This is a genomic window from Sphingomonas anseongensis, assembly GCF_023516495.1.
GTDB classification, from domain to species: domain Bacteria; phylum Pseudomonadota; class Alphaproteobacteria; order Sphingomonadales; family Sphingomonadaceae; genus Sphingomicrobium; species Sphingomicrobium anseongensis.
In genome coordinates this window covers 1512501-1568663 of the sequence record NZ_JAMGBC010000001.1, presented here as the reverse complement: position 1 = coordinate 1568663, position 56163 = coordinate 1512501, and the positions used below count along the sequence as shown (strand labels likewise).

General features: G+C 64.9%; 54 protein-coding genes (1 of these 54 cut by a window edge). 34 read left to right on the top strand and 20 right to left on the bottom strand.

Annotation, left to right across the window (positions count from 1 at the left end; genetic code table 11):
* Positions 1-104 precede the first annotated feature (104 nt).
* The 4 genes from LZ519_RS08065 (at position 105) to LZ519_RS08050 (ending at position 4537) form a co-directional block, all read left to right on the top strand.
* Positions 105-566, top strand: coding sequence for a peptidylprolyl isomerase (locus LZ519_RS08065; RefSeq protein WP_249868169.1), 462 nt, complete (start codon positions 105-107; stop codon positions 564-566).
* The gene (locus LZ519_RS08060; RefSeq protein ID WP_249868168.1) at positions 567-1331 is read left to right on the top strand and encodes an SDR family NAD(P)-dependent oxidoreductase; all 765 of its coding nucleotides are present in this window, start codon (positions 567-569) and stop codon (positions 1329-1331) included. It begins immediately after the preceding gene.
* A gap of 98 nt (positions 1332-1429) precedes the next feature.
* Positions 1430-3787, top strand: coding sequence for a CDC48 family AAA ATPase (locus tag LZ519_RS08055; RefSeq protein WP_249868167.1), 2358 nt, complete (start codon positions 1430-1432; stop codon positions 3785-3787).
* Positions 3788-3889: 102 nt separating this feature from the next.
* A complete protein-coding gene (locus LZ519_RS08050; RefSeq protein ID WP_431358095.1) occupies positions 3890-4537 on the top strand; it encodes a class I SAM-dependent methyltransferase in 648 nt (215 codons plus the stop codon).
* 4 nt (positions 4538-4541) lie between these two features.
* Here LZ519_RS08050 and LZ519_RS08045 read toward each other — a convergent pair whose 3' ends face one another.
* Positions 4542-5702: a phospholipase D-like domain-containing protein gene (locus LZ519_RS08045; RefSeq protein ID WP_249868166.1), complete on the bottom strand. Its 1161-nt coding sequence runs from the start codon at positions 5700-5702 to the stop codon at positions 4542-4544.
* A gap of 123 nt (positions 5703-5825) precedes the next feature.
* Between LZ519_RS08045 and rpoZ the strand changes: the two genes are divergently transcribed.
* On the top strand, positions 5826-6167 hold the full coding sequence (gene rpoZ, locus LZ519_RS08040) for a DNA-directed RNA polymerase subunit omega (protein WP_249868165.1): 342 nt from the start codon (positions 5826-5828) through the stop codon (positions 6165-6167).
* Positions 6168-6226: 59 nt separating this feature from the next.
* Here rpoZ and LZ519_RS08035 read toward each other — a convergent pair whose 3' ends face one another.
* Positions 6227-6727: a winged helix-turn-helix transcriptional regulator gene (locus tag LZ519_RS08035; protein WP_348539387.1), complete on the bottom strand. Its 501-nt coding sequence runs from the start codon at positions 6725-6727 to the stop codon at positions 6227-6229.
* A gap of 118 nt (positions 6728-6845) precedes the next feature.
* Here LZ519_RS08035 and LZ519_RS08030 point away from each other — a divergent pair, with 118 nt between their 5' ends.
* Complete coding sequence (locus LZ519_RS08030) at positions 6846-7166, top strand: CC_3452 family protein (RefSeq protein ID WP_249868164.1); 321 nt, start codon at positions 6846-6848, stop codon at positions 7164-7166.
* Positions 7167-7250: 84 nt separating this feature from the next.
* The gene (locus tag LZ519_RS08025; protein ID WP_249868163.1) at positions 7251-9338 is read left to right on the top strand and encodes a RelA/SpoT family protein; all 2088 of its coding nucleotides are present in this window, start codon (positions 7251-7253) and stop codon (positions 9336-9338) included.
* Here LZ519_RS08025 and LZ519_RS08020 read toward each other — a convergent pair.
* Entirely contained in the window at positions 9316-11619 is a 2304-nt protein-coding gene (locus tag LZ519_RS08020) for an NADP-dependent malic enzyme (protein ID WP_249868162.1), read from the bottom strand. The two genes, LZ519_RS08025 and LZ519_RS08020, sit on opposite strands and share 23 nt — an antisense overlap.
* A gap of 76 nt (positions 11620-11695) precedes the next feature.
* Here LZ519_RS08020 and mutS point away from each other — a divergent pair, with 76 nt between their 5' ends.
* Together mutS and LZ519_RS08010 are read left to right on the top strand one after the other, a co-directional pair.
* Positions 11696-14299 carry a DNA mismatch repair protein MutS gene (gene mutS / locus LZ519_RS08015; protein WP_249868161.1) on the top strand — a complete coding sequence of 868 codons (2604 nt, stop codon included), beginning with the start codon at positions 11696-11698 and terminating at the stop codon, positions 14297-14299.
* Positions 14296-16992, top strand: coding sequence for a [protein-PII] uridylyltransferase (locus tag LZ519_RS08010; RefSeq protein ID WP_249868160.1), 2697 nt, complete (start codon positions 14296-14298; stop codon positions 16990-16992). Before mutS ends, LZ519_RS08010 begins: the two co-directional genes overlap by 4 nt.
* On the opposite strand, the gene LZ519_RS08005 is transcribed toward LZ519_RS08010, so the two are convergent.
* Both LZ519_RS08005 and LZ519_RS08000 read right to left on the bottom strand, forming a co-directional pair.
* Positions 16989-18566 carry an amino acid permease gene (locus LZ519_RS08005; protein ID WP_249868893.1) on the bottom strand — a complete coding sequence of 526 codons (1578 nt, stop codon included), beginning with the start codon at positions 18564-18566 and terminating at the stop codon, positions 16989-16991. The two genes, LZ519_RS08010 and LZ519_RS08005, sit on opposite strands and share 4 nt — an antisense overlap.
* Before the next feature lie 97 nt (positions 18567-18663).
* Entirely contained in the window at positions 18664-19041 is a 378-nt protein-coding gene (locus tag LZ519_RS08000) for a histidine triad nucleotide-binding protein (protein WP_249868159.1), read from the bottom strand.
* Between the two features lie 57 nt (positions 19042-19098).
* Between LZ519_RS08000 and LZ519_RS07995 the strand changes: the two genes are divergently transcribed.
* Together LZ519_RS07995 and fumC are read left to right on the top strand one after the other, a co-directional pair.
* Positions 19099-19578, top strand: coding sequence for an SspB family protein (locus LZ519_RS07995; protein WP_249868158.1), 480 nt, complete (start codon positions 19099-19101; stop codon positions 19576-19578).
* Positions 19579-19683: 105 nt separating this feature from the next.
* On the top strand, positions 19684-21075 hold the full coding sequence (gene fumC / locus LZ519_RS07990; protein WP_249868157.1) for a class II fumarate hydratase: 1392 nt from the start codon (positions 19684-19686) through the stop codon (positions 21073-21075).
* Between the two features lie 10 nt (positions 21076-21085).
* On the opposite strand, the gene LZ519_RS07985 is transcribed toward fumC, so the two are convergent.
* Together LZ519_RS07985 and LZ519_RS07980 are read right to left on the bottom strand one after the other, a co-directional pair.
* Positions 21086-21619: an acyloxyacyl hydrolase gene (locus LZ519_RS07985; RefSeq protein WP_249868156.1), complete on the bottom strand. Its 534-nt coding sequence runs from the start codon at positions 21617-21619 to the stop codon at positions 21086-21088.
* A gap of 59 nt (positions 21620-21678) precedes the next feature.
* A complete protein-coding gene (locus LZ519_RS07980) occupies positions 21679-22647 on the bottom strand; it encodes an aspartyl/asparaginyl beta-hydroxylase domain-containing protein (RefSeq protein ID WP_249868155.1) in 969 nt (322 codons plus the stop codon).
* Between the two features lie 111 nt (positions 22648-22758).
* On the opposite strand from LZ519_RS07980, the gene LZ519_RS07975 reads away from it, so the two are divergent.
* Positions 22759-22998 (top strand): DUF6582 domain-containing protein, encoded by a 240-nt coding sequence (locus LZ519_RS07975; protein WP_249868154.1) that lies wholly within the window; start codon positions 22759-22761, stop codon positions 22996-22998.
* On the opposite strand, the gene LZ519_RS07970 is transcribed toward LZ519_RS07975, so the two are convergent.
* Genes LZ519_RS07970 through LZ519_RS07960 form a run of 3 tightly spaced genes read right to left on the bottom strand, consistent with a single transcriptional unit; the run spans position 22995 to position 26568 of the window.
* Positions 22995-24287 carry a dihydrolipoamide acetyltransferase family protein gene (locus LZ519_RS07970; RefSeq protein ID WP_249868153.1) on the bottom strand — a complete coding sequence of 431 codons (1293 nt, stop codon included), beginning with the start codon at positions 24285-24287 and terminating at the stop codon, positions 22995-22997. The two genes, LZ519_RS07975 and LZ519_RS07970, sit on opposite strands and share 4 nt — an antisense overlap.
* Complete coding sequence (locus LZ519_RS07965) at positions 24287-25291, bottom strand: alpha-ketoacid dehydrogenase subunit beta (RefSeq protein WP_283937464.1); 1005 nt, start codon at positions 25289-25291, stop codon at positions 24287-24289. The genes LZ519_RS07970 and LZ519_RS07965 overlap by 1 nt, the downstream gene beginning before the upstream one ends.
* Positions 25292-25299: 8 nt before the next feature.
* Positions 25300-26568, bottom strand: a complete 1269-nt coding sequence (locus tag LZ519_RS07960) for a 3-methyl-2-oxobutanoate dehydrogenase (2-methylpropanoyl-transferring) subunit alpha (RefSeq protein WP_249868151.1) — start codon at positions 26566-26568, stop codon at positions 25300-25302.
* Positions 26569-26727: 159 nt separating this feature from the next.
* On the opposite strand from LZ519_RS07960, the gene LZ519_RS07955 reads away from it, so the two are divergent.
* The 6 genes from LZ519_RS07955 to LZ519_RS07930 all read left to right on the top strand — a co-directional run bounded on the left by LZ519_RS07955 (position 26728) and on the right by LZ519_RS07930 (position 29444).
* Entirely contained in the window at positions 26728-27159 is a 432-nt protein-coding gene (locus LZ519_RS07955; RefSeq protein ID WP_249868150.1) for a SixA phosphatase family protein, read from the top strand.
* A 32-nt stretch (positions 27160-27191) separates the two neighbouring features.
* Positions 27192-27473 carry a DUF3297 family protein gene (locus LZ519_RS07950; protein WP_249868149.1) on the top strand — a complete coding sequence of 94 codons (282 nt, stop codon included), beginning with the start codon at positions 27192-27194 and terminating at the stop codon, positions 27471-27473.
* Positions 27474-27892: 419 nt separating this feature from the next.
* The gene (locus tag LZ519_RS07945; protein ID WP_249868148.1) at positions 27893-28030 is read left to right on the top strand and encodes a hypothetical protein; all 138 of its coding nucleotides are present in this window, start codon (positions 27893-27895) and stop codon (positions 28028-28030) included.
* Positions 28031-28106: 76 nt separating this feature from the next.
* A complete protein-coding gene (gene pspA / locus LZ519_RS07940; protein ID WP_249868892.1) occupies positions 28107-28802 on the top strand; it encodes a phage shock protein PspA in 696 nt (231 codons plus the stop codon).
* Positions 28803-28818: 16 nt separating this feature from the next.
* The gene (locus tag LZ519_RS07935; RefSeq protein ID WP_249868147.1) at positions 28819-29214 is read left to right on the top strand and encodes a PspC domain-containing protein; all 396 of its coding nucleotides are present in this window, start codon (positions 28819-28821) and stop codon (positions 29212-29214) included.
* Positions 29211-29444, top strand: coding sequence for a hypothetical protein (locus tag LZ519_RS07930; RefSeq protein WP_431358094.1), 234 nt, complete (start codon positions 29211-29213; stop codon positions 29442-29444). Before LZ519_RS07935 ends, LZ519_RS07930 begins: the two co-directional genes overlap by 4 nt.
* A gap of 100 nt (positions 29445-29544) precedes the next feature.
* On the opposite strand, the gene LZ519_RS07925 is transcribed toward LZ519_RS07930, so the two are convergent.
* Together LZ519_RS07925 and LZ519_RS11590 are read right to left on the bottom strand one after the other, a co-directional pair.
* The gene (locus LZ519_RS07925) at positions 29545-30471 is read right to left on the bottom strand and encodes a cation diffusion facilitator family transporter (protein ID WP_249868145.1); all 927 of its coding nucleotides are present in this window, start codon (positions 30469-30471) and stop codon (positions 29545-29547) included.
* A gap of 91 nt (positions 30472-30562) precedes the next feature.
* Positions 30563-32749, bottom strand: a complete 2187-nt coding sequence (locus LZ519_RS11590; protein ID WP_283937306.1) for a TonB-dependent receptor — start codon at positions 32747-32749, stop codon at positions 30563-30565.
* 160 nt (positions 32750-32909) lie between these two features.
* Between LZ519_RS11590 and pdxH the strand changes: the two genes are divergently transcribed.
* The 4 genes from pdxH to LZ519_RS07890 are packed head-to-tail and all read left to right on the top strand — an operon-like array spanning position 32910 to position 35693.
* Positions 32910-33494 (top strand): pyridoxamine 5'-phosphate oxidase, encoded by a 585-nt coding sequence (gene pdxH, locus LZ519_RS07905; RefSeq protein ID WP_249868144.1) that lies wholly within the window; start codon positions 32910-32912, stop codon positions 33492-33494.
* The gene (locus LZ519_RS07900; protein WP_431358093.1) at positions 33491-34450 is read left to right on the top strand and encodes a cation diffusion facilitator family transporter; all 960 of its coding nucleotides are present in this window, start codon (positions 33491-33493) and stop codon (positions 34448-34450) included. Before pdxH ends, LZ519_RS07900 begins: the two co-directional genes overlap by 4 nt.
* Positions 34447-35226 (top strand): PhzF family phenazine biosynthesis protein, encoded by a 780-nt coding sequence (locus tag LZ519_RS07895; RefSeq protein WP_249868143.1) that lies wholly within the window; start codon positions 34447-34449, stop codon positions 35224-35226. Before LZ519_RS07900 ends, LZ519_RS07895 begins: the two co-directional genes overlap by 4 nt.
* Entirely contained in the window at positions 35223-35693 is a 471-nt protein-coding gene (locus LZ519_RS07890; protein ID WP_249868142.1) for a YybH family protein, read from the top strand. Before LZ519_RS07895 ends, LZ519_RS07890 begins: the two co-directional genes overlap by 4 nt.
* On the opposite strand, the gene LZ519_RS07885 is transcribed toward LZ519_RS07890, so the two are convergent.
* Genes LZ519_RS07885 through mnmA form a run of 3 tightly spaced genes read right to left on the bottom strand, consistent with a single transcriptional unit; the run spans position 35665 to position 38324 of the window.
* The gene (locus tag LZ519_RS07885) at positions 35665-36753 is read right to left on the bottom strand and encodes an alpha/beta fold hydrolase (protein ID WP_431358110.1); all 1089 of its coding nucleotides are present in this window, start codon (positions 36751-36753) and stop codon (positions 35665-35667) included. The two genes, LZ519_RS07890 and LZ519_RS07885, sit on opposite strands and share 29 nt — an antisense overlap.
* 4 nt (positions 36754-36757) lie before the next feature.
* On the bottom strand, positions 36758-37225 hold the full coding sequence (locus tag LZ519_RS07880) for an NUDIX hydrolase (protein WP_249868140.1): 468 nt from the start codon (positions 37223-37225) through the stop codon (positions 36758-36760).
* Positions 37209-38324 carry a tRNA 2-thiouridine(34) synthase MnmA gene (gene mnmA / locus LZ519_RS07875; RefSeq protein ID WP_249868139.1) on the bottom strand — a complete coding sequence of 372 codons (1116 nt, stop codon included), beginning with the start codon at positions 38322-38324 and terminating at the stop codon, positions 37209-37211. Before mnmA ends, LZ519_RS07880 begins: the two co-directional genes overlap by 17 nt.
* A gap of 80 nt (positions 38325-38404) precedes the next feature.
* On the opposite strand from mnmA, the gene LZ519_RS07870 reads away from it, so the two are divergent.
* From LZ519_RS07870 to LZ519_RS07860, 3 genes are all read left to right on the top strand, one after another.
* Entirely contained in the window at positions 38405-38629 is a 225-nt protein-coding gene (locus LZ519_RS07870) for a hypothetical protein (protein WP_249868138.1), read from the top strand.
* Between the two features lie 90 nt (positions 38630-38719).
* Complete coding sequence (gene sciP / locus LZ519_RS07865) at positions 38720-39019, top strand: CtrA inhibitor SciP (RefSeq protein ID WP_249868137.1); 300 nt, start codon at positions 38720-38722, stop codon at positions 39017-39019.
* Between the two features lie 176 nt (positions 39020-39195).
* A complete protein-coding gene (locus LZ519_RS07860) occupies positions 39196-39450 on the top strand; it encodes a GlsB/YeaQ/YmgE family stress response membrane protein (RefSeq protein WP_249868136.1) in 255 nt (84 codons plus the stop codon).
* A gap of 57 nt (positions 39451-39507) precedes the next feature.
* Here the strand turns inward: LZ519_RS07860 and LZ519_RS07855 are convergent, their stop codons facing one another.
* Positions 39508-40230 (bottom strand): SIMPL domain-containing protein, encoded by a 723-nt coding sequence (locus tag LZ519_RS07855; RefSeq protein WP_249868135.1) that lies wholly within the window; start codon positions 40228-40230, stop codon positions 39508-39510.
* 87 nt (positions 40231-40317) lie between these two features.
* Entirely contained in the window at positions 40318-40581 is a 264-nt protein-coding gene (locus LZ519_RS07850; RefSeq protein WP_249868134.1) for a GlsB/YeaQ/YmgE family stress response membrane protein, read from the bottom strand.
* Between the two features lie 200 nt (positions 40582-40781).
* Between LZ519_RS07850 and LZ519_RS07845 the strand changes: the two genes are divergently transcribed.
* From LZ519_RS07845 to LZ519_RS07830, 4 genes are all read left to right on the top strand, one after another.
* Entirely contained in the window at positions 40782-41978 is a 1197-nt protein-coding gene (locus LZ519_RS07845; RefSeq protein ID WP_348539386.1) for an efflux RND transporter periplasmic adaptor subunit, read from the top strand.
* Between the two features lie 11 nt (positions 41979-41989).
* The gene (locus LZ519_RS07840; protein ID WP_249868133.1) at positions 41990-45391 is read left to right on the top strand and encodes an efflux RND transporter permease subunit; all 3402 of its coding nucleotides are present in this window, start codon (positions 41990-41992) and stop codon (positions 45389-45391) included.
* A 42-nt stretch (positions 45392-45433) separates the two neighbouring features.
* Positions 45434-46693, top strand: coding sequence for a DUF445 domain-containing protein (locus tag LZ519_RS07835; RefSeq protein WP_249868132.1), 1260 nt, complete (start codon positions 45434-45436; stop codon positions 46691-46693).
* Positions 46694-46780: 87 nt separating this feature from the next.
* A complete protein-coding gene (locus tag LZ519_RS07830) occupies positions 46781-49297 on the top strand; it encodes a TonB-dependent receptor plug domain-containing protein (RefSeq protein WP_249868131.1) in 2517 nt (838 codons plus the stop codon).
* A 1-nt stretch (position 49298) separates the two neighbouring features.
* On the opposite strand, the gene LZ519_RS07825 is transcribed toward LZ519_RS07830, so the two are convergent.
* The gene (locus tag LZ519_RS07825) at positions 49299-51227 is read right to left on the bottom strand and encodes a M61 family metallopeptidase (protein ID WP_249868130.1); all 1929 of its coding nucleotides are present in this window, start codon (positions 51225-51227) and stop codon (positions 49299-49301) included.
* Between the two features lie 120 nt (positions 51228-51347).
* Between LZ519_RS07825 and hisS the strand changes: the two genes are divergently transcribed.
* The 4 genes from hisS to LZ519_RS07805 all read left to right on the top strand — a co-directional run bounded on the left by hisS (position 51348) and on the right by LZ519_RS07805 (position 55340).
* Positions 51348-52583 carry a histidine--tRNA ligase gene (gene hisS, locus LZ519_RS07820; protein ID WP_249868129.1) on the top strand — a complete coding sequence of 412 codons (1236 nt, stop codon included), beginning with the start codon at positions 51348-51350 and terminating at the stop codon, positions 52581-52583.
* Positions 52580-53665 (top strand): peptide chain release factor 1, encoded by a 1086-nt coding sequence (prfA, locus tag LZ519_RS07815; protein WP_249868128.1) that lies wholly within the window; start codon positions 52580-52582, stop codon positions 53663-53665. The genes hisS and prfA overlap by 4 nt, the downstream gene beginning before the upstream one ends.
* Positions 53662-54489: a peptide chain release factor N(5)-glutamine methyltransferase gene (gene prmC / locus LZ519_RS07810; RefSeq protein WP_249868127.1), complete on the top strand. Its 828-nt coding sequence runs from the start codon at positions 53662-53664 to the stop codon at positions 54487-54489. Before prfA ends, prmC begins: the two co-directional genes overlap by 4 nt.
* A gap of 221 nt (positions 54490-54710) precedes the next feature.
* Positions 54711-55340 (top strand): DUF4167 domain-containing protein, encoded by a 630-nt coding sequence (locus LZ519_RS07805; protein WP_249868126.1) that lies wholly within the window; start codon positions 54711-54713, stop codon positions 55338-55340.
* Between the two features lie 69 nt (positions 55341-55409).
* Here LZ519_RS07805 and LZ519_RS07800 read toward each other — a convergent pair whose 3' ends face one another.
* Together LZ519_RS07800 and LZ519_RS07795 are read right to left on the bottom strand one after the other, a co-directional pair.
* Positions 55410-55790 (bottom strand): acyl-CoA thioesterase, encoded by a 381-nt coding sequence (locus LZ519_RS07800; protein ID WP_249868125.1) that lies wholly within the window; start codon positions 55788-55790, stop codon positions 55410-55412.
* Positions 55787-56065: a hypothetical protein gene (locus LZ519_RS07795; RefSeq protein ID WP_249868124.1), complete on the bottom strand. Its 279-nt coding sequence runs from the start codon at positions 56063-56065 to the stop codon at positions 55787-55789. The genes LZ519_RS07800 and LZ519_RS07795 overlap by 4 nt, the downstream gene beginning before the upstream one ends.
* A gap of 66 nt (positions 56066-56131) precedes the next feature.
* Between LZ519_RS07795 and LZ519_RS07790 the strand changes: the two genes are divergently transcribed.
* Positions 56132-56163, top strand: partial view of a CBS domain-containing protein gene (locus tag LZ519_RS07790; protein WP_249868123.1) — the start only. Its footprint extends 397 nt past the window's final position; 32 of the gene's 429 nt are visible here — the first part of the coding sequence; the start codon lies at positions 56132-56134; the stop codon falls past the right edge of the window.

The window sequence follows — 56163 nt, the reverse complement described above, 5'->3', positions numbered from 1 at the left end:
CCCCTTCCCGACGCTCGACGCCCTCCTATTGTCCGACGGACTCTGGTGCAAGCACCGTGGCGCGCCTAAAGCCGCCCGAATTCCAGAGTAACAGGAGCATAAAGATGGCGGACGACCGGCTGACCCTTTCCCTTTCCACCGGCGGAGACGTCGTCATCCGGCTCCGCCCGGACCTGGCGCCGGACCATGTCGAGCGCATAACGACGCTCGCGAACCAGGGCTTTTACGATGGCGTTCTCTTCCACCGCGTGATCCCGGGATTCATGGCGCAGGGCGGCGATCCGACGGGGACCGGAATGGGCTCTTCGGAGCTTCCCAATCTCAAGGCGGAATTCTCCCGCGAGCCGCACGTCCGCGGCACCTGCTCGATGGCCCGGGCGCAGAACCCCGACAGCGCCAACAGCCAGTTCTTCATCTGCTTCGACGACGCGCACTTCCTCGACGGCCAATATACGGTCTGGGGCGAGGTCGAGAGCGGGATGGAATATGTCGATGCGCTGCCCAAGGGCGAGCCGCCCGCAAACCCGGGCAAGATCGAGAAGGCAACGGTCACGACGAGCAATTAGGTGAAAGCGCCGGCCGCCGTCGCGGTCATTACCGGCGCATCGGCCGGTATAGGCGCCCAATTCGCCCGACAGCTGTCGATGCGTGGCCACCGCCTGGTTCTCGTCGCCCGCCGCAAGGACCGTCTCGACTCGCTGGCGGCGGAACTGGGCAATGCGCGCGCCGTCGAGATCGATCTTGGCAAGGCAGGGGCGGCGGCAAAGCTGATGCGCGACATCGAGCAGGCGGGCGAGACCGTGGATCTGCTCGTCAACAACGCCGGCTTCGGCCTCCACGGCCGCTTCGCGAAGGCCGACGCCAAGCGGCTTCGGCAGATGGTTGATCTCAATTGCGGAACGCTGACCGATCTTTGCCGGGCCGTCCTTCCGGCGATGGTCGAGCGCCGATCCGGTGCGATTCTGAATGTTGCGTCGACGGCGGCCTTCCAGCCAGGCCCTGGCATGGCCGTCTATTTCGCGACCAAGGCTTATGTGCTGTCGCTTTCGGAAGCGCTCCACGAAGAGGTGCGGCGCGCGGGTGTGAAAGTCGTCGCCTTGTGTCCCGGCCCGACGAAGACGGAGTTCGGCGAAGTGGCCGGCTTCAAGGGCAATGGCGCGTTCGATCGGTGGGCGATGGACGCGCCAAGCGTCGTCCGGGCGGCGCTCCACGCCCTCGACCGGAACAAGGCGGTGGTCGTGCCCGGAGCGCTCAACAAGGTCGGCGCTTTCTCGACGCGGCTCGCTCCGCGGGCGTTGCTTCGGAAGATCACCGCGGCGATCAAGTTTTGACTCGGGGCTTTTAACCGGAGACGACGGTACCAAATTGAACTCGACAGGACGCCCGCCGTTTCGTTGCACAGGGGCCGAGCGGGCCAAGAGGAGAGCCAATGGCGGACACTGAAGTGGCGGAACGGCCGAAGGTCAGGCGCGTCCAGGTAGCCAGTCTGCCGCCGGGCGACAGCGGCCGCGGAATCGCGCGGCTCCCCGCAAAGCTCATGGAAGACCTCGGCCTCAACGAGGGGGATACCATCGAAATTACCGGCAAGCGGGCGACCGCCGCCCGTGCGATCCGCCCGTTCGGCGAGGACGAAGGGCTGGAGATCGTTCGCCTCGACGGCCTGTCGCGCGCCAATGCAGGTGTAGGGTCCGGTGATTTCGTGGAAATCCGCAAGGCCAAATCCAAGCCAGCAACCAAGGTCGTCTTCGCTCCGGCGCAGGACAATGTCCGGCTGCAGGGATCGGCGGGAGCGTTGAAGCGCACTTTCGCCGGGCGGCCGCTTTGCGAAGGCGATACGGTGGCGACGGCGGGCCACCAGCGGGTCAATGCCGACATTCCCGATGCGGTCCGGCAGATGCTCAACGCACCGGCATTCGCTCTACAGGAAGTACGGCTCGTCGTCGTCTCAGCCACGCCTAAAGGCATCGTCCATATCGACGCCAAGACCGACGTCGAGCTGCTCCCCGAATTCCTCGGCGGCGAGGCCGGCGACCGCCGCGCGGACGTCACCTATGACGACCTAGGCGGAATGCACGGGACCATCGATGCTCTCCGCGAGATGGTTGAGCTTCCACTCCGCCACCCGGAGCTGTTCCAGAGGCTCGGTGTCGATCCTCCAAAGGGCGTTCTCCTCCATGGCCCGCCCGGCACCGGCAAGACCCGCCTCGCGCGGGCAGTCGCCAATGAAAGCAGCGCGCAATTCTTCAGCATCGCCGGCCCCGAGATCATGGGGTCCGCCTATGGCGAGAGCGAGCGCAAGCTTCGCGAACTGTTCGAGCAGGCCGCGGCCTCGGCGCCCTCGATCATCTTCATCGACGAGATCGATTCGATCGCGCCGAAGCGCGGTCAGGTGACCGGTGAAGCCGAAAAGCGGCTGGTCGCGCAGCTTCTCAGCCTGATGGACGGCATCGAGCCGCGGCAGAACCTGGTCGTGATCGCCGCGACAAACAGGCCGGAGGCGCTCGACGAAGCGCTTCGCCGGCCGGGCCGTTTCGACCGCGAGATCGTCGTCGGGGTTCCCGACGAGCAGGGCCGCTGCGAGGTCCTCGAGATCCACACCCGCGGAATGCCGCTCGCGCCCGACGTCGACATCAAGGATCTCGCGCGCCGGACCTACGGTTTCGTCGGCGCCGACCTTGCGGCGCTAACTCGCGAGGCGGCGATGGAGGCTGTCCGCCGGATCATGCCGCGGATCAATCCGGACGAAGACACCATCCCGCCGGAAGTGCTCGACGCTTTGTCGGTCCAGCGCGCCGACTTCGAAAATGCGCTCAAGCGGGTGCAGCCCTCCGCGATGCGCGAGGTCATGGTCGAAGCGCCGCAGATCCGCTGGTCGGACATCGGCGGGCTGGACGCTGCGATGGAGAAGCTTCGCGAGGGGATCGAACTTCCGCTGAAGCATCCCGAGGCCTTCCGCCGAATCGGAATCCGCCCGGCGCGGGGCTTCCTGCTCTACGGAGCGCCCGGAACGGGCAAGACCTTGCTCGCAAAGGCTGCGGCTCGCGAAAGCCATGCCAACTTCATCGCCACCAAATCGTCCGACCTTTTGAGCAAGTGGTACGGTGAGAGCGAGCAGCAGATCGCCCGCCTGTTCGCCCGGGCCCGCCAGGTCGCGCCGACGATCATCTTCATCGACGAGATCGACAGCCTGGTCCCGGCGCGGGGAGCCGGGCTTGGCGAGCCGCAGGTCACGGAACGGGTGGTCAACACCATCCTCGCGGAAATGGACGGGCTGGAAGAGCTCAATAACGTCGTCGTCATGGGCGCGACCAACCGACCGAGCCTGATCGACCCGGCGCTGTTGCGTCCGGGCCGGTTCGACGAGCTGATATACGTGGCTCCGCCCGACACCGCCGGACGGCGCAGGATCCTGGCGATCCACACGGCCGACATGCCGCTAGCCGACGATGTCGACCTGGAATCGCTGGCGCAGCGAAGCGAGCGCTTCACCGGCGCCGATCTCGAGGACCTGGTTCGAAGGGCGGGGCTGATGGCGCTCCGCCGCGGCCTCGATTCCGGCAAGGTGACCATGGCCGACTTCGAAGGCGCGCTTGAGGAAACCAGGGCTTCCGTCACACCGGAGATGCTCGAGGAATATGACCGTATCCAGGACACGCTGAAAAGCGATGCCGTTCGTCCGACCGGCATCGGCTTCGTGCTTCCCGGAATGCTCCGGCCGCGCGCCGGCAAGGAGTCCCCGCCCGCGCCCGCAGCGTCTGAAATCCAACCCCGCCCGCGGAACGAGTAACTGAACTCGGCCTGGCTTGCGCGACGCTCGAACGGGCACGCGCGCCGGCCGGAGGAACCTTGCCAACGACCGTAGCATTTGCCAACGCAGCGAGCCCATCGAATGGAGAAACACTTGCACACCTCGACCGCCAGAACATTGAAGGGCCCGCGGCGCATGGCGCGGCGGGCGGTGCGGCGGTCGACCAGCCCGCACTGGCAATTCTTTCGCGGCTTCCTGAAGCATCCGGTGATGGTCGGTTCGATCATCCCGTCGAGCAAGATCCTGATCGAGCGGATGCTGAAGCCGGTGGATTGGGAAAGCACGAAGCTGTTCGTCGAATATGGCCCGGGTGTCGGGACGTTCACCCGGTCGATCCTGGAGAAGATGGGCGAGGATTCGACTCTGATCGCGATCGACACCAACCCGGATTTCGTCAAATTCCTTCGCAATTCCATCGACGACCCGCGGTTCGTCGCGGTCACCGGCTCCGCGGCCGACGTCGAGAGCATCGTCAAGGAGCACGGCTTCGAGGCCGCCGATTACGTGCTGTCGGGGCTGCCCTTCTCGACTCTTCCCCCCGGTGTGGGAGACGCGATCGCCAAGGCGACGTCGCGGGTGATTCGCGCCGGCGGCGCCTTCCTGGTCTACCAGTTCAGCCCGAAGGTGCTCGACTTCATCAAGCCGCACTTCGACCACATCGATCGCGGATTCGAATGGATCAACGTGCCGCCCGCGACCCTCTTCTGGGCCTATACGAAAGAGGGCTGAGCACTCAGGCGCGCAGGTTGAGTCGCCTCGTCACGCTGTAATCGACGATGTTCACCATGAAGTGCGACAGCGCCCATTTGACCCGGCGCCAGATCGTCGCTCGTCGCCTGTAGAGCCGTGGCGTGATGTCCCTGCAATTTATCAGCTCGCGCTCGAAATATCCGCGCATGGCGTCGGCGAAGCCGGCATCCTTGATCCGCAACATGACCTCCATGTTGAGGTAGAAGCTGCGGTAATCGAAGTTGGAAGAGCCGATGTAGACGATGTCGTCGGCCACGACGAGCTTCGTATGCAGCTTCGCCGGGCGGTATTCGAAGATCTTCACCTTCTTGCGGAGCAGGCGGCCATAGGTGTGCCTAGCCGCTGCGATGGTCGTGTTGTTGTCGGACTTAGCGGCCATGATCAGCCGGGCCTCCCCTGTCCGTCCGACATGGCCGATACGCCGAAGCATCGCGCCTGGTGGAGCAAAATAGGCGAAGATCATGTCGAGCCGCCTGGCTCGCTTCATGTCGCGGCCGATCGCCCGCCACCAGCTGTTGCGAAGGCTCAAAGGGCCGCTGAACTTCCACTGCAGCAAGCCCCGCCACTCGCTATATTCGCCGATCAGGCGCCTTAGCGAACGAAGCGTGGAATGCTTGCGCTTGGCCCAGCGGAACAGGCCGTCGCAATAGCGGCTCGCGACTGCGGCCTCGGACCCTTCGATCCGAAGCCAGATGTCCCGCCAATGCTCAGGTCCAGTGTCGCTGAGGTAGGTCTCGTCGATATTGGCGCCGCCGATGATGGCGATTTGCTCGTCGGCGACGATGATCTTCTGGTGGTTGCGGACCAGGTAGCGCCGGCCGTAGGTCGGGTTGAATACGCAATAATCGCCTCCGCTCCTTTTCAGGACGTCGAGGAACGGGTGCGGCGCGGCGGACCCAAACGCATCGATGAGCAGCTTGACGTCGACACCCCGGCGGGCGGCGGCATCGAGCGCGCTGCGGACCGCGTCGCCCGCCTCGTCGGCGTTGAACATGTACATCAGCACGTGGAGACTGGTCTTCGCGCCCGCGATCAGGTCGAGCACCGCCTTCAAACGGCCGTGACCGCTTTCAATCACTTCCAGCCGGTTGCCGGCGACTTCGGCGCGGATCGGTGAGCGGGTGCGGTTGGGCTGGTCGGCCATTCAATGCGGGTGTGCCTGTCGCGGCGCTCGCGGGCAAGAAGCGGAATGATTGCGTTTTTCCTCGTCGCCAGCTATTGGCGCGGCCTTCCCGAAATCCCATATAGCTCTGCGGAGAAGCGATAGATGGCGCGCGTTACAGTCGAAGATTGCGTAGACAAGATCCCGAACAGGTTCGACCTCGTCCTGCTCGCGGCTCAGCGCGCGCGCCAGATTTCCGGCGGTGCCGACCTCACCATCGACCGCGACCGCGACAAAAATCCGGTCGTTGCCCTTCGCGAGATCGCCGAAGAGACCTTGAAGCCCAAGGATCTCCAGGAGGCGATCGTCACCAACCTGCAGAAGGTTCGGATCGACGAAGAAGACGAGACCGAGGAGCTGGCGTCGCTGAGCGAGGCCGCCGAGGCCCTTCGCCTCACCGCCGCGGCTCCGCCGCGCCCGACCCCGAGCGGCGGCGATTACGAATGACCACGCAGGCCATACCGGGGGCATGGCCGAGTAGTCGTTCAAGCTAAATCAACGAGAGTTCAGGCCGCCTTGTCGGCCTTGTCGTGGAGCTCGTCGCGGCTGATCCAAGTCATGTCGCCCAGCGCAAGCTCGCGGCCGTCTTCGGCAAGCACGCGGATTCGGCGAACCGGCCGCCTCGCTTTCGAGTCGGCGAGCACGATTTCCATCTCGCCATAGCCCCAGTCCTCGCCCCACTGGCGGATCGAGAGAACGACCGGAAGCAAAGCTTCGCCCTTCGTCGTAAGCGAGTAGATCACCTTCCGCCGGTCGGACGGATCGGGCGAGCGCTCGAGGATTCCGCCCGCGACCAGCTTCGCGAGCCGGTCGGACAGGATGTTGCGGGCGATTCCCAGGCCCGCCTGGAATTCCTCGAAATGCTGGAGGCCGTTGAACGCGCCGCGAAGGATGAGGAATGCCCATTTCTCGCCGATCAGCTCGACTGCGGCGGGTATGGGGCAGCGAAGCGCGGCTTCCCGGAAGGCATCGATATCCGGGCCGGACTTTGAGTCGATCACGCTCACGCTCACACACTCCCTTCCCGACTCGTCAAAAGCACGAATGGCCGCAAAATAATAGTTGCGAAATGCAACGTACATAGGATATACGTTTCGACTCGCAACCAATAAACAGGAGGACGCGATGATCCGTCCGTTGATTGCACTTGCAGCTTCCGCGTTGATCGCCGCCCCAGCCGCTGCCGCCACCTATACCGCGAAGACTTCCACACAGGCGCCGGCGAAGATCCCCGCCCGCGACATCCTGTGGACCTGCGGTTCAGGCGCCTGCACCGGATCGACCCAGAACAGCCGTCCCGCGGTCCTCTGCCAGGGCCTCGCCAAGCAGGCGGGCCGCATCGAATCCTTCGTCGTCGACGGCCGCGAGATGGCTGCCGCGGACCTCGAGCGCTGCAACGCCTCCGCTCGTGGCGACAAGAGCCAGGCACTGGCCAACGCACGCTAACCTTCGCCCAGGGCCGCGCCCCTCCTCCCCGGGCGCGGCCTTTCTTTCTTGCACAAGTACGGCCCGTCCCCCCATCTAGGGCGAGTGCTTCGACAATATGAACTCGTTGAGAGGGTTCGGGCCTATGATCCCGATGCCGACGAAGGCCTGATCAACCGCGCCTACGTCTTCTCGATGAAGGCACATGGGTCCCAGAAGCGCGCTTCAGGCGATCCCTATTTCAGCCACCCAATCGAGGTCGCGGGAATTCTCACCGATCTCAAGCTCGACGACCAGACGATCGCAACCGCTATCCTGCACGACACGATCGAGGACACGCTGGCGACTCCTCAGGAGATCGAGAAGCTGTTCGGGAAGAACGTCGCCCGTCTCGTCGACGGCGTGACCAAGCTCAGCAAGATCGAGGCGCAGTCGGAGAACGAGCGGGCCGCCGAGAATCTGCGCAAGTTCCTTCTGGCGCTGTCCGACGACATCCGCGTGTTGCTCGTGAAACTCGCCGACCGGCTCCACAACATGCGCACGCTCCACCACGTGCCGGCGGAGGAGAAACGGCGGCGGATCGCCCGCGAGACGATGGATATCTACGCTCCGCTCGCCGAGCGGATCGGAATGTACGAAATGATGACCGAGATGCAGACGCTCGCGTTCCGCCAGCTGGAGCCGGACGCTTACGCCTCGATCACCAAGCGGCTGAAGCAGCTTCACGAGCAGGGCGGTGACCTCGTCAGCCGAATCGGGCTCGGCCTGCAGCTCCATCTCGCCGACAATGGCCTCGAGGCCGAAGTCACCGGCCGGGAAAAGCATCCCTATTCCATCTGGCGCAAGATGGCCGAGCGCCACATCAGCTTCGAGCAATTGTCCGACGTGATGGCGTTCCGCGTGATCGTCGACGAGGTCGAGGATTGTTACCGGGCGCTAGGCCTCATCCACCAGCGCTGGCCGATGGTTCCGGGCCGCTACAAGGATTACATCTCGACCCCCAAGCGCAACGGCTACCGCTCGCTACACACGTCGGTGATCCACGATTCGCAGATGCGGATCGAAATCCAGATCCGAACCAAGGCGATGCACGAACAGGCCGAGCGCGGCCTTGCCGCCCACTGGGCGTACAAGGAAGGCAAGCCCAAGGCGGATTTGAAGATCCCGTGGGTGGACGAGCTGGTCGAGATACTGGAGCATGCCGCGAGCCCCGAGGAGCTTCTCGAGCACACCCGGATGGCGATGTACCAGGACCGGATCTTCGCCTTCACTCCCAAGGGCGAGCTGATCCAGCTGCCCAAGGGCGCGACCCCGGTCGACTTCGCCTATGCGGTCCATACCGACCTTGGCGACCGAACCGTCGGAGCGAAGGTCAACGGCCGCGTGGTCCCGCTGCGGACGATGCTGGAGAATGGCGACCAGGTCGAAATCCTGGCGTCGGAGGCGCAGCACCCGCAGCCTTCCTGGCTCCGCTTCGTCGCAACCGGCAAGGCTCGCGCCGGAGTCCGCCGGTTCGTCCGCCACAAGGAGCGCGACGAGACGATCGAGCTCGGCCGCAAGATCTACGAGGACATCGTCGAACGCCTTCCCGCCGAGCTGGCGGAGGACGCCTTACGCCGCGCGCTCAAGAAGCTGTCGATGGAAGACGAGGACGCGCTGATGATCGCGATCGCGAGGAAGCGTGTTTCCGACGAGGAAGTGATGGAATCGCTGATGCCCGGCTCGGCCGGCGGCGACGTCGCCCCCCGCCCGCCCGCACAGCGCACCGCGATCTCGATCAAGGGCCTCACCCCGGGGGTGGCCTATCATCTGGCGACCTGCTGCCACCCCATTCCGGGCGATCGAATTGTCGGCCTTCGCCGCGAGGATGAGGAGATCGAGGTTCACGTGATCGGCTGCGATACGCTTGCGAGCGGAGTCGATGCCGACTGGCTGGACCTGGCCTGGGGCGAAGGTTCGGGCGGCTCCGCGAGGCTTTCGATCATCCTCCACGACGTGCCCGGCGCGCTGGGGACGATGGCGGGCATCCTCGGCGCGAAGCACGCCAATATCGTCAACCTTCACCTAGTCCACCGCGACGGCAGCTTTCAGACCTTCCACCTCGACATCGAGGTTCACGACCTCGCGCATTTGCACGCGATCATTGCCGCGTTGAGGGATGCCGACCCGGTCAGTTCGGTGGAGCGGATCTAGCCCGTTTCTTCGCCGGCATCCGCTCACGCACGCTTCCGGCGGCCAGAACCGCCAAAGTCACGAGGTCCGACGCGGTCGCGGTCATCGGGGCGATTTGCACCGGAAGCTCGAGGCCGACGATGAACGGCCCAAGCACGCTCTCGCCGCCAAGGTTCTTCAGGAGCTTCGACGACAGGTTGGCCGACTGAAGTCCCGGCATCACGAGGATGTTGGCGGGGCCGCTCAGCCGGGTGAACGGGTAGAAGCGCTTCTGCATCTCGTAGTTGAGCGCCACGTCGGGCGCCATTTCGCCTTCATATTCGAAGTCGGTGTTGATCCCGTCGAGCAGGCTGACCGCGCCGCGAAGGTCCTCGATGTGGGTGCCCGGCGGGTTGCCGAAGGTCGTGTAGCTGATGAAGGCGATTCGCGGCTCCAGCCCCATCCGGCGAGCGAAGCCGGCCGCGCGCATGCCGATGGCGGCGAGCTGGTGAGCGTCGGGGCGCTCGGTCACCGCTGTATCGGCGATCAGGACCGTGCGATTGCGGGAGACGACCAGGTTGATCCCGAACGGAGTCGCGTCCTTCTCGTCGTCGATCACCTGGCGGACCTGTCGGAGCGACTGGCTGAACGGGCGGGTCGTACCGGTGATCATCGCGTCCGCTTCGCCGAGCGCGAGCATCGCCGCGGCGAAATAGTTGCGGTCCTGGTTGATCATGCGCTCGACCTCGCGGCGCAGCAGGCCGTGGCGCCGGTGCTTCTCATAGATGTGATCGACGGCTCGCCCGACCAGAGGCGAATTGCGGCTGTTGAGCACCTCGTAGCTTTCGGGATCGTCCACTCCGAGTTCGCGGAGGAGGCCGTAGACGTCCTCGCGGCCGACCAGCACCGGAGTTCCGTAGCCCGCTTCGCGGAAGGCGATGGCCGCGCGAAGAACGTTGGGCTCCTCGCCCTCGGCGAACAGGACGCGCTTCGGATTGGACTTCGCGGCTTCGTAAGCGAGGCTGAGCACCGACACGGTAGGGTTGAGCCGCGCCCGCAGTTCGTGGCGGTAGGCGTCGAAGTCCTCGATCGTCGTTTGTGCGACTCCGCTCTTCATCGCCGCTTCGGCGACGGCGGAGGCGACGACCTCCATCAGCCGCGGGTCGAACGGCGCCGGGATGATGTAGTCGCGGCCGAAGCTCTGCGAGCGACCGCCATAGGCAGCCGCAACTTCCTCCGGGACCGGCTCGCGCGCGAGCTCGGCGAGGGCCTCGGCGGCGGCGATCTTCATCTCGTCGTTGATCGCGGTGGCGCGCACATCGAGTGCTCCGCGGAAGATGAAGGGGAAGCCCAGCACATTGTTGACCTGGTTGGGGAAGTCCGAGCGGCCGGTGGCGATGATCGCGTCGGGGCGGGCTTCCATCGCGTCGGGCGGCCATATCTCCGGGTCGGGGTTCGCCATGGCGAAGATGATCGGCTGATCCGCCATTTGCTTCAGCATGTCCTGAGTGAGGACGTTGGCAGCCGAGAGGCCGAGGAAGACGTCGGCGCCCTTCAGGGCATCCGCAAGCGTCCGCGCGTCGGTTTCCACGGCATGGGCCGACTTCCACTGGTCGAGGTCTGTCCGGCCTTTGTGGATCACGCCCTTGCGGTCGCACATGATGACGTTGCCGCCCTTGACGCCCATCGCCTTGACCAGCTCGGTGCAGGCGATCGCCGCCGCTCCCGCGCCGTTCACGACCACCTTGATGTCGCCCAGCTTCCGGTTGGTGAGGTGGCAGGCGTTGATCAGGCCGGCGGCGGTGATGATTGCGGTGCCGTGCTGGTCGTCATGGAAGACCGGGATGTTCATCCGCTCGCGAAGCGTCTGCTCGATGACGAAGCAGTCCGGAGCGGCGATATCCTCCAGGTTGATCCCGCCGAAGCTTGGCTCGAGGAGGGCGACGGCGTCGATGAAGCGGTCGCAATCCTCGGTCGCGAGCTCGAGGTCGATGGCGTCCACGTCGGCGAAGCGCTTGAACAGCACCGCCTTGCCTTCCATCACCGGCTTGGCGGCCAGCGCTCCGAGATTGCCGAGGCCGAGGATTGCGGTCCCGTTGGAGATGACGGCGACGAGGTTGCCCTTGGCGGTATAATCATAGGCGAGGGTCGGGTTCGCGGCGATCGCCCGGACGGGCACGGCGACCCCCGGCGAATAAGCCAGGCTCAAGTCGCGCTGCGTCGCCATCGGCTTGGTCGCGACGATCTCGATCTTCCCCGGCCGACCCTGCGAGTGGAAGTCGAGCGCTTCCTTTTCAGAGAATTTGATATTGCTGTCGCTCATTCGCGCCGCTCCCTTGAGCGGGGGCTTTAGCCAAAGGGTGTGGGAAGAGTCACGCCGAGCGGCTACGGTTGACCGCATGGCCAGAGCCGACGCCCCAACCCCGATGATGGCGCAGTACCGGCGCCTCAAGGAGGAGGCGGGGGACGCGCTGCTCTTCTATCGCATGGGCGACTTCTTCGAGCTGTTCTTCGACGACGCGCGGATCGCCGCCGCCTGCCTCGACATCGCGCTTACGAAGCGCGGCGAAGATGCCGGAGAGCCGATTCCGATGTGCGGGGTGCCGGTCCATTCCGCCGAATCCTACCTCGCCCGGCTGATCAAGGGCGGGCACCGGGTCGCAATCGCCGAACAGATCGAGAGCCCGGCGGAGGCGCGAAAGGCGCGCGGCTCGAAGACACTCGTGGAGCGGGCGATCGTTCGGCTGGTCACGCCCGGGACCCTCACCGAAGAGACGTTGCTCGAATCGAGCTCGGCCAACTGGCTGGCGGCGATCGGGCGTGCCGGAGACGATTGGGCGATTGCTGCTGCGGACATTTCGACGGGCAGGTTCGAGCTGGTCGCCTGCGGTCCGGGCGAACTCGCGTCGGAGCTTGCCAGGCTGTCGCCGGCCGAGACGGTCGCCGATGGGTCCGTGCCGGGAGTGCGGACGCGCGCCGGGCAAGGCGGGTTCGACAGCATCTCCGGAGAGCGGTCGCTCAAGGCACGGTTCGGGCTGTCGACGCTTGACGGAATGGGGGCACCGGGACGCGCGGAGCTTGCGGCTGCGGGAGGGCTTCTCGCTTATCTCGACGCGACCCAGAAAGGCGCCCGGGTTCTGCTCGATGCGCCTGTTCGAATCGCCCGGTCAGCGCACATGCAGATCGATTCGGCGACCCGGGAGAGCCTCGAGCTGACTCGGTCGGCGCAGGGCGGAGTCGCCGGAAGCCTGCTTGGCGAGATCGATCGCTGCGTCACTGCCTGCGGACGACGGCTTCTGGCGGAGGATGTGTCGGCGCCGCTGATGGACAAGGCTGGGATCGAGCGGCGGCTCGCTCTCGTCGGCTGGTTCCACGAGGACCAGCTTCGCCGCGACCGCACACGCTCGGCGCTGAAAGCGCTACCCGATCTCGCGCGGGCGCTTGGACGGCTGAGCGCCGGGCGTGGCGGTCCGCGCGACCTCGCGCAGCTTCGCGACGGGCTATCCGGAGCGCAGGAGCTTCGGCGGGAGCTGGAGTCGGAAAGCGAGCGTCCGGCGATGCTCGATCAGATGCTTCCGCTCCTCGGCGGTCACGCAGCGCTGGTCGACCGGCTCGCTGCCGCGATCGTCGAATCGCCGCCGCTCGACGCATCCAAGGGCGGATATATTGCCGAAGGGTTCGACGAGGCGCTGGACTCGCTTCGGGCCGCATCGAGCGACGGCCGCCGGGCCATAGCGGCGCTCGAAGCGCGGTATCGCGACTCGATCGGAATCGCTTCGCTGAAGATCCGGCACAACGCGGTGCTCGGCTATCATATCGAGGTCGCGGCGAGGCATGCGGACAAGCTGATGGCGCCGGACAGCGGCTTCACGCACCGGCAGACTCTCGCCGGCGTTGTCCGATTCAATTCGCCCGAGCTTCACGAAGAAGCCGCGCGAGTGGTCGAGGCCGGAGGCCATGCGCTGGCGCTCGAAGCAAAGCACCTGGAAGAGCTGACCAGGCTGGCGGTCGCCGACAGCTCGAGGATTCTGTCCACCGCTGACGCCTTGGCGCGCATCGACGTCGCCGCCGGCAATGCGCAGCGTGCCGCCGAGAGCGGATGGGTTAGCCCGCAGCTTACCGAAGAGGCCTGCCTCGAGGTCGAGGGCGGCCGCCATCCCGTGGTCGAAAGCGCGCTTTCGGCAAGCGGCGAGCGCTTCGTCGCGAACGATCTCAGCTTGGGCCGCGACGACCGGCTGTGGCTGATCACGGGCCCCAACATGGGCGGCAAGTCGACCTTCCTCAGGCAGGCGGCGCTCATCGCGGTTCTCGCCCAGACGGGGTGCTTCGTTCCGGCGGCGCGTGCCAGGGTCGGATTGGTCGACCGCCTGTTCAGCCGAGTCGGAGCATCGGACAACCTCGCCCGCGGCCGCTCCACCTTCATGGTCGAGATGGTCGAGACTGCGGCGATCCTTGCCCAGGCGACTCCGCAGAGCCTGGTGATCCTCGACGAGATCGGCCGCGGCACGTCGACATACGACGGGCTCGCGATCGCCTGGGCGGTGGTCGAGGCGATGCACGACAAGCTCACATGCAGGACCCTGTTCGCAACTCATTATCACGAGCTGACCCGCCTTGCCGGAAGGCTCGACGCGCTGTCGCTCCACCATGTGCGCGCGCGTGAGTGGAAGGGCGATCTTGTCCTCCTCCACGAGGTCGCCGACGGCGCCGCGGACCGCAGCTACGGGATCGCCGTCGCGAAGCTCGCAGGGCTTCCGCCCGCAGTGGTCGCCCGGGCGAAGGCGGTGCTCGCCAAGCTGGAAGCGGGGCGCGACGCGACCGGTGGCATCGCAGCGGGCCTCGACGACCTGCCCCTGTTCGCTTCATCGGCCGAGCCAGAGCGGGCAGCGGACCCGCTTGCTGACGCGCTTGGCACTATCGACCCCGACGCGCTGACTCCGCGCGAGGCGCTCGAAACATTGTACCGCCTCAAGAGATTGTGGGCGGAACGGGGCGGCGAGTGAACGCGCCCTTCGAGCCGGTCGACGATCGGCGGGCGATCATCGACCCGCGCAAGCTCGGCGACCAGATCCGCAGCGCTAGCTCCGCGAAGGCGGCCAAGGTTCTCTTAAGCGGCCTGGAGCGCGGCCGTACCGAGATCGAGAAGCGTCTCCGCGCCCACCCCGGCCGTGGGCGAGCCGCCGCCCGGTCGACGGCTTACCTGCACGCACAGATTGTTCGCCTCGCGTTCGAATTTGTGACGGGCGACGCTCCGCCGGAGGTCGCGATCGTCGGCCTTGGCGGGACCGGGCGCGGCGAGATGGCGCCGTACAGCGACCTCGACCTCATGTTCCTTACCAGCGGCAAGCCGTCCGCGGAGATCGACAAGACGGTCCAGTCGGTCCTCTACCTGCTGTGGGACCTGCAGCTGAAGGTCGGCCACTCCCTTCGCTCGATCGACGAGCTAATCACGCTGACCCGAACCGACATGACGGTTCGCACCGCCTTCCTCGAGGCGCGGCTGCTGTGGGGAACGGAAGAGATTTTCGAGGCGGCTTGGAAGCGCTTCCGGTCCAAGATCGTGACGGGATCGGGCGACGAGTTCGTCGCCGCAAAGCTTGCCGAGCGCGACGAGCGGCACGTGAAGATGGGCGACAGCCGCTACGTGGTCGAGCCCAACGTCAAGGACGGGAAGGGCGGGCTTCGCGACCTTCAGACGCTCTACTGGATCGGCAAGTATATCTATGACGTCCGCGAGCCGGCCGACCTGGTGTCGGTCGGGCTTCTGACGGCAGAGGAATTCGCGCATTTCGAGCGGGCCGAACGCTTCTTCTGGGCAGTCCGTTGCCACCTCCACGTCGAGGCGGGCCGTGCGGAGGAGCGGCTGGGCTTCCAGTACCAGAAGGCGATCGCAAAGCGCATGCGCTACGCCGACCGCCCGGGGAAGTCGGCAGTCGAGCGCTTCATGCACTTCTACTTCCTCAACGCGAAGGATGTCGGCGACCTGACCGGGGTGTTCCTCGCCCAGCTCGACGAGAAGATGGCAAAGAAGGGATTCCGTTTCGCCCTTCCCGCCATTCGCCGCAGGCCGAAGGCGCTCAACGGCTTCGTCCTCGACCGCGGCAGGCTGTCGATCCCCGGTGAGAGCTTCTTCGAGGAAGACCCGGTGCGGCTGGTGGAGCTGTTCGCTCTCGCCGCCCGCGAGCAGTTGGAGATCCATCCGGCGGCAATGCGCGCCGCCACTCAATGCTCGAAGCTGATCAAGTCGAGGGTTCGGAAGGACCCGCGCGCCAATGCTCTTTTCATGGAAGTTCTGACGAGCGTTCACTCGCCGGATGTTGTCCTTCGCTGGATGAACGAATCGGGCGTGTTCGGCCGGTTCATTCCCGACTTCGGCCGCGTCGTCGCCCAGATGCAGTTCGACATGTACCACCATTATACGGTCGACGAGCACGCGATCCGGGCGATCGGGCTTCTGGCGGCGATCGAGCGGGGCGAGCTTGTTGAAGACCACCCGCTGTCGACCGCCTTGTTCGACCAGATCGCCTCGCGTCGGGTGCTTTATGTGGCCGTGCTCCTCCACGACATCGCCAAGGGACGCGGCGGCGATCACAGCGTGCTCGGCGCCGAAGTCGCGATGGATATCTGCCCGCGCCTCGGCCTCGACGAGGGCGAGACGGAAACCGTCGCCTGGCTGGTTCGCCACCATCTCTTGCTCTCCTCGACCGCGTTCAAGCGCGACCTCGCCGATCCCAAGACCATCGAGGATTTCGTCCGGCAGGTGCAGAGTCCGGAGCGGCTTCGGCTGCTTCTGATCCTGACGGTGGTCGACATCCGTGCCGTTGGCCCAGGGGTGTGGAACGACTGGAAGCGCATCCTGCTGAGGTCGCTGTTCGATGCCGCGGAGGAAAAGCTGCGGCTTGGCCACAAGCAGCGCGGGCGGAGTGAAATCGTCGAGCAGCGGCAGTCGGAACTGCTCCACACGCTCCAATGGAAGCCCAAGATCGCCCGAGCCTACGCCCGGCGCCTGCCGGACAGCTACTGGCTTGCCGAGCCCCAGGACGTCCAGCGGTCGAACGCACTCCAGGTTGCGGCCGCGGAAGCGCGCATCGGCGAAGCAGAACCGACCATCGTCGCCGAAGATGAGCCCGCGCGGGGCGCCACCCGAATCAGCGTTTTCACGCCCGACCGGGAGGGGCTGTTCTTCCGGATCTGCGCGGGCCTTGCGAGCGCGGGCGCGAGCATCATCGACGCCAGGATCCACACTACTCGGGACGGAATGGCGCTCGACAACCTGCTCGTTCAGGATTCGCAGGGCCAGCCCTATCGCGACAAGAGGCTTCGGAACCGGCTGGTGAGGTCGGTCGAATCAGCGATTACCAGCGAGGAGGTGCCGAGCCTCGGCCCGCCGCTTCGAAGCGGGGACAAGGCGGCCGCATTCAACGTCGCGCCGTCGGTTGCCATAGCCGAGCGAGCGTCGAGCCGGACCACGGTGGTGGAGGTAAATGCGCTGGACAGGCCGCGCCTTCTGGCCCGGCTTGCCCGCGCGATCCACGAATGCGGGCACCGGCTCCACTCGGCGCACATCGCGACCTACGGAGAGCGCGCGGTGGACGTTTTCTACTTGAGCAATGAGCGCAGGCAGAAGCTCAGCCAGAAGCAGATCGAAGATTTGCGGGCGGCGCTTTTGGCCGCCGCCCGCGAAGACGAAGCTTAGTCGCGTTCGGCGTCGCTTCCCGGTGCCGGTGCGCCCGGCATCGGCGGAACGCCGACCGATTTGGGAGCGTCCGCTGCAAGCTCCGGAACCTCGATGATCCCGCGGCCGACATGGCTGCGGCTGCGCGAATATCCGAAGTAGATCAGCAGGCCGACCGCACCCCAGATGATCAGCACCAGCTTCGCCAGAGTCGGCAGGAACAGGTAGAGCCCGATACAGCCGATGATCGCCATTGGAGCGATGATCGCCACCGCAGGAGTGCGGAACGGACGCTTGCGGCTCGGATCCTTCCGGCGAAGGATGAGCACAGCCAAGGCGACCATCGCGAAGGCGAACAGCGTCCCCGAATTCGAATAATCGGCAAGCTTGCCGACCGGCAGGAAGGCCGCCGCAAGCGTCACAACGATGCCAGTGAAGGCGGTGACGATGTGCGGAGTGCGGAACTTCGGATGAACGTCCGAGAGGCGCTCCGGAAGCAGGCCGTCACGAGCCATGACGAAGAAGATTCGGGTCTGGCCGAACATCATCATCAGCACCACTGACGGAAGAGCGATGAAGGCTGCGACGCCCATGAGGTCGCCTATCCGCTCATAGCCGATCGTGCGGAGCACGTGCGCAAGCGCCTCCTTCGAGCAGGTGAGCGGCTCGGTCATTCCGCCGGCAACGACGGCCTTGCACTGCGCGGCAAGCTCGGCCGATCCCGGCGCGAGAACGTGTCCGGCCGCGTCGCGAACTGGGTCGGCGCCCATCGCGCCGATCGCTCCGGCGGCTACCAGCAGGTAGAAGACGGTGCAGAAGAGGAGCGAGCCAATGAGGCCGATCGGCACGTTGCGTTGCGGATTGATCGTCTCCTCCGCCGCGGTCGAGACCGCGTCGAAGCCGACGTAAGCGAAGAAGATCGATGCGGCCGCGCCGACCACTCCATAGGTGCCCCAGCCATTGGGGATGAACGGCTCGAAGTGAGCGCCGTTGAGCACCGGGAAGGTCAGGATAACGAAGATGGACAGCGCCACGACCTTCACCAGCACGAGGGCCGAGGTGAAGCGCGCGCTCTCCTTGGTACCGATGATCAGAAGGCCGGTAACGAGGAGCGCGATTCCGACGGCCGGAAGGTTGAGGATTCCGCCCTGGCTAGGACCCACGGCAAGAGCCGTCGGGAAGTTTATCCCCCAGCTCTTGAGCAAGCCGACGAAATATCCAGACCAGCCGACCGCGACTGCTGATGCGCCGACGGCATATTCGAGGATCAACGCCCAACCGACCATCCAGGCGAGAAGCTCGCCCATCACGGCGTAGGTGTAGGTGTAGGCGGAGCCCGAAACTGGGACCATCGCCGCAAGCTCCGAATAGCAGAGCGCAGCGACCGCGCAGACGAAGCCGGCGATCACGAAGCTGATCATCATTGCCGGGCCGGCCTTCTGGGCAGCCTCGGCGGTCAGCACGAAAATTCCGGTGCCGATGACTGCGCCGATACCGAGCAGGGTCAGCTGGAACGCGCCAAGCGAGCGGTGCAGGCTCTTTTTCTCGGCAGTCGCCAGGATCGCGTCGAGTGGTTTGACGCGGCCGAGAAACAGGTTCTCCCGCGGTGCTGCTGTGGCCATTAGACTCCCCTCAATGACGTTTCGGCGCGGAGCCTAGCGGCTGCTGCCGCTCGCGCAACGGCGAATTCGACTAACGCGCCAACATGGGGCCGAGCGGCTGGCCGCCGAAAATGTGCACGTGCAGGTGAGGTACCTCCTGTCCTGCGCGCTTGCCGGTGTTGGCGAGCAGCCGATAGCCGCCGACGACGAGCTGCTGGTCCCGGGCGACCTTGCCGACCGCCCGGACGAATCCGGCCATCTCGGCGTCCGACGCCCTGTCGGAAAAATCGTCCCACGAGACATACGGTCCCTTCGGGATCACGAGGATGTGGACCGGCGCCAGCGGGTTTATGTCGTGAAAGGCGAGCGCCCATTCGTCTTCGTACACCTTCTTGGACGGAAGCTCGCCGCGGAGGATTTTCGCGAAGATGTTGCTTTCATCATAAGGCTTTGTCGGATCGATCGGCACGATTCACTCCGTTGAGTCCGCTTGACCGGGAACGCCGCCTCGTTACCACCGGAACCGATGACCGACGAGACTCCGGAAAGCCTGATCCCTTACGACGAGATCGTGCAGGAGGCACTGCGCGACGTTGTCGGCCGAGTCCTCGGCGAAGTCGAGCGCTCCGGCGGTCTCCCCGGCGCCCATCATTTCTACATCAGCTTCCGCACGCGGATGCCCGGGGTCGAAATTCCAAAGCACCTGCTGGAGCGCTTTCCCGAGGAGATGACGATCGTCATCCAGCACCGATTCTGGGACCTCAAGGTCGGGCAGGATGCCTTTTCGGTTGGCCTCTCCTTCGGCGGAGTCCCGGCAAGCCTTCGAGTCCCGTTCGCCGCGGTGACCGATTTCGTCGATCCCGCGGTCGACTTCAGCCTCAAGTTCCAGGCCAATGCCGCCGATCCGGTCCACGAGACCCACGACCAGGCGGAGAACGATGCGCCCACGGCCGCCGATGACGACGGCTCCAACGTGGTAAGCGTGGACTTTACGCGCAAAAAATGAAGCGCGCAGTCGTGCCGGGGGCATGACGAGCACTTCATTCAGCGCTACGCGCAGCCCTGCAATGCATGCTGAAGCGAGTTCAGCATGACGAATTTAGGGGCGAAGATGACACCGACCCGCACCGAAAGTGATAGCTTCGGCGATATCGAGGTTCCAGGCGACTCCTACTGGGGGGCGCAGACGGAGCGCTCGATCGGCAACTTCCCGTTCGGGCCTCGCGAGCAGCTGCCGATCGAGATCATCCACGCGTTCGGGTTCATCAAGCAGGCGGCCGCGCGGGTTAATGCGCGTCACCGCCTGCTGGACGCCGAGGTGGCCGAAGCAATCCAGCAGGCGGCGGCGGAGGTCGCGCGGGGCGACCTGGACCGGGAATTCCCGCTGGTCATCTGGCAGACCGGATCGGGTACCCAGTCCAACATGAACGCCAATGAAGTGATCGCCGGCCGGGCCAACGAGCAGCTCACCGGCAAGCGCGGCGGCAAGAGCCCCGTCCATCCCAACGACCATGTGAACAAGAGCCAGTCGTCGAACGACAGCTTTCCGACGGCCATGCATATCGCCGCTGCCCGCGCTGTGATGTCGAAGCTGCTCCCGGCGGCCAAAGCGATGCAGGAAATGCTGGCCGGGCAGGCGGCCAAGTGGGACTCGATCGTCAAGATCGGCCGGACCCATCTGCAGGACGCGACCCCGCTAACGCTCGGCCAGGAGTTCTCCGGCTACGCGGCGCAGATGCAGGCGAACGTCGACCGGATCGAGCAGGCGATGCCGAGGCTCTACATGCTCGCCCAGGGCGGGACGGCGGTGGGTACCGGCCTCAATACTCCAAAAGGCTTCGCAGAAGCCTTCGCCAAGGAGGTCGCGAACCTCACTCGGCTGCCCTTCACCTCAGCGCCGAACAAGTTCGCCGAGATGGCGGCCCACGACACATTGGTCGAGCTGTCGGGGATATTGAACACCCTCGCGGTGTCGCTGACGAAGATCGCGAACGACATAAGGCTGATGGGATCGGGTCCGCGCTGCGGAATCGGCGAGCTGAAGCTGCCGGAGAACGAGCCCGGGAGCTCGATCATGCCGGGCAAGGTGAACCCGACGCAGTGCGAAATGCTGACGATGGTTGCGGCGCAGGTGATGGGCAATCATTTCGCCGTCACCGTCGGCGGGATGCAGGGGCACCTCGAGCTCAATGTGTTCAAGCCGCTGATCGGCGCCAACGTCATCCGTTCGATCAATCTCCTGTCTACTGGGATGCAGAGTTTCACGGAGCGTTGTCTCGATGGCCTCGAGCCCGACGAGCAGCGGATTGCCGACCTCATGAACCGGTCGCTGATGCTGGTGACGGCTCTCGCTCCGGAGATCGGCTACGACAAGGCGTCTGAGATCGCCAAGCACGCCCACAAGACCGGCAAGACCCTGAAAGAAGCGGGGCTCGAGCTCGGCTATGTCGACGAGGAGACTTTCGCGCGGGTGGTGAAGCCGGAGACGATGGTCGGCCGCTGAAGCGGCCGGACTAGAACGCGACGTTCACGCGGACGCCGACATTGTCGATCCCCGGGTTCTGCTTTCCGAACAATTGCGCGTGGCTGAGGTGCACCCAGCTGGCCTCGGCGCTGACTCGCGGTGCGACCTGAACTCCGATCGCCAGCTCCGGCTCGAACAGCACGCGCGAGCCGAACTCGATCTTGTCGTTGAACGGATTGTCGAACTCGGCATCCGATCCTGTGTGGACAGCAATCCCGAGACCGGGGCGCACGTAGACCGTGCTACCGAACTTCGCGGATAGGCCGACAGCGGCATAGCTGGTGTGGCCGGCGCTGTTCAGAGCGCCGAACACGTAGGGCTGAAGCCGGCCGCCGAAGACCCTGGCGATATCACCCCCGCGCCATCCGAGCTGCAGGTCCACTCCATCCTCGACGTGGCCGCCGAGCGTCAGCGGAGTATCGACGCCATGGGCATAGAGACCGCCGAACAGCTCGCCGGCAAAAGCGGGGCCCGGAAACAGGGCCGCAGCGGCGCCCAACATTGCGATCGCGAGTCTCTTCACTTCGATCTCCCGAAAAGTTCGCGGCTTCAATGATCGGGAGCGGCATTGGTGCCGTTGGCTCAGGCGTCCGGCAGCCCCCGGAACTTGTCGATCTCGTCGAAGATCGCGGAGATGGCCGCTCGCTCCTCCTCGCCCACCTCGGGGCGCCAGATGTCGAACAGGAGGATGATCCGCAACTGGCCCGTCGGGTTTATGGCTTCATGCTCGATGCTGTCGTCGAAGATCAGGAGCTTGCCTTCCTCCCACTCGCGTTTCTCGTTGCCGACCCGAAGCCAGCAACCGGCCGGAACGATCAGAGGAAGGTGACAGATCAGGCGGCAGTTCAGCATCCCGCTGTGCGGCGGAATGTGCGCCCCGGGCTCCAGGCGCGAAAAGAGCACGGCCGGTGTGCGGGAGCCGATCCGGCTTAACGGCACCTTCTTGAGAGCAGCCATCGTCTGTGGGCAGCGGCGCGCATTCTCCTCGACCACCTCGCCGTCTTTCCAAAGGTAGAGCGCGGTCCAGCTGGGGTCCTCGTTGAGCCCGCCGAAATCCCGGTGGGGACGGTCGGGATCGTTCTGCACATAGGGCCGAAAATCCGCAGCTTCGTCGACCAACGCCTTAAGCTCCTCGCGGATCAGGTGCGTCGCCGCTTCCAGCTCCGTGACCCAGCCGAACTCCTCGCGCTCGAAATACTGACGCTGGGCGAGGTAGGGATAATAGAGCACCGCCGGCTGCTGCGGATACACCTCGCGGCGGCCCTTGAGCATGTCGAGCGCGTGGCGGACCCGGAGCTGTCCGTTGGCGTCCGAGGGCAAATTGTCCTCCACCGCGCTGTCCAGCGCGGCCGCAAAAGTGGCGGCCGCGTGCTGCACGAAGTCTCGACCCCGCTGGAGCCGGGGCACGAGTTGCGGTTCAACGCGTGGCCTCGTTTGCGCCTGCTTGAGCGCGGCCTGGTAAAAGCTCATCGCCGCGCGCGCGTCGCCGCGAGCCGCATATTCGTCGCCCCGGTCGAGGAGAGTCCCGAGGTCCGCCGCGTTCGTGCTCACTGGAATAGGGCCCTGCTTCGCATGTCCGCTTGTCGCGCGGGCTGCACGGAACGGCAAGCGGCGAGGACCGGCCGGGCCGCCGGATCGTTACCTTCGCAGGAGGATGATCACATGTCCGAGCTCAACGAAAAGCAGCGCGACCGTCTCGACGACGATCAATATGCCTTTCCGAAGGAGCGCAAGGAGCCCCTCAACGATGCCGACCACGTCCGCAATGCGGTCGCCCGGTTCAACCAGGTCGAAGGCGTCAGCGATTCAGAGCGCGACGAAGCGTGGAAGCGGATCAAGAAGGCCGCGAAGAAGCATGACGTGGAGCTGAGCGAGAAAAGTTGGCGAGAGCTGAAGGACTAGCTCAGAAGCCTCAGCGGATTCTCGATCAGCGGCTTCATGTCCGCAAGGAAATTGGCGGCGTCCCAGCCGTCCACCACGCGGTGGTCACAGGACAGCGACAGGTTCATCCGCTTGCGGATCTCGATTTCGCCGTCGATTGGGACCAGCTTCTCCTCGATCTTGTTGACCGCGATGATCGCCACCTGAGGCGGGTTAATGACGGGGGTCGATGTGATCCCGCCCATCGGCCCAAGGCTGGAGATTGTGATCGAGGGGCCGGTCAGTTCCTCGCGGCTCGCCTTGTTGTTGCGGGCGGCGTCGGAGAGGCGGCCGATCTCGGAGGCCAGCTGCCAGACGGTCAGGCCCTGCGCGCCCCGGATGACCGGAACCATCAGGCCGTTCTGAGTCTGCGTGGCGATTCCCATGTCGACCGAGCCGTGACGGGTGACGGTCATCGCCTCGTCGTCGAAGCTCGCGTTGAGCATCGGATAATCGGCCAGCGCCCGGCACATTGCGGTGACCAGGAACGGGAGCAGCGTCAGCTTTGGATTGTCGCCGCGGTCGCGGTTCATCATCGCGCGAGTCTCTTCGAGCGCGGTGACGTCGAACTCCTCGACCAGGGTGAAGTGCGGGATCCGCCGGTTCGCCTCGGCCATGTTTTCGGCAATCTTGCGGCGAAGGCCAACGACCTTGATCGTCTCGTCCGGCCGCGATGAGCCCGCGCCTCGGGCAGACACGCTCCCGCCCTGGTGGAGGATGTAGGAATCGAGGTCCGAGTGGCGGATCCGCGAGTCCCTCGCCTTGACCTGGCCAAGGTCGATTCCGAGGTCGCGGGCGCGGGCCCGAACTGCGGGCGAGGCGAGCACGTGGGCGGCGCCGGCCGCAACTTCCGGTTCGGGGCGTGGCTGGGGAGCCGGAGCGGGTGCGGGTTTCGCCGGCGCAGGCTCGACCGCCGTGACCGGCATTTCCTCTTCCTGCGCCTTTGTCGGCTGCACCGCGCCGTCGCCCAGCGGGCGCTCGGACTTGCTCTCGGCGGCAGTTTCGGTGGAGCGGTCCTCGGCAACCGCTGCCGAAGTTTCGATCACCGCTAGGACGGAGCCGATCGGCACCATATCGCCGACCTCGCCGGCAAGCTGGACGACCTTGCCTGCTACCGGGGATTCCATCTCGACGGTCGCCTTGTCGGTCATCATGTCGGCGAGCTGCTGGTCCTCGGCGACCTCGTCGCCGACCTTCACGTGCCAGGCGACGATCTCGGCTTCGGCAATGCCTTCGCCGATGTCCGGCAGCTTGAATTCGAATTTCGCCATCAGTCGGCCATCACTTTCTCGAGGGCTTTCTTCAATCGCTTGGGACCGGGGAAATAGGCCCATTCGTAGGCATGTGGGTAAGGCGTATCCCATCCGGTCACGCGCTCGACGGGAGCCTCCAGGTGATAGAAGCAGCGCTCCTGGACCAGCGCAGTCAGCTCGGCTCCGAAGCCGGTGTTGCGCGGCGCTTCGTGGACAACGACGCAGCGGCCCGTCTTCTTCACCGATTCCTCGATCGTCTCGATGTCGAGCGGGACCAGGCTTCGAAGATCGATGACCTCGGCGTCGATGCCGTTTTCCTCGACCGCTGCGAGCGCGACGTGGACCATCGTGCCGTAGGCGAGAACGGTCAGGTCCGCGCCTTCGCGAACGACCGCGGCCTTGCCCAGCGGGATGGTGTAATGACCCTCGGGCACCTCGCTCGCGGGGTGCTTGGCCCACGGCTTCACCGGCTTGTCGTGATGGCCGTCGAAGGGACCGTTGTAGATCCGCTTGGGCTCGAAGAAGATCACCGGGTCCGGGTCCTCGATCGCCGCGATGAGAAGGCCCTTGGCGTCGTAAGGCGTCGACGGGATGACTGTCTTGAGGCCCGCGATATGGGTGAACAGGCTCTCCGGGCTCTGGCTGTGCGTCTGCCCGCCGAAGATACCGCCGCCGTAGGGCGAGCGGATCACCATCGGCATCGCCCATTCGCCGGCGGTGCGATAGCGGATCTTGGCGACTTCGCTGACGATCTGGTCGTAGCCCGGGTAGATATAGTCGGCGAACTGGATCTCGATCACCGGCTTCAAGCCGTAAGCCGCCATTCCGACGGCCGTGGCGACGATTCCGGCTTCGTTGATCGGCGCGTCGAACACCCGGGTCTTGCCGAACTGCTTTTGCAGGCCCTCGGTCACCCGGAACACGCCGCCGAAATAGCCGGCATCTTCGCCATAGACGACGATGTCCCCGTCGCGCTCCATGGCGACCTTGTGCGCATTGTTGAGCGCCTGGATCATGTTCATCGCGGGCATCAGTCGCGGCCCTCCGACACAGCCTGGTCGCGCTGCTCGACGAGGTTCCACGGTACGTCGGCATAGACGTCGTCGAACATGCTCTCGATATTGTCGCGGCCCTGCTCGGGCAGGACGCCCATCTTTTCAGCTTCCTTCTGGGCCGCCCTGACCTCGGCGTCGCACTCCGCACGCATCGCTTCGTGTCGCTCCTCGTCCCATTCGCCGAGCGCGAGGAGGTGCGCCTTCAGCCGCTCGATGGGATCGCCGAGCGGCCAGGCCTTGGCCTCGCCGGCGGGACGATAGCCGGTCGGGTCGTCCGAAGTGGAATGGCCCTCCGCGCGATAGGTGAAAAACTCGATCAGGGTCGCCCCCAGGTTGGAGCGCGCACGGTCGGCAGCCCAGCGAACCGCGGAATAAACGGCCAGGACGTCATTGCCGTCCACTCGAAGAGAGGGAAGGCCGTAGCCGACTCCGCGCTGGGCGAATGTCGCTTTCTCCGCCCCGGCGATTCCCGAGAAGCTGGAGATCGCCCACTGGTTGTTGACGACGCACAAGATCGCTGGAGCGTTGTAGACCGCGGCGAACGTCATCCCTGCGTGGAAGTCGCCTTCCGCCGTCGCTCCGTCGCCGATCCAGCCGACTGCGATCCGGCTGTCGCCCTTGATCGCGCTAGCCATCGCCCAGCCGACCGCCTGCGGGAATTGGGTCCCGAGATTGCCGGAGATGGTGAAGAAGCCGTGCTCCTTGGACGAATACATGATCGGCAGCTGGCGCCCGCGGAGCTTGTCGCCTTTGTTGGAATAGATCTGGCACATCATCTCGACGAGCGGATAGCCCCGCGAGACAAGTAGCCCCTGCTGGCGATAGGTCGGGAAGTTGATGTCCTCGCGGTCGAGCGCTGCTGCAGTGGCGGTTGCAATCGCCTCCTCGCCCGTCGCCTTCATGTAGAAGCTGGTCTTCCCCTGGCGCTGGGCGCGGTACATGCGGTCGTCGAAGATCCGCACCGTGACCATGTCGCGCAGGATCTTGCGAAGGGTGTCCGCGTCGAGCTTGGGGTCCCACGGTCCGACGGCCGCGCCATCGTCGTCGAGGACCCGGACCAGGCCTTTCGCCAGCGGCTCGATCTCGGCGGCGGCGACGGCAATGTCCGGCCGCGGGGTCGAACCGGCAGCTGGGACCTTGAGCGACGAGAAGTCCGGCGTGTCGCCGGGGCGGAACGGCGGCTCAGGCACGTGAAGCCTGAGCTCGGGCCGGTTCGCCTTCTTTGGGTTGTCCTTGTCTCGCATTTGGTTGAGGCGCTTAATCGCGAGTCGGCCAAGCGGCAACAGGGGAAGACAAGTATGCTTTACATCGCCCGTGATATGCGAAGTATTGGGCGGATGCTGGCGGTTGCAGTTATGCTTGCCGTGGCCGGAATTGCGCTCGGAGGCTGTGCGAGTCAGCCAATGCAGACCGCACCCGTTCCCGCGGCGAAATCGGTCTTCGTCGTCCGGCATTTCCAAAAAAGCGAGGGCACGGATCCGTCGCTGACCGCCGAGGGCGCAGCGAACGCTCGGCGCCTCGCGGCAATGCTCAAGGACAAGGGAGTTACGGCCATATTCGCGACTCCGACCAAACGCGCGATAGAAACTGCGGCGCCGCTTGCCGCCCAGCTCGGCCTGGCGGTCACGCCCTACAACCCCAGCGATCCGCCGGCGCTTCTCGCCGCCGTGCGGAGCACCTCCGGATCGGCGCTCGTCGTCGGGCACAGCAACACCGTGCCCGATCTCGTCGAGATGTTCGGAGGAGCAAAGCCCGCGCCGCTGTCCGACAGCGACTTTGGAACCGTCTATGAAGTCGAGGCCGACGGGAAGGTCGTCGCCATCCCCGTGCGTTGACGATGGCGGAGCGGCGGCGCTAGGCGCTGGCAATGGCTGAAGACAAGAACCCGCTGCCCGACCGGCTTTCGCTCGACCCACGAAGCCCGTATTTCGACGGCGAGATCCTGAAGAACCCCGTGGGCATCAAGTTCAACGGGCAGGAAAAAACGAACGTCCAGGAATATTGCGTATCGGAAGGCTGGATAAAGATCCCGGCCGGCCGGAGCCGCGACCGCTACGGCAACCCGATGACGATCACGCTCAAGGGGCAGGTCGAGCCCTACGTCGAGGCTCAGCCCGAAGGCGGCGACGGCGACGCGTCGGAGGGATAAGCCGGCTCATGCTGGCGTCGCTCACGGACCTTTTTGAAAGCCCAGCCGGCTAAAGCGACTGCGGCGAGCGCCGGAACGCTCCGGCGGGCGAGAGCCGCGGCTCCGTATCCGAGGATCGCGCCCTTCGCGCCCGACTGGCGGCCGGCAATGCGCTTGCCGAGTAGCGCTCCTGCAATTTTACCCAACATAACCGTGCCTTTCTGAATTGGCCTGTGGCTCCAAGCGCCGGCGGTTGGGCACGGTTCCATCGCAGTTGGGAAATTGCGCCAAGGCGGCGTGGCGCATCATCCCACTTCTCCCCTCGCCAATCGATCGGCCAAACAATTTTTGGCGGTTTTGCTGGTTTGGCACGGCCCTTGAATAGCAATGTTCATCGGCCCGCAAGCAAACCAGCAGGCCCGAAAAAAGGGAGATTAGAAATGTCCGGTCAGACGACCATCACTCGGACCCTCATCGCCGCCCTCGGCGCGCTTTTGATGAGCTCGGTCGCGGTTGGTTCGGCGATCGCTCCGGCGCATGTCGCCGTTGCCCAGACGCAGTCCTCGATCAATGCCTGAGCTCGAAATCCTCGAAGCGAAGGTTCCGGTCCGCACTCCGGTGCTGGTGACTGAGCCCGAAACCGCAACAACGCGGATGGCTCCGGTTGCTAGCTGGCTCAGCGGCCCAGTGTTCAGCCGCGCTCGCGACATCTTCGCGGCGAACATGACCGAGCTTCTCGACCGGGCGGAAGACCCGGCCCGGATGATCCGAATGATCATCATGGAGATGGAAGAGACTCTGGTCGAGGTTCGGGCGACAGCGGCCCGGTCGATCGCCGACATGAAGGAAATGCGGCGGTCGCAGCAGAAGCTTTTCGAAATCCAGGCGAACTGGACCGAGAAGGCGGAGCTGGCGCTCAGCAAGGGCCGCGAGGACCTGGCCAAGGCCGCCCTCACCGAGCGGCAGAATGCCGCCGACATGGCCGAGGGCCTGGCCGAGGAGATCGCCGAGATCGAACAGGTGCTCCGCAGCTATGAGGCGGACATCGCCCGGCTCCAGGCGAAGCTTCGCGAAGCCCGCTCGAGGCAGAATTCGATCCAGCACCGGCTGGAAAGCGCAGTGACCCGGGCAAAGGCCCGCGAGCTTCTGCACGGAAGCCGGACGGAGGATGCGTTCAGCAAGTTCGAGATCCTCGAGCGCCGCGCAGACTTCGCCGAAGGACGCGCCGAGGCGCTTGGCCTCACCGGCCCGAAGAGCCTCGAGGAAGAGATCGCCGAGCTCAGGTCGGCCGAGAAGGTCGATGCCGAGCTCGAAGAGATGAAGGCCGCGCTCGCGGCCAGGAAGAACTGAGGAAGGGGGACTGAAGATGGCTCGCAAGACATATCGTTACTCGCTCAACCGCCGGGACTCGAAGCTCGTCGGTGTCTGCTCAAAGCTTGGCGAGCAGTTCGGGGTCGACCCCACCTTCCTTCGGGTCGCATTCGTCGCCGCGGCGCTGATCATCAGCTTCAAGCTGACCCTCGCGCTCTACGCCGGCCTCGGAATCTGGTTCGCGGTGCAGAAGCGCCGGCTGATGAACGAAGGCCCGCGCGTCAGCGACTACGACAAGATGGATTTCGCAACGAAGGTGCGCCCGTCGGTGCACGCGATGCGGACCGAGCTGGACCCCATCGACCGCCGCCTGATGGCGATCGAGGACCATATTTCCAAACCCAACAATGATCTTGCGCGCGAGATCGAAGCGCTGCGGGAGGACAAGTGATGGACCCTCTTTCGATTGGACTGGTTGCCGGAACCGTTCTTGCAGCCCTGGGTACGGCCGCACTGGCAGGCCTCAAGGGATGGAATGCCTGGCTGGAGCTCAAGCGGCTCGAACTGACTCACTCGTTCGCGGACGGACATCTTCCCCCCGCGGGCAACCGGATCGAGCTGGCGGACCTCAGGGAGCGGGTCCGCAAGCTGGAAGCCATCGCAGCCGGAATAGACCTCTAGGAAAACACGCTCCCCAGCCCGCGTTATTCCTCCCCAAGAGACGCGGCGCGCGAGGCGGCTCGGGCTCAGCCCCCGGGCCGCCTCTTTTATGTCCGGCTAACTAGCAACAATCCCGGCCCGCGTGATCGGCCTCGTCCCGATGCTCGACCTGGATTGTCGAGTGGCTGATTCCGAACAGCTCGTGCACGTAGGCATTCGCCTGTCGCAGGATCCTGTCCCGATCCACTTCGTCAGCGACAACGAGGTGCACTGTCAGCGCGGTCTCGGTGGTGCTGAGCGGCCAGATATGGAGATGGTGGGTCCCCTCGACTCCGGGAAGCTCGGCAAGGGCTTTCGAAACATGCTCGGGGTTTATCCCTTTGGGCACTCCGGCCAGGGTCATGAACAGCGATTCGGTGAGAAGGCTCCATGTGCCCCACAGGATGACGGCGGCAACGGCAAGGCTGACGACCGGGTCGATCCACCTTTCGCCGGTGAGGTAGATCAGCAGTCCGGCGAGAACGACCGCGGCCGACACGGCCGCGTCGGCCATCATGTGCAAATAGGCGCCGCGTATGTTGATGTCCTTTTCCCGGCCCCTGGCGAACAGCCAGGCGGTCACGCCGTTGACTGCGACGCCGACTACCGCGACCTGCATGACCACAAACCCGTCGGCAGTTTCGGGAATCCGCAGTCGGCGGATGGCCTCGGCGGCAATCGCACCGACCGCAACGAGAAGGACCAGGGCATTGATCAGGGCGGCGAGGATGGACGTCTTCTTCAGCCCATAAGAGAAGCGCGAACTCGGTCGCCGCCGGACCATCACGGCGCCGCCCCACGCAATCAGCAGCCCCAGGACATCCGACAGATTGTGGCCTGCATCGGCCAGCAGGGCCGTCGAATTCGCGATAAAGCCGAAGACGGTTTCGACGACCACGAAAGTGAGGTTGAGAGTCGTGCCGATCAGGAACGCCCGCCCGAAATCGTTCGGCGCGTGCGAATGGCCATGGCCGTGTTCGTGAGGCGTTGATTGACTGTGGGATGCCATGGACTTTACTCGGCCGTAACGAGGCCTTGGTTGCTAAGTCAATGACTTTACTAGAAATATTATATCATCGCGGGATAACGCGCCGGTCTAGCTAGAATTTCATTCGCGCGGTCAGGCGGATGTCGCGGCCCGCGAGCGGGGCGAAATCCTTGAGCACGCTTGTCGAGCGCCGCGCATCGACGTCGAACAGGTTGTTGGCCTGGAGCGATAGCGACAGCTCCGGGTTGGCCGCGAACGGGTGCCAATCGACCGACGCGTTGACCAAGGTGAACCCGGGGGTCGGCGTTTCGTTGGGCGCGGTACGGTGCTGACCGAAAGCATGCTCCACCTCCAGCCGGCCGTCGATCTGGCCTCGTGAGCCGGTCAGCGCGCCGAGAACTCGGAAGGGCGGGATCAGCGGGGCATCGCCAAAGCCCCTGATCTTCGCCCGAACGGCGTCCGTCACCAGCTCGCCGCCCCAGTCGACTCCGAAGGCGTTGCCGAACTTTGCGTCACTCTCCAGCTCGAAGCCGTAATAGTCGGCCTTGCCCTGGCGATATTCGTAGACGGGCAGCCGGTCCTCCATCTCGTCGGTCGGAGCCTGATAGATGAAGCTTCCGAAGCGGCTATAGTAGACGCTGCCCTGGACATGCAGTGGCCCGTTTGTGCGGTGCACGCTCAGCTCGATCGAGTTGCTCCGCTCCTTGCTCAGGTCGGGGTTGCCGATCAGGAACTGCTGGCTTCCGCCGTGCGGCCCGAGCGAGAACATCTCATCGATCGATGGTGCCCGCTCGCTGTGCGCGAGCGAGAGGCCGGCGCGCCAGCCCGGCGCGATCTCGTAATTGGCGCCGGCGGAGAGCGACACGGCGGTGAAGGAGCGCGAGATAGGCTCTTCGCCGATCTCCGGAACATCCTCCATCTCGCCTTCGAGCTCCTCGCCGATCTCGGCGATGACCTCGTCCTCGTCCGCCTCCAGGCGGCTGAACTCTATGCGGGCGCCGGCCTCGAAACGTATGGGTCCGCGGACGATCGATTGCAGCGTGAACAACCCGAACTGCCGGTTGTCGCTGTCCGGCAGATATTTCTCGTCGCCGCGGATTCGCGCGTCCTGGTGGAGAAACTGAACGCCGGTCGTGCCGCCCCATCCGCCGCGAGCGCTCTGGACCAAGTCCGCACGCATCTCCTGGCCGTTGCTGAAGAAACGGGAGCCGATCTCACCGTCCTCCTCGATCTCGTTGTGACGGTATTTTGAGGCTCCGCCGCGGAACTCGAACGCGTTGAAGAAGCCGCCGATCGGAACGTTCACTCGGGCGTCAACCCGGTCTTGATGAGCGTCGATAGTCGGCACTTCGGGCTCGATCGACGGATCGAGCGAGAAGCGGATCGGCACGCCGTATTTCGCGTCGTGGTGATTGTAGGAGACGCCGATGTTGAGCGCTCCGTCCACATAGGCGAGGCCGCCGGCGATGTCGTCGATCCGACCGGCCGTGTTCGGGAGTTTGCCCTTGAGGTCGGCGAGCTCGCGAATCTCCGGGTCAGGGCTCGCCGCAGCCTGCTCGCGAAGCGGTTTCGACAAAACGAAGCCCCCGATCTCGAGGTCGTCGAACTTGGAATAGGAACCGTCGGCGTGGGCGACGAAATGCCCGCCGAGCGGGACGTCGACCGACGCGGTACCGGAGCGCTCGTCGGCGGCACTCCCGTAGGAGGCGAGCGCGTCTACCTTCACCGGCCCGGTTGGCACGGATCGCGGGATCCGGGTATCGATAACGTTGACCACGCCGCCGATTGCCGAGGAGCCGAACAGCAAAGCGGAGGGTCCGCGGAGCACTTCGATGCGCTCGGCCGTCAAAGGGTTGATCGCCACCGCATGGTCCGGGTCCGACGCGGACAAGTCGAGGCTTCCGATCCCGTCGACGAGAATCCGGACCCGCTCGCCGGAAAGGCCGCGCAGGATCGGGCGCGACGCGGTCGGGCCGAAGCTCGAAGCTGTGACTCCGGGTTGCGACGCCAGGGTCTCGCCGATGCTCGGCCGCACCTCGTTCGTCAGCTTCTCCTCGTCGAGGATCGATACAGAGCCGAGCACGTCGCCGGCGGTACGACGAACCCCAGTAACGACAATCGCCTGGTCCGTATCGGGGTGAGCGCCTTGCGCCGAACCCGGCGTCGGGGACTCGGCGGCCGCTGCTCCTCCGGTGCTCGCCGTGTCGGTCGTGCTTTTGGCTGTCGGAGCGTCCGCGGCCCAGGCTGGGGCGGAGGTAAAGGCAATCGCTGCGGCAGTCGCAAGCAAGTAGCGCGTCATGGAGTGGAATCCCCGAACGAATTTGATGAGGCGCGCCGCGCTTACAAAGAATGATACATCGTAACAAGCAACGCGGCGGCCTATTCGGCAAACGGAGCTTTCAGTTCGCCGAACCGCTGCGGGCTTGCGGCTGAAGCGCCGCGCCGGATAAGGCCCCGGAATGGCCGAAGCGAACGATCCACTGGCGCTGTTCGACAGCTGGTTCGACGAGGCGCGGTCGAGCGAGCCCGAGCTTCCCGAAGCCATGGCGGTCGCGACTTCGACGCCGGACGGGCAGCCTTCGGTGCGGATGGTGCTGCTGAAGAGCCACGGTCCGGACGGCTTCGTCTTCTTCACCAATTACGCCAGCCGAAAAGGCGAGGAGATCGCCGCCAATCCGAACCTCGCGCTGTTATTCCACTGGAAGTCGCTTCGCCGGCAGGTGCGGATCGAGGGAAACGCGCAAGAAGTGGGAGTCGAGGAGGCCGATGCTTACTTCGCCACCCGATCGCGGTACTCGCAGCTAGGCGCCTGGGCTTCGGACCAGTCGCGGCCTCTGCCGGACCGGGCGACGTTCGAGGCGCGCTACGAGGAGATGAAGCACAAGTTCGAGGGACAAGAGGTCCCGCGCCCGCCTTATTGGTCCGGATTTCGGGTCGTGCCCGAGCATTTCGAGTTCTGGACCGACATGCCCCACCGTCTTCACGAGCGGCGCGTGTTCACGCGTAGCGGCGGCGGCTGGACGCAAGGCCTCCTCTACCCGTGAGCGACGTTCCCCACCACCAACCTAACAAACAGGCCCACGGTGCCGACCGGGCTGCGCTCGCGTCGCGTGCGGCCTTCGCAAGCATCGCAATGGCGGTGCTCCTGATCGGCCTGAAATCCTGGGCGGCGTACAGCACCTCGTCGATGGCGATGCTCGGCTCGCTCGCTGACAGCACGCTCGACCTGGTGGCGAGTCTCGTCGTCCTTCTCGGAGTTCGCGTTGCGGCGCAGCCCGCTGACCGCGAGCACCGCTTCGGCCACGGGAAGGCAGAGGCGCTTGCGGCTCTGATGCAGGTAATCATCATCAGCATCTCGGCGCTGTTCATCGGGTGGCGGTCGATCGAGCGGCTGGTCGCCGGAGTCGAGACGGCCGCCGCGGAGCTCGGCATCGCCGTGTCGCTGATCGCGATCCTCTTCACCTTCGCCCTGATCGCCTACCAGCGCCACGTGGTCCGCCGGACGGGCTCGGTCGCGATTGCCACCGACCGGCTGCATTATGCGTCTGACCTGATGCTCAACGCGTCGGTGATCGTTGCCCTTGTGCTCGACCAATATGCCGGGATCGTCGGCGCCGACGCGGTGTTCGGGCTGCTCATCGCCTTGTGGCTCGCGTGGGGCGCGTGGAAGTCGTCTTCGCGCGCGCTCGACCAGTTGATGGACCGCGAATGGCCCACCGAGCAGCGCGAACGATTCCTGGCCGCAGCCAGAAAGTATCCGGAGCTGGAGGGGCTTCACGACCTTCGAACGAGGACGAGCGGAACTCATCATTTCGTTCAGTTCCACGTCTGGGTGCCACCGCACTGGACGGTGAGGGAAGCGCACGACCGAATGGACGCGATCGAGCAGCAGCTCGAGAAGCAATTCCCGGCGACCGAAATCCTGATCCATCTCGATCCTGAAGGGCACACCGACCGCGAGGGGCTGCTTCCCTCGCACATTACGGAGCAGCCGCGATGATGACCCTGCCTTTCTTTCAGGTGGATGCGTTCGCGGAGCAGCCGCTGACCGGCAACCCGGCCGCGGTGATGCCGCTCGACCATTGGCTCGACGACGAGCTGATGCAGCGCATCGCCGCCGAGAACAACCTTAGCGAGACCGCCTTCACATTGCCCTCCGACGGCGACGAGGCGGACTATGAACTGCGCTGGTTCACTCCGACGACGGAAGTGAACCTGTGCGGCCACGCGACGATCGCGTCCGGGCACGTGCTGATAAAGGGCGACAAGGTGCGCTTCGCGACGAAGTCCGGCGTGCTGGTCGCGCGGCGCAACGGCGACCTGCTCGAGCTGGACCTCCCAGCCTATCAGGTCGCGCCGGCCGAACTCCCCCGAATCCAGGAAGCGCTCGGAGTTTCGGGCGAAAGTTTCGCGAGCGAAGGCGGCAACAATGCCGCGATCATTCTCCTCGCGGATGAGGCCGCGGTTCGTGCGGTGAAACCCGATTTCGCGGCGCTAAAGGCATTCGATCGGCTGGTGATGGTCACTGCGCCCGGTATCGAACAGGACGTGGTCAGCCGGGTATTCGCCGCCTACCACGGCATAGATGAGGACCCGGTGACCGGGTCCGCGCACGCCGCGCTCGTCCCGTTCTGGGCGAAGCGGCTCGGCCGGCGCGAGTTCACCGCCTTCCAGGCGAGCAAGCGCGGCGGTCTCCTTCATTGCCGCGACGCCGGCGAGCGAGTCATTCTCGGCGGCCACTGCGTCACCGTCATCGAAGGGCATTTTCAGCTTTGAAGCTTCTGCTCGCCCTGCTCGCCTTTCTTGCCGTCGGCTCTACGGTTCACGCGACTCCGACCAGCGACCGGGCGGCCATCCTGAGGACGATCAGCCGGATGGAGTCCGCGTGGAACCGCGGCGACTTCAAGGGCTATATGGCCGGCTTCAAGAACCCCGACGTGGTCTTCGTCTCCGGCGGCAAGTTCCAGCAAAGCTGGCAGGGCACGCTCGACCATTACATCCGCGACTATGGCGGATCGGCCGAGCGGCGCGGCACTCTCCACTTCTACAACATAAAGGTGGACCTGCTGTCGCCCGATGCGGCAATGCTGGTCGGCCAGTACCGGCTCGTCCGCGGAAAGCGTGTCACGGAGGGCGTCAACACTCGCCTGTTCAAGAAATTCCACGGCCGCTGGCTCATCACGATGAACCACGTTTCCGCTTATGACGTGGAGCCTAGTTCGTCCGCTCCAGAAGCTCGATAAGGTCGGCCTTCCAGAACTTCGCCCACGTGTGGGTTCCGTGGCCGTGCGTTTCACTGCTCTCCGGGATCAGCCGGAAGCGGGCATTGCTCATCCGCTTCACCGCCTCCTGCGGGACGGCGAGGTTGCGCGGATTAATGAAATCGTCCGCCGAGTTCACCCACATGACCGGCGCGGTGATCTTCTCCAGCCGCGGCCACGGATTGTAGTTCCGCGACGAATCGAACTGGTAGATCATGTCGTTGGCGTCGAGGTCCTTGATGGCGCTCGGGATGGCCTGCCGCACATAGGCCGTCGCCTTCTCGCGCGTCGGGTATTGAGCCTGCTGATAGAGCGGCGCGCTTCCGGCGATGATCAGGATGGATTCCGCGGTGCGGAGGCCCTGCGTGGGCTGGGCGCTGTAATTGCCCTTCTGCCACGCCGGGTCGGCCTCGATCCCATCGATGACCATCTGCCGCCACATGCGGTTCAGGCCGGCGATCTCGATCGGCTCGCAGGCGAGCGGCATCAGCGCCTTGGCGAAATCCGGGTAGGTCTCGCCCCAGACGAAGATGTGCATGCAGCCCATCGACGTACCCATGATCAGCCGAAGCCGCTCAACCCCGAGCTTGCGCAGCATCGCATGCTGCGCTTCGACCATGTCGTCATAGTCGTATTTGGGGAATTTCATGCGAAGCCCGTCCGAGGGCTTCGACGATCCGCCGTGCCCGATATTGTCGGGAAGGATGATCCAATATTTGCCGATGTCGAGCGGCTGGCCCGGGCCGTACAGTTCATCGGCGAATTGCGGGCGGAGGAACTGCTTGCCGGTTCCCCCGGTGCCGTGGAGCACCATCACCGCATTGTCGATCGCACCCGAAGAGTTGCGGTGCGGGCTTCCAAGCGTCGTGTAGTGGATCCGAAGCTCCGGCAGGGTTTCGCCGTCGCGGAAGCGAAAGTCCTTCAGGACAACGTCGCCTTCCTTCGTCGGCCAGGCCTTCTGGGCGACAGCGGGGGGCGGCGGCGGAGCGGCAGCAGTGGCCGGCTGGGCAGCAAGCGAAGCGAGCAGCAGGAGCGGTGTCATCATCTCAGCTCTCCTGTAGCTTTTGCTCGAGTGCGTCCAGCATCGGCAACTGGCTTGGAAGCATCATTCGACGGGCCTGATCCAATGTCATCCAGCGCGCTTCCTCTGCTTCGGGATAGCGCCTCAGCTGACCGCTGCGCGGAGGCCACTCCATCTCGAACTCGGTGCTTTTGAGAAGGTTCGTGTCGAAATCGCCTTCGGCGGCGAACACATCGACAAGCTTTCCGCCCGACTGCTTCACGCGGCAAAGGCGAAACACGTCGGCTTCGAGCGGAGAGCCGAGCTCCTCCTCATATTCGCGAAAGGCGGCTTGCTCGGGAGTTTCGCCTTCGTCGACCCCGCCCTTGGGAATCATCCAGGCCCCTTCCTGCCTTTTGGTCCAATAGGGGCCGCCCGGTCGGATCAACAGGACTTCAGTTTCTCTTCCACGCCTTCGGAAGAGCAGGATTCCGGAGCTAAGCGGCGGCGGCACAGGTCAGGCGCGGGTCGGCTGCAACCGTGTCGGCGATCCAGCCACCGCCGAGGAGTCGAGTCCCATCGTAGAAAACCGCGGCCTGGCCTGGAGCCACCCCATATTCGGGACGGTCGAAGCGCACCCAGCCCCCGTCGATGAGCGCAGGCACCGCCGGAGCGAGCGAGCGGACCTTCACACTCACCTCACTCTGTCCTTCGCCGATCCAGCTGAGCTCCTCGACGCGGATCCGATCGATTGCCAGCGCGCTGCGCGGGCCGACGACGATCCGCCCCTGCTCAGGTTCGATTCGCACGACGTAGAGCGGAGCGGGGCTACCGCCGATCTCGATCCCGCGCCTCTGGCCGATTGTGAAGTGAACCACTCCGCGATGGCGGCCGAGAATCCTCCCGTCGAGGTCGACGATGTCGCCCGGCGCCTCGGTTTCGGGCCTCAACCGCTTCACCAGCGAAGCATAGTCCCCGTTGGGGACGAAGCAGATGTCCTGGCTGTCGGGCTTTCCGGCGACAATCAGCCCGTTTTCAGCCGCAATCCGGCGAACCTCGCTCTTGGGCAGGTCGCCCAGCGGGAAGCGCAGGAAGCCGAGCTGATCCGTGGTGGTGCCGTAGAGGAAATAGCTCTGGTCGCGCTTGGGATCGGAGCCCTTGTGAAGCTCTACCCGGTCGCCATTCACCACCCGCCGCACGTAATGCCCGGTGGCGAGGCAATCGGCGCCCAGTTCCCTTGCGAAGTGGATGAGGTCGGTGAACTTCACGCCCTGGTTGCAAAGCGCGCACGGAATGGGCGTTCGGCCCCGCGCATATTCGTCAGCGAAGCGGTCGATCACGCCTTCGCGGAAGCGGCTTTCGTAATCGAGGACATAATGGGCGATTCCGAGCCGGTCGGCGACCTGCTTGGCGTCGTAAATGTCCTGGCCGGCGCAGCAGGAGCCGGTGCGCTTAACGGCCTCGCCATGATCGTAGAGCTGCAGAGTGACACCCACGACCTCCGCGCCCGTTGCGACGGCGAGCGCGGCCGTGACGGAGCTGTCGACGCCGCCGGACATGGCGACGACGATCCGCGAGCCCTGGGGGCGGTCGAGGCCGAAGTTGGAGGTCATTGTCGTTGTGGAGCCGCTCTTTACCCGAAGTTCACTCCTCACTGCTACCCCGCTGCGGACAAGGGAATTTCGGGGGAGCCGTGTCGCGCAACGAAGGGAAGATTGTTGGAGAAGGCATCGAGCCGGTCGATTCCGCGGACATCCTCTCGGCGCTCGCGGAGACGAACGAGTCCGACGCGGATCTCCGCAAGGGTGCGGTCAGCTGTTACCTTTCGGCGTCCGAAGGGTGGAAGCAGGCAAGGAACGTTCTGGGTGGAGCGTTCGCCGCTCCGGCGCTGTGGTTAAGGTCGGCAAAGGAAGAGTGAGTGGCAAATTAACCAGCGGCTTTGACAATATCTTCAACGCGGCGGGCTTAAGACAGGCTCATCGAAAACTGATCACACAGGTTTGACGGAATGCTCGAGAACCAGAAAATTCGTCCTGCACAAGTTATCGGCCCGCTCGGCGAGCCGTTGACGATCGAGTCGTTGCCGCCAGCCAACACCAACCGCTGGGTGGTTCGCCGCAAGGCGGAAGTCGTCGCAGCGGTTGCCGGTGGACTGCTCAGCGTGGACGAGGCCTGCCAGCGTTATTCTCTCAGCCTCGAGGAATTCACCAGCTGGCAGCGCGCGGTCGAGCGCAGCGGCATGCCGGGGCTTCGTGTGACGCGCATAAAGCATTACCGCGACGTCTACGAGCGTCAGCAGCGTTACTGATCGAGTTCGTTACTGAGCCTTTCCGAGCCTCAGAAATCTGTGGCTAACGCCGCCGCCCCTGACCGTTCGGCTGGACAGATTCTTTCAAATCCGGAACAACACTCCTGCATCGGGCGTCTGTCCGTTGCTCAGGGCCGCCGAGTGCATGTGGCGGCCGCGAACAGGAGGGAAATCTCATGGGTTTCATCATTTGGCTGATTGTCGGAGGCGTCGTTGGTTGGCTCGCCAGCCTGATCATGCGGACGGACGCGCAACAGGGGATCATCCTCAATATCGTCGTCGGCATCGTCGGCGCGGTGATCGCCGGGCTGCTGCTCGGTAAAGGTAACATCAATGGAGGTCTGACGATCGAGACCTTCCTTTGGTCGCTGCTCGGCGCAGTTATCCTGCTCGCGGTCGTGAACCTCATCCGCAGGGGCACGGTTCGCTAGAAGCCGAAGCACTCTAATCACGGGAAGGCCGCGCGGGAGACCGCGCGGCCTTTTCGTTTATCGGAGCTCGAACACCATCGAGACGCTGACCTGGAGCTTCTGCTCGCCGGGCTCGATCTTCGTGTAGGATCGCTCTGCCGCGGCCATCATCGGCGCGGGCGGCGCCGGTGGAGGCGGCGCGTAGTAACCGCCGCCCTCGCTGACCGAGACCACGCGAACGACCTGCATCCCCAACGCCCGCGCATAAAGCGTGGCTCTCGCCCGCCCGTTGGCGATGGCCTGCACCCGCGCCTCGTCGAGCGCCGCTTCGGGATGCTCGATCGTCATGCTCGGGCCGCTGATCTGGTTGGCCCCCTCGGCAACGAGCGCGTCAAGGATCTTGCCGCTGTTGCGGATGTCGCGGAACCGGATCGTGACCTGATTGGACGCGGAATAGCCGACCAGCTGCGGCGACTGGTTTTCCGGGTAGCGATATTCCGGATTGAGATTGACAGAGCTGGTCTGGATATCGCGGTCCGCCACGCCTGCGCGCTTGAGCGCAGCGAGGACCTTGTCCATCTTGTCGGCGGTTTCCTGGAGCGCCGCCGCGGCCGTCGGGGCGCGGGCGACGACGCCCGCGCTGATAATCGCCAGGTCGGGCACTCGGGTGACTTCGCCGTTGGCGCTGAGGTCCAGCCGGGTCCCAGTGATCGCCTGCGTAACCTGGCCTGTCGTCTGGGCCGTCGCAGGAACGGCTGGCATGGCCGCAGCGAGCAGCAAGGCCGTGAAAATCCTGTTCATTCGGTCAATCCTTCGTTCACCTGCGTTGCACCAGACAATCGCCGCGCCGATATGGCTGCGGCGTGAACGGCGCAGCCTCAGACGAGATCAGGCCCTTCGACCGAGGACCAGCCGGTAGATGGCAAGAATGACGAACGCTCCCACGATTGCAGCTATGAAGCCGGCGCCCTGGTTGTCACCGTACCAGCCGACCGCTTTGCCGAGCCATCCGGCAAGGAAGGCGCCCGCGATTCCAAGCAGAATCGTGACGATGCAGCCGCCGGGGTCGCGGCCCGGCATCAGAAGCTTTGCAATTCCCCCGGCGATTCCGCCGATGATGATCCACCATAGCCAGCTGTACGATTCCAACATTGGCGATTCCCTTCGTTCTCGGTTCGGCTATGCCGCTCCCCAATCCGATGCGCCAACGCGTTTTTGCGGTTCAAGTGCCGCGCTTGGTAGAAAAATGGTGGCCGGAGCGCGTGCATGATGGCTCTGTTGCTCTCGGTGAGTTATTCAGATAATACAGCTGGAACAGGGCGGCTGCTGCCAAGGGCGGCCAAGGCGAAAGTATGCTTGAGATGAACCGGGAAACTCCAATTCGAAGCTCCGATTCGGACACGCTCGTCCTCGTTGACGACGGGGGACGCCGGCGGAAGAGAATCGCCATCATCGGCGCCGGGCTGATCGCCATCGTGGCCATCGTGCTCGCGCTAATGATGATGGGGGGCGAGAAGAAGGACGAGGCCGCGGCCAGCGCCGCGAAAGAGGCGGCAGCGGTCCCGAGGATCACCGTCATCGTCCCCGGACACCAGCAGGTCGCCCGCCAGATCAGCGCGACCGGCACCATTGCCGCTCGGCGCGATATGCCGGTCGGCATCGCCGGCCAGGGCGGCCGCGTCACGTCCGTCCGGGTCGACGCGGGCCAGTGGGTCAACGCGGGCCAGGTGCTTGCCACGGTCGACCGCAGCGTTCAGTCGCAGGTCGCTGCCCAACAGGCAGCGCAGATCGCTGCTGCCAAGGCGGACGCGCAGCTTGCACAGAACAATTACGAGCGGGCAATGCAGCTGGTTGACCGCGGCTTCGTGTCCAAGGCGGACCTCGAGGCCAAGCGCGCGGCGCGCGATGCGGCTCTCGCCCAGGTCCGGGTGGCACAGGCGCAGCTTGGGCAGACTCGGGCGCAGATCGGGCAGCTCAATGTCGTCGCGCCGACCAGCGGCCTCATCCTCGACCGCAATGTCGAGGTCGGCCAGATTGTCAGCCCGGGTTCCGCCCCCTTGTTCCGCATCGCTCAGAACGGACAAATGGAAGTCCAGGCGAAGCTCGCCGAATCGGCCCTCGCGCAGGTGCATGTCGGAACTCCGGCGACCGTGACTCCGGTTGGAAGCGACGTCCGGATTTCCGGCGCGGTGTGGCAGGTGGAGCCGATCATCGACCCCGCCAATCGCCAAGGGATCGCCCACGTTGCAGTTCCCTACCAGCGGCTTCTTCGGCCCGGCGGGTTCGCGGAAGTGTCGCTGATGAGCGGAAGCGCGGACGTTCCGCTGCTGCCGCAGTCGGCGGTCCTCAGCGACGGCAAGGGCAACTACGTCTACATCGTCGGCAAGGATAACCGGGTGCAGCGCCGCGCGGTCACCGTAGGCGAGGTCGACGACGATGGCGTCACCATCATGGCGGGCCTCACCGGGCAGGAGCGCGTGGTCGCATCGGCCGGCGCCTTCCTCAATCCCGGCGATAAGGTTCAGCCGGTGCGCCAAGCCGCGCAATAGCGAGTCATACAATGAACTTCCGCAACATCTCCGCCTGGTCGATCCGGAACCCTGTTCCGTCGATCGTCCTGTTCATGGCGCTGACGATCGCCGGCCTGGTGTCGTTCATGCGGATGGACGTGAACCAGAACCCGGAGATTACCTTCCCGGGCGTCGTGGTGGTCATCAGCCAGCCCGGCGCAGCGCCGAGCGAGCTTGAGAACCAGGTGACCCAGCGCGTGGAAGCGTCGGTACGGAGCCTGGAGGGCGTGGATGAGATCCGCTCCACGGTCAGGGAAGGCGTTTCGGAAACCTTCGTCTCCTTCACCCTGGACACGCCGGTGGACCGTGCAGTCACGGACGTTCGCGACGCGGTCACCCAGATTCGCGGCGAGCTACCGGACGGAATCCTCGAACCGCAGATCATCCGAGCGAAGGTGAACGGCGGCTCCTTCGGCCTGTTCTCGGTCGAAGGCAACGACATGACTCTCGAACAGCTGAGCTGGTTCGTGAAGAACAACGTCTCACGCCGGCTGCTGTCGATCGAGGGCATGCAGGGCGTCGACGTCTACGGCGGCGTCGACCGCGAGATCCGGGTGATTCTCGACCCCGCGCGCCTTCAGTCTCATGGAATCACCGCCGCCCAGGTCAACCAGCAGCTGCGGGCCGTGAACACCAATTCTGCCGGCGGCCGCGCTGAGATCGCAGGCGCCGAGCAGGCCGTCCGGGTGCTCGGCAACGCGCAGAGCGCTTTTGATCTCGGCCAGACCGACATTTCGCTGGGCAACGGCCAGACGGTCAAGCTCGCCGATATTGCCGAAGTGAAGGATTCCTACGCGGAGCGCCGTTCGCTTGCGAAGATGGACAACCGGCCGGTCGTCAGCTTCGGCGTCCAGCGCTCGCGCGGAGCCTCCGAAGTCACGCTCTACGACGAAACGCTCAAGGTCCTCGACCAGATCGAGAAGGAAAATCCGAACGTTCATTTCGTGAAGCGCTTCACGACCGTCAAATATACGCTGGCGCAGTACAAGGCGGCGATGCGGGCGATGATCGAGGGCGCCGTGCTCGCGGTCCTCGTCGTGTTCCTGTTCCTTCGGGACTATCGCGCCACGCTCGTTTCCGCTCTCGCCATCCCCTTGTCGGCCATCCCCACCTTCTGGGTGATGAGCCTGCTCGGCTTCAACCTCAACTTCATGACCTTGCTCGCGCTCAGCCTCGTCGCCGGCGTCCTCGTCGACGACGCGATCGTGGAGATCGAGAACATCGTCAGACACATGCGGATGGGGAAGAGCGCCTATCAGGCGGCTATCGACGCGGCCGACGAAATCGGCCTCGCCGTCGTCGGAACCACCTTCTCGATCGTTGCCGTGTTCCTGCCCGTCGGGCTGATGCCGGGCATCGCCGGCCAGTTCTTCAAGAATTTCGGCTTCACGGTCGTCAGCGCCGTGATGATCAGCCTGCTCGTCGCGCGACTGATCACGCCGATGGTCGCGGCCTATTTCCTGAAAGCGCACGGTCACGCCGCGCACGGCGAGGGCTGGATCATGGACAAATATATGAGCGTCCTTCGCTGGTCGCTCGACGCCCGCAAGGCGCGCGCGGAGCGCTCTGCGCTGACGCCCGCGCCCCTGCGCGCAGGCTACTGGTTCCTGGAAGCGGTTTTCGTTCTGCTCGTGGTCGCCGCCTTTGCCGGCGGCACCGGCGCCCTCGTGAAGCTGTTGCCGATGCTCGGGCTGTGGAGTTGGCTCAGCATGATCCTGGCCGTGGCACTGGGTCTCGCGATCGCCTGGGGCTTCGCGAAGCTGCTCGGCCTTGGCATTCGTGCGATCGGCGGCGGAGCGGCCTGCTATCATGACTTCTTTGTCGGCCGCTGGAGAGCGCGCCGCCACGACCATCGCCTGTGGATCATGGGCATGGGCGCACTGTCGCTGGTGTTCACCGTCATCGCCTTTTCGACCCTGGCCTTCACCTTCTTCCCGGTGGAGGATAGCGACTCGAGCCGGGCGATGATCGAAATGCCGCCCGGAGCGACGCTGCAGCAGACCGAGCTGGCCGCCGACAGGGTAACCGCGATCCTTCGGTCGCAGCAGGAAGTCCAGAACGCGATCGAATATGTCGACGTCGGAAGCGCGACCATCTCGATGATGCTTCGCCCCGACCGCGTGAGGAACAGCAGCGACTTCGAGCGCGAGGTCGCGCCGCTGCTCAATCAGGTTCCTGACGCTCGAGTTACGTTCCAGAACCAGAACGGCGGGGAGAGCAATCGCGACGTCTCGGTGATGCTTGCCGGCGACGATCCCGCCAAGCTCGAGGCGGCGGCGCTCAAGCTCGTCGACCAGATGGGAACTCTACCGAATCTTCGCGCACCGCGAATTGACGGCGAGCTTCCGCGTCCGGAAATCGTCATCAGGCCGAGGCTCGATCTCGCCGCGGATCTTGGCGTTACCACCGCTGCGCTCAGCCAGACGATCCGGATCGCGACTCTCGGCGACATCGACCAAAATGCGGCCAAATTCTCTCTGTCCGATCGCCAAATTCCGATCCGCGTCGCGCTCAGCGAGGAAAGCCGCGAGAATCTCTCGACCATCCAGAACATGCCTGTGCCGACCTCGCGGGGCACGACCGTGCCGTTGAAGGTGGTTGCCGACATCAGCTTCGGCGCCGGGCCCTCGCAGATCGAGCGCTACAACCAGGAACGCCGGGTCGTCGTCGGCGCCGATCTCGCGCCTGGAGCGATCAGCGGCGAAGAGCGCGCCAAGGCAATGGAACTGCCGATCATGAAGCATCTGCCCGAAGGCGTTCACTTCGCCGCGTCGGGTGAAGCGAAATGGCAGCAGGAGATGATGGTCAATTTCGTCATCGCCGTTCTTGCCGGAGTGATGCTGGTGTTCGCGGTGCTGGTGCTCCTCTACCGCCGGGCGCTTCCGCCGCTCGTCAACATGGGTTCGCTCCTGCTTGCTCCGCTCGGCAGCGCGCTTGCGCTTCATATCGCCCGCATGCCGGTCTCGCTTCCGGTGTTCATCGGCCTTCTGATGCTGCTCGGCATCGTCGCGAAGAACTCGATTCTTCTGATCGACTTTGCGATCGAGGAGATGGGCAAGGGAGTCGCGAAATTCGAAGCGATCATGGATGCGGGTCACAAGCGGGCCCAGCCGATCGTGATGACGACTGTCGCCATGGTCGCGGGCATGTTGCCGACGGCGCTGTCGATCGACAGCGACGGATCATGGAACCAGCCGATGGCGGTCAGCGTGATCGGCGGCCTCATCCTGTCGACTCTGCTTACGCTGCTCATCGTCCCGGCCGGGTTCAGCCTCGCCGACGGCTTCGAGCGTCGCCTGGTGCCGCTGTTCGGGCGAGTGCTTACGACGCAGCCCGGGGACAAGGCGAGCCGTCCGGCCCCGGGCGAAGGGCACGCCGTTCCGGCCGAGTGACCTCGGCGGAGTGATTTCGCGGGCTTCGGCCGTTAAGGCACGATGATGACCCCCGCCGCACTCGCGCGCTTCAACCCCGCCCAGCCCGGCGCGACCGGCATGAAGATCGCTGCAACCGGCCTGCTCGTGCTGATGGCAGCCACGTTCGTCGCGACGCGCATGCTTGAGCCTGCCTATCCGTGGCTCGGCTACGTGAAGGCGTTTTCGGAAGCGGCAATGGTCGGCGGCCTTGCCGACTGGTTTGCGGTGACAGCGCTGTTCCGGCATCCGCTCGGCCTGCCGATTCCGCACACTGCGATCATACCGCGAAACAAGGATCGCATCGGCGAAGCGCTGGCAGCCTTCATCAACGAGAATTTCCTGGTCCCCTCGGTGGTGGCGCGCCGGATGCGGAACATCGACGTCGCCGGAGCAGCAGGACGATTCCTTCGAACGCCCGCTGCGGAGGGGACGCGGATCCGTCAGGGCGCGTCGCGGCTTATCGCCGACATCTTCGAGGGGCTCGACGACGAGCGGCTGGGCGGGATTGTGAAGGGAGCGATCGCCGGCCGCATCGAGAAGATGGAGGTCGCGCCGCTGCTCGGCCATGCTCTGGCCTCAGCGATCAACGAAGACCGCCACGTGCCTATGCTTGAAGCGGCAATCCGCTGGATGGCGCGCGCGCTCGAGGCCAACGAAGAGCTGATCCGCGCCATGGTTCACAAGAAAGCCAACTGGGCGCTCAAGCTCGCCGGGCTGGACGCCAAGCTCGCCGACGCGATCCTCGACGGGCTTCGCAAGCTGACCGCCGAAATGTCCACCGACCCGGCGCACCCGGTGCGGATGAAGGTCGAGGAAGCGCTCGCCCAGCTCGCGAACGACCTTCAGATGAATCCGGACACGCGCGCCAAGGTCGAGGAGATGAAGGAGCAACTCCTCGCCAACCGCTCTGTCGCTTTGTGGATCGATACCCTGTGGCAGAAAGGCCGAGAGGCGATCATTCGCGCTGCCCGCAATCCCGACGCAGCGCTCGCGGGGCGGTTGGGCGAAGTGCTCCGCTCGATGGGCGCGTCGCTCGAACAAGACCCGAGAATCCGCGCCGCCATCAACCAGTTTGTCCGCCGGGCAGCTGCGGGCACCGCGCAAAGCTACGGAAGCTCGATCGTCAAGCTCGTGTCGGAAACTATCCGAAGCTGGGATGCGCGGACGGTCACTGCGCGGCTCGAAGCGGCGGTCGGCCGCGACCTCCAGTATATCCGGATCAACGGCACCCTGGTGGGCGGGCTCGTCGGCATCGTCATCCACGCGCTCGACTCGCTCTAACAGCCGTTCGTCGGCGCCAGGACGGCCCCGGTCGAAATGAACGGAACGGTCAGCCGCGATTCACCCTTCGAGCGCCAATCGCCGGCCATGAGATCCAGATCCATCCTCCTCGCCGGCTCGGCATTCCTGCTCGTTGCGGGCGCAGCGTCAGCGCAAGACCCGGCCCAGCCGATCGATTCCCAGACCCAGCAACAACAACAGCAGCCGGACCAACCGGATACGGGCCCGGTCGACACTGTTCCCGATGACCTGGCGGAGGAAGATTCGCAGGCCATCGTCGTCACCGGCACCAAGCCCCGCGGATCGGTGATCGGCGACATCCCGCCCGAGAACACGCTTAACAGCCGCGACATCCAGGCGACCGGCGCGACGGACATCAACCAGCTGCTCGATGCAATCGCTCCCCAGGTCGGAAGCGCACGCGGCCGCGGCGGCGAACGTCCAGTTATGCTTCTCAACGGCCAGAGGATCTCGAGCTTCCGTGAGCTTCGCGATATCCCGCCCGAAGCGATCAGCAGGGTGGAAATCCTGCCCGAGGAAGTCGCGCTCAAATACGGCTATTCGGCTGACCAAAGGGTCGTGAACTTCGTTCTTCGGCCGCGCTTCCGGTCGACCTCAACGCTTCTTCGCGGAACGGTGCCCACGGAGGGAGGCTTTGTCGGCGGCACAGCCGACGTGACCAGGCTGATGATCGGCGAAAAGGGCCGGACCACCGTCAACTTCCACGCCGAAGACAGCGGCATGCTGACGGAGTCGGAGCGGGACATCCTGCTTGAGCAGCCGCCCGCGGCCGGTTCGCCCGACCCGCGAACGGCGCGCTCCCTGATCGGCTCCAGGCGCGACCTTCGCGCAAGCATCACCGACAACCGCCAGATCGGCACGCTCGCGGTGACCGGCAATGCCGAGCTCGAGCACACTGACGGCAAGTCGCTCGTCGGCCTCGACACCGCGCTGCTGGAGCCGCTGGCTCGAAACACCAGCAGCGACACCGCGCATGTGGGCTTCGTCGTCGGCGGGAACGCCGGCAAGTGGGACTGGTCGGTCACGGGCAACGGCGACGCCGCCCACAACGTGACGAAAACGGACGTCGATTCGACGGATTTGCGCGACCGCGGGATCACCAACAGCCTTTCGGGCGATGTCGATGCGGTTGCGAACGGCACGCTTTTCCGGCTCCCCGCCGGGGATGCGAGCACCACGCTGCATGTCGGGGCGGCAACCATCCACCAGGATAGCGAGCGCCGGCACGAAGGCGTGGAAACGTCCAACTCGCTCGGACGGACCAGCGCCAACGGGTCGGTCAACTTCGACCTGCCGGTGTCGCGGCGCAATTCCGATTTCGGTGCGCTCGGCACCCTCACTCTCAACGCCAATGCGAAGTTCGAGCAGCTGTCGGACTTCGGGACTCTGACCACCATTGGCGGCGGAGCCAACTGGTCGCCGGTTCGGCGGCTCAACCTGATCGGAAGCTGGACACGTGAAGAAGGCGCGCCCTCGGTTCAGCAGCTGGGCGATCCGATACTGGAAACTCCCGACACCCGGATCTTCGATTTCACCACCGGCGAAACCGTGCTCGTCAATGCGATCACGGGCGGCAACCCCGATCTCCAGGCCGACAGCCGAAACGTGTTCAAGCTCGGAGCGAACTGGCAGCCGTTCCCGAACACGGAGCTGAAGCTTCGCGCCGATTACGTGCACACGACGATCGACAAGCCGATCTCCAACTTCCCCGGGGTGACCGAAGCGATCGAGGCTGCATTCCCCGATCGGTTCGTTCGCGACGATGAGGGGCAGCTCGTCAGCGTCGACCTTCGACCGGTCAATTACGACAGCTCGAGGCGGGATACGCTTCGAATTGGCTTCGACTTTTCCAAGCCTCTGAAGTCTGCGGCACCGTCGCAGGCGGCGATCGCGGCGTTCCGCGCTCGCCGTGGTGCCCAGGCTCCCGAAGGCGGCCCGTCGCCCGTGGGCGGGCCGCCCCAGGGATCAGGCGAAGCCGGAGCTCCTCCGCGCGAGGGAGCGGGCCGCGGCGGCGGCGGATTCGGCCGTTTCGGCGGCGGCGGCCGCAACGGAGGCCGCCTGACTTTCTCGCTGACGGACACGATCACGCTTGTGGACCAGGCGGTGATCGCTCCGGGCGTTCCCAAGCTCGATTTCCTCCACGGCGACGCATTCGGGCAGAGCGGCGGGCGGCCGCGGCACGAGGTCGAAGCCCGCGCAGGCTATTTCAACAATGGGCTGGGCGCGTTCGTCTCCGCCAACTGGCGAAGCGGGACGGAGGTCGACAATTCCAACGGCGAGGACCTGCGCTTTTCGCCGCTGGCGACGTTCGACCTGAGACTGTCCGCCAACCTGGGTCAGCGCTTCGATCTTGTAGCGAAACACCCGTGGCTGCGGGGAAGTTCAGTCCGCTTCGAGGTGACGAACATCTTCGATTCTAAGCCGAAGGTGCGCGATTCCTCAGGCGGCGTCCCATTCAATTTCCAGCAGGACCTGCTGGACCCGCGCGGGCGGACGATCAGCGTCACCTTCCGAAAGCTGTTCCTTCCGCCGGCGAGCTTCTTCCGCGGGAATGGCGCCGGCCGCCGCGGCGGAGAGGACTAGCTCAGCGCCTCGGCGCCAGCAAAGCGTCGAGCGTTCCCGGGCCTTTGCCGTTCTTCACCAGCCGCGGGTATTTCAGGCCCTCGTGCCAATTGAGACTGACGGTGCGAAACAGGTCGCCGCTCTTCACCAGTAGGTTGATGGGCTGCTGCGTTCCTTTCGCGGCCGTGATCGCGTCCTTGAGTGCGCCGCCGCTATACTCGCGGCCGTTGACCGCCAGGATCTCCGTTCCGACAGTCAGGCCTGCGTTGAATGCAGCGCTGTCCCAGATCACCGTGGACAGCTTACCGTCGCTGTCGACGACGAGGCCGCCGGAATAAGTGAGGTCGGTGCTCTTCCCTTTCTTCTCCGCGAGCTTGAACCAGTCCGTCGGCTCCTCGGTGAAGATGAGGTCGTAGCCACCCTTGGTGATGCCATCGAGCGGCGGGGCGGCATGGACGTCGTAGACGTGCTTCTTCAGGTAGCTAGCCCAATCGTAGGGCTGAATGGCATTCAGTGTGTTGACGACGTCGTCGAAATTATAGGTCAGCTCGCCGAAGTCGCCGTCGTTCATTCCAAAGAAGGCGCGCGCGAAATCGTCGATCGATTTCCTGCCGCGCGACTGCTCGCGGATGATGCGGTCGACGTCGATCCAGATCAGCTGGCCTTCGCTGTAATAATCCTCGCTACGCTGCCAGCTGCGCCACGCGGCCGGCTGGCGAGAGGCGATAATCGGGTCGTTGGTCGTGTCGACCAGCGGCCGCCACTGCCGGCCGGGAGTCGCATAGCCGTAGGTTGCGGCGGTCGAGGCGATCGCCTGGAGCGTGTCCTCCTTCGACAGCATCCCCGACCGCGCGCCGAGCACATAGCCCCAGAACTGGGTCTGGCCTTCGTAGACCCACAGCATGCTGTCCTGCATCGGTGTCCGGAAATCGGGGGTCCACAGGTCGGCCGCGCGACGGTACTTGCCGTTCCAGCTGTGCGTATATTCGTGCGGAAGCAGGTTGCGGTCGCGGCCGGCGTTCTTCCAGTCGGTGAAATAGCCGCGCTTCACGCCGTCTTCCGAACTGCGGTGATGCTCCAGCCCGTTCCCGCCGAGATTGTCGGAAATCGTGAAGAGGAAGTCGTAGTGGTCGTAGTGCTCCGCCCCGAACAGCTTCACCGCCTGCTCGACGAGCTTCTTGTGGATCGCGATGACCTCGGGGCTCGCGGCGAGCTCGGCCTCGGTGTCGGCGATGACCTCGATGTTGACCTTGTCGCTTAGCGGGATTCGGCGGAAATGCGCGCCGGCGATCATCGGCGAGTCGACCAGCACCTCGTAATTCACCGGCTCGAACGTGATCCGGCTTCCTGCGCCCGGACCGCTGGGGCGAAGGGCGGTCGCCACCGTCCATCCATTGGGAACGATGACCGTCGGCTGCACCGGGATCTGTCGGGTGTAATAGCCGGCCGGATAGAGTGAGGTCGAAAGCCACTGGATGCTGGCCATGTCCGGGGTGGCGACGATGCGCCCCTGATTGCCCGCGGTAGCGGTGACGAACTGGAAATTCGCATCGACCGCCTGGACGCCTTCGGGCACCTTCACGTGGAATGCGTAGACGTCGAGATTGTCGCGCACCCACTCGAGCGGCTGTCCGTTCGCGGTGAAGGTGATGCCCGTCACCTTGCGGATTTCGTTGCGGGGGCTGTGCCCGCCCGGAACCCATTCGGGATAGAGGAGGACGAGGTCGCCCGCGCCGGTAACGGGGATGCGCTCGTGCACCTTGAAGATGCCGCGGGTCGTATCGCTTGCATCGACGGTCAGCTGGATGGTCCCTGGGTAGGGGACGTCGCGGGCGGCTGGGACAGGCGCTTCCTTCGACGTCGGTGCCACCGGAAGGCTCGTTTGGCCGGGCAATGGTTGGGCAATCGCGGCAGTCGAAGCGAGCAGGAACGCAAGCGCTATCAGGCGCATCTTTTTCTCCCCTTGGATTTCGGCCCTGATGGCGGAAGGGGACGCGGCTTGTCCACCGGACGGCCGCCGCAGGCAGACGCATTCCTTTCCTTTGTCGAATGTTTTTGCCATGCGCGCCGCATGACGACGCCGCAACCGATCCGGGGAATGCAAAGCCTGCTCGGCGAAGACGCCGACAGGATGGCTGCGGTGGTCGCCGCCTTCGACCGCGTTCGGCGGCTGTATGGATTCAAGCGCGTCGAGGTGCCGGTCCTGGAGGACACGGCGGTGTTCGCCCGGACCATGGGCGAGACGACCGACGTCGTGTCCAAGGAAATGTACAGCTTCGAGGACCGCAGCGGGGACCCCGTCACACTACGCCCTGAATTCACCGCGGGAATTGCCCGCGCTTATCTGTCGGAAGGCTGGCAGCAATATGCGCCGCTCAAGGTCGCGACCCACGGTCCGGCGTTTCGCTACGAGCGGCCCCAGAAAGGCCGGTTCCGGCAGTTCCACCAGCTCGACGCCGAGATCATCGGCGCCGGGGAGCCGCAGGCGGACGTCGAGATCCTGACGCTTGCCGACCAGCTTCTGAAGGAGCTCGGAATCGGCGGCGTCATCCTGAAGCTCAACACGCTCGGCGACGCGGAGACCCGCGAAGCCTGGCGAGCGGCGCTGTTCGAGCATTTCAGAGGCCATTCGAAAACGCTGAGCGAAGACAGCAGAACCCGGCTCGACCGCAACCCGCTTCGGATCCTCGACAGCAAGGCGCACCAGGACTGGCCGGTCGTCGACAGCGCGCCGGCGATCGACGAATTCCTGACTGTCGAGGCCTCCGATTTCTTCGCGAAGGTTACTGCCGGGCTCGATGCCACGGGAGTCAAATGGGAGCGCGCGCCGAGGCTCGTTCGCGGCCTCGATTATTACCGGCATACGGCGTTCGAGTTCGTCACCGACCAGCTCGGATCGCAAGGCGCCGTGATTGCCGGCGGCCGCTACGACGGACTGATCGAAGCGCTCGGCGGGCCGCACACACCGGCCGTCGGTTGGGCAGCGGGCATCGAGCGCTTGTCGATGCTCATTGGTGCGCCCGAGCGGGAGGCGCCTTCGGTAGTCGTGGTGCCGCTCGGCGAACGCGCAGAGCTGGCGGCGCAGGGAATCGTCGCGGGACTTCGGCGGGAAGGCGTTGCGACGGACATTGCCTATCGCGGCAATATGAAGAAACGGATGAGCCGGGCGAATGCGTCCGGCGCTGCGTTCGCGTTGATCATCGGCGACGACGAGATCGATCGCGGCGAGGCACAGCTGAAGGACCTCGCGACGGGCGAGCAGCGTTCGGTGTCCCTCGACCTGTTGGCGGACGCGATAGCAAGATGAGCGGCATTTCTTCGGAACGGATCGCGTCGATCGAAGCGCGGAAGCAGGAGCTTGCCTCCGCCATGTCGCGCGCCGACCTGTCGCCCGACGAATTCGTCAAGCTGTCGAAGGACTATGCGGCGATAGAACCCGTCGCCGCGGCTGCGCGCGAAGTTCGCCGGCTTCGAGCCGAGCTGGAGGTGCTGAACGGCATGCTCCACGATCCGGCCGCAGAGCCCGAGCTCAAGGAAATGGCCGAGGTCGAGGTGGAGGACATCAGGAGCCGGCTTCCCGAAGCGGAGCGCGCGTTGGCGGTAAAGCTGCTGCCGCGGGACGCAGCCGACGACCGCGCCGCAATGCTGGAAGTCCGCGCAGGCACCGGCGGTGACGAGGCGGCCTTGTTCGCGGGCGACCTGCTTCGAATGTACCAGCGCTATTCGGAAGAGCAGGGCTGGCGGTTCGAGCTGATCTCGGCGAGCGCTTCGGAGGTTGGCGGCTACAAGGAAGCCGTCGCCTCGATCAACGGCACCGGAGTGTTCGCGAAGCTGAAGTTCGAAAGCGGAGTGCACCGGGTTCAGCGCGTGCCGGCAACGGAGAGCGGCGGGCGGATTCACACGTCCGCTGCCACCGTCGCGGTGCTCCCCGAGGCCGAAGAAGTGGACGTCCAGATCGACGACAAGGATCTCCGGATCGACGTCTACCGGTCGTCGGGCCCCGGTGGGCAGTCGGTGAACACCACCGACAGCGCCGTGCGGATTACCCATCTTCCGACCGGCCTCGTGGTCATCCAGCAGGATGAGAAGTCGCAGCACAAGAACAAGGCCAAGGCGCTAAAGGTACTGAGGACGCGGCTGTTCGAGCTCGAGCGCGAGCGGCTCGCGAGCGAGCGCGCCGGCGCGCGCAAATCGATGGTGGGATCCGGCGACCGGTCGGAGCGCATCCGCACCTATAATTTCCCGCAAGGCCGGGTGACCGACCACCGGATCAACCTGACGCTGCACAAGCTCGACCAGATCCTCGAAGGACCTGGGCTGGACGAGCTGGTCAGCGCGCTGAGCGCAGAAGACGAGGCGCAAAGGCTCGCCGGATTGGACGAGGCGTGAAGCCCGTCGCCCGAGCGCTGGCCGATGCCACGCGCCAGCTTTCTGAGACGAGCGACACGGCACGGCTGGATGCGGAGCTACTGATGGCCGAAGCGCTGCACATCGACCGCGACCGCCTGCTCCTCAATCCCCCCGACCGCGAGCCGCCAAAGCGCTTCTGGACGATGGTCAAACGGCGGCTCAAGGGCGAGCCGATCGCCTACATCACCGGACGCCGCGCCTTCTGGAACATCGAGCTTCACGTCGGGCCCGGAGTGCTCATCCCCCGCCCGGACAGTGAAGTCCTGATCTCCTCTGCGATCGAGCATTTCGAGGGGACGAAGGGGCCCGGCCGGATCCTCGACCTCGGCACCGGCCCCGGCACGCTGCTTCTGGCTGCGCTCGACCTTTGGCCGGAGGCGACCGGGCTTGGCGTGGATTCATCCCGCCGGGCGCTGTCTTATGCCACGGCCAATTCGCGCCGGCTGGGGTTCGAGAAACGCGCGCGCTTCAAGATCGGCGACTGGGCCGAGGGCATCAAGGACGCCTTCGACCTGGTCTTGTGCAACCCGCCCTATGTAGCGGAGAGTGAAGAGCTGGGCCCAGGCGTTTCCGAGCACGAGCCGGAAGAAGCCCTGTTTGCGGGGCCGGAAGGACTCGACTCCATCCGACGGCTTGCGCCTGAAATACCCCGCCTTCTCGCGCCTGGAGGTCTCGCCGCGGTCGAGATCGGCGCTTCGCAGGGCAAGGCAGCCAAGAAACTGCTTGCCCGCGCCGGGCTCAAAGCAACCATTGCACACGACCTAGCCGGTCGCGATCGCGCCATCCTGCTCAGCTGGGTCTAGACGAATTCACTTGGAATCGGCATCAATCGTCACTACATCTGGTTCTCAGGATCAGGTCCGCTTCAAAGAGAGCTGAGCGCACCAGTCCTACCCCCGACGCACTCGGCCGTTCACGAAGCGCTAAGGCGCAGACCGGAACGACAAAGCGGACCGGCGTTATGCGCGGACCGCGAGCAACGAAGAGAACGGGGCAAGCTTCTTCAGTTTAAGGAAGTCGGCATTTGATCAACAATCGACAGGGTGGCCGCCGCCGCGGCCGCGGGGGCCAGAGAAACCCGAATCTCGGGGGCAATCGGCAGGATAATCGCCAGCGCGGAAACGCGGCGCAACTGCTTGAGAAATACAAGAACATGGCGCGCGACGCCCAGCTCGCCGGCGATCGCGTGCAGGCCGAATATTACCTGCAGTTCGCCGATCATTATTTCCGTGTGCTGGGCGAGAATCGCCCGCGCTTCGACGAACAGCGCCCCCAGCGCGACGATTCCTCTGACGAGGATGAGGGCGACGAGCAGATGGCCGAGGCGTCCGACGACGAGCAGCAGCAGCAGTCGAACGACCGAGGCGAGCGAGCGGAACGCAACGAGCGTCCCGAGCGCAGCAGCCGGAGCGATCGCGGCGAACGCAATGATCGTGGCCCCCGCGGGAACGGTCGTGAGCGTCCGCAACGCAACGGCTCGCAGCTTGCGGAAGCGGAGCCCGAGATTGACGACGAGCGGATCGCTCTCGAGGTCCTGCCGCCGGCTATCGGCCGTGATTCCGACGACGAAGGCGAAGCTCCGGCCAAGCCGCGCCGCCGGGTTCGCAAGGTACGCAACGACGGCGACGAAGCGGATATCGCTCCGGCTGCCTGAGCTGCACCAGCATTAGGATTGACGACGGCTCGCCAGAAATGGCGGGCCGTTTTCATTTGGGGATCGGCTTCAGGCGATGGAGTCGACGCTTCGCGGCCTGTGCTGGTCGTCCAGTGCGACGAAGGTGAACAACCCCTCGGTGACCTTGATGTCGGTCTTCCCGCGATCACGCGTGGCGATGACTTCGATCCGCACGCCCATCGACGTGCGGCCGACGCGCTCGACGTTGGCATAGACCGAGATCAGGTCGCGGATGTGGATCGGGGTGATGAACTTCATGCCCTCGATCGCCACGGTGGCCACCGGGCCGTTCGAACGCTGCGACGCAGCGATGCCGCCGGCGATGTCCATCTGGCTGAGCACCCACCCGCCGAAGATATGGCCGTTGGCGTTGATGTCGGTGGGGCCTGGGACCACCCGAAGGACCGGCTCGCGGCTCGTTTCGCTCATTCATCCTCCTTGCGATGGCTCACCTCATCGTCGTGCCCGCTTCGGGAGCTCAGGAAGGTGAGCATCATCAATCCGGTGCCCAGAAGCACCGTGAAACCGACGCCGATCGCGGTGGCGACCAGCACGTTCCAGTTCTCCGTGCCCTCGCTATAAGCGACGAACGCGACCGCGACGGCGGCAATGGCGGCCGAGAACAGCCCCAGCCACTTCAGCATTTGCAGGAATTGCTCGATCAGCGACCCGCGGGCGCTGGGCAGTGGATCCGGACTGGGCATGAGCTTCCCTTTGGCGGCCGCCCGTGAGACTATCAAGGCTTGCCCGGGCAAAGCCGGAGTCGAAGAATGACCATCCAGGCGATATTAACCACCAAGGG

Bases quoted from the DNA above. Each gene is read 5' to 3' on its own strand.
- LZ519_RS08065 (WP_249868169.1), top strand. From the start codon at position 105: ATGGCGGACGACCGGCTGACCCTTTCCCTTTCCACCGGCGGAGACGTC.
- LZ519_RS08055 (WP_249868167.1), top strand. From the start codon at position 1,430: ATGGCGGACACTGAAGTGGCGGAACGGCCGAAGGTCAGGCGCGTCCAG.
- LZ519_RS08050 (WP_431358095.1), top strand. From the start codon at position 3,890: ATGGAGAAACACTTGCACACCTCGACCGCCAGAACATTGAAGGGCCCG.
- LZ519_RS08045 (WP_249868166.1), bottom strand. From the start codon at position 5,702: ATGGCCGACCAGCCCAACCGCACCCGCTCACCGATCCGCGCCGAAGTC.
- rpoZ (WP_249868165.1), top strand. From the start codon at position 5,826: ATGGCGCGCGTTACAGTCGAAGATTGCGTAGACAAGATCCCGAACAGG.
- LZ519_RS08030 (WP_249868164.1), top strand. From the start codon at position 6,846: ATGATCCGTCCGTTGATTGCACTTGCAGCTTCCGCGTTGATCGCCGCC.
- LZ519_RS08020 (WP_249868162.1), bottom strand. From the start codon at position 11,619: ATGAGCGACAGCAATATCAAATTCTCTGAAAAGGAAGCGCTCGACTTC.
- mutS (WP_249868161.1), top strand. From the start codon at position 11,696: ATGGCCAGAGCCGACGCCCCAACCCCGATGATGGCGCAGTACCGGCGC.
- LZ519_RS07995 (WP_249868158.1), top strand. From the start codon at position 19,099: ATGACCGACGAGACTCCGGAAAGCCTGATCCCTTACGACGAGATCGTG.
- fumC (WP_249868157.1), top strand. From the start codon at position 19,684: ATGACACCGACCCGCACCGAAAGTGATAGCTTCGGCGATATCGAGGTT.
- LZ519_RS07975 (WP_249868154.1), top strand. From the start codon at position 22,759: ATGTCCGAGCTCAACGAAAAGCAGCGCGACCGTCTCGACGACGATCAA.
- LZ519_RS07970 (WP_249868153.1), bottom strand. From the start codon at position 24,287: ATGGCGAAATTCGAATTCAAGCTGCCGGACATCGGCGAAGGCATTGCC.
- LZ519_RS07965 (WP_283937464.1), bottom strand. From the start codon at position 25,291: ATGAACATGATCCAGGCGCTCAACAATGCGCACAAGGTCGCCATGGAG.
- LZ519_RS07960 (WP_249868151.1), bottom strand. From the start codon at position 26,568: ATGCGAGACAAGGACAACCCAAAGAAGGCGAACCGGCCCGAGCTCAGG.
- LZ519_RS07955 (WP_249868150.1), top strand. From the start codon at position 26,728: ATGCAGACCGCACCCGTTCCCGCGGCGAAATCGGTCTTCGTCGTCCGG.
- LZ519_RS07950 (WP_249868149.1), top strand. From the start codon at position 27,192: ATGGCTGAAGACAAGAACCCGCTGCCCGACCGGCTTTCGCTCGACCCA.
- LZ519_RS07945 (WP_249868148.1), top strand. From the start codon at position 27,893: ATGTCCGGTCAGACGACCATCACTCGGACCCTCATCGCCGCCCTCGGC.
- pspA (WP_249868892.1), top strand. From the start codon at position 28,107: ATGGCTCCGGTTGCTAGCTGGCTCAGCGGCCCAGTGTTCAGCCGCGCT.
- LZ519_RS07935 (WP_249868147.1), top strand. From the start codon at position 28,819: ATGGCTCGCAAGACATATCGTTACTCGCTCAACCGCCGGGACTCGAAG.
- LZ519_RS07925 (WP_249868145.1), bottom strand. From the start codon at position 30,471: ATGGCATCCCACAGTCAATCAACGCCTCACGAACACGGCCATGGCCAT.
- LZ519_RS11590 (WP_283937306.1), bottom strand. From the start codon at position 32,749: ATGACGCGCTACTTGCTTGCGACTGCCGCAGCGATTGCCTTTACCTCC.
- pdxH (WP_249868144.1), top strand. From the start codon at position 32,910: ATGGCCGAAGCGAACGATCCACTGGCGCTGTTCGACAGCTGGTTCGAC.
- LZ519_RS07895 (WP_249868143.1), top strand. From the start codon at position 34,447: ATGATGACCCTGCCTTTCTTTCAGGTGGATGCGTTCGCGGAGCAGCCG.
- LZ519_RS07885 (WP_431358110.1), bottom strand. From the start codon at position 36,753: ATGACACCGCTCCTGCTGCTCGCTTCGCTTGCTGCCCAGCCGGCCACT.
- mnmA (WP_249868139.1), bottom strand. From the start codon at position 38,324: ATGACCTCCAACTTCGGCCTCGACCGCCCCCAGGGCTCGCGGATCGTC.
- sciP (WP_249868137.1), top strand. From the start codon at position 38,720: ATGCTCGAGAACCAGAAAATTCGTCCTGCACAAGTTATCGGCCCGCTC.
- LZ519_RS07860 (WP_249868136.1), top strand. From the start codon at position 39,196: ATGGGTTTCATCATTTGGCTGATTGTCGGAGGCGTCGTTGGTTGGCTC.
- LZ519_RS07855 (WP_249868135.1), bottom strand. From the start codon at position 40,230: ATGAACAGGATTTTCACGGCCTTGCTGCTCGCTGCGGCCATGCCAGCC.
- LZ519_RS07850 (WP_249868134.1), bottom strand. From the start codon at position 40,581: ATGTTGGAATCGTACAGCTGGCTATGGTGGATCATCATCGGCGGAATC.
- LZ519_RS07845 (WP_348539386.1), top strand. From the start codon at position 40,782: ATGCTTGAGATGAACCGGGAAACTCCAATTCGAAGCTCCGATTCGGAC.
- LZ519_RS07840 (WP_249868133.1), top strand. From the start codon at position 41,990: ATGAACTTCCGCAACATCTCCGCCTGGTCGATCCGGAACCCTGTTCCG.
- LZ519_RS07835 (WP_249868132.1), top strand. From the start codon at position 45,434: ATGATGACCCCCGCCGCACTCGCGCGCTTCAACCCCGCCCAGCCCGGC.
- LZ519_RS07830 (WP_249868131.1), top strand. From the start codon at position 46,781: ATGAGATCCAGATCCATCCTCCTCGCCGGCTCGGCATTCCTGCTCGTT.
- LZ519_RS07825 (WP_249868130.1), bottom strand. From the start codon at position 51,227: ATGCGCCTGATAGCGCTTGCGTTCCTGCTCGCTTCGACTGCCGCGATT.
- hisS (WP_249868129.1), top strand. From the start codon at position 51,348: ATGACGACGCCGCAACCGATCCGGGGAATGCAAAGCCTGCTCGGCGAA.
- prfA (WP_249868128.1), top strand. From the start codon at position 52,580: ATGAGCGGCATTTCTTCGGAACGGATCGCGTCGATCGAAGCGCGGAAG.
- LZ519_RS07800 (WP_249868125.1), bottom strand. From the start codon at position 55,790: ATGAGCGAAACGAGCCGCGAGCCGGTCCTTCGGGTGGTCCCAGGCCCC.
- LZ519_RS07795 (WP_249868124.1), bottom strand. From the start codon at position 56,065: ATGCCCAGTCCGGATCCACTGCCCAGCGCCCGCGGGTCGCTGATCGAG.